This window comes from Arthrobacter glacialis (assembly GCF_002909445.1).
GTDB classification, from domain to species: Bacteria; Actinomycetota; Actinomycetes; order Actinomycetales; family Micrococcaceae; genus Specibacter; species Specibacter glacialis.
Map to the genome: position 1 here is coordinate 1 of NZ_PPXC01000014.1, position 57518 is coordinate 57518.

50 protein-coding genes (1 of these 50 running past the window's edge) are annotated in these 57518 nt (G+C 62.6%); 30 read left to right on the top strand and 20 right to left on the bottom strand.

All coding sequences use genetic code 11. The features are described 5' to 3' along the window. Window positions 1–251 (bottom strand): hypothetical protein (locus CVS27_RS15680; protein ID WP_133162957.1); only part of this gene is annotated, 251 nt, incomplete at its 3' end. 117 nt (window positions 252–368) lie between these two features. After that, a complete protein-coding gene (locus tag CVS27_RS15685; RefSeq protein ID WP_103466795.1) occupies window positions 369–1301 on the bottom strand; it encodes a threonine/serine dehydratase in 933 nt (310 codons plus the stop codon). Between the two features lie 117 nt (window positions 1302–1418). On the opposite strand from CVS27_RS15685, the gene CVS27_RS15690 reads away from it, so the two are divergent. The 3 genes from CVS27_RS15690 to hrpB all read left to right on the top strand — a co-directional run bounded on the left by CVS27_RS15690 (window position 1419) and on the right by hrpB (window position 5121). Then, entirely contained in the window at window positions 1419–2099 is a 681-nt protein-coding gene (locus CVS27_RS15690; protein WP_370739520.1) for an MBL fold metallo-hydrolase, read from the top strand. A 68-nt stretch (window positions 2100–2167) separates the two neighbouring features. Next, window positions 2168–2491 carry a putative quinol monooxygenase gene (locus CVS27_RS15695; protein ID WP_103466796.1) on the top strand — a complete coding sequence of 108 codons (324 nt, stop codon included), beginning with the start codon at window positions 2168–2170 and terminating at the stop codon, window positions 2489–2491. A gap of 5 nt (window positions 2492–2496) precedes the next feature. Beyond that, window positions 2497–5121: an ATP-dependent helicase HrpB gene (gene hrpB, locus CVS27_RS15700; RefSeq protein WP_103466797.1), complete on the top strand. Its 2625-nt coding sequence runs from the start codon at window positions 2497–2499 to the stop codon at window positions 5119–5121. A gap of 25 nt (window positions 5122–5146) precedes the next feature. On the opposite strand, the gene CVS27_RS15705 is transcribed toward hrpB, so the two are convergent. The 5 genes from CVS27_RS15705 to CVS27_RS15725 form a co-directional block, all read right to left on the bottom strand. Continuing rightward, entirely contained in the window at window positions 5147–5440 is a 294-nt protein-coding gene (locus CVS27_RS15705) for a protease inhibitor I42 family protein (RefSeq protein WP_103466798.1), read from the bottom strand. A gap of 56 nt (window positions 5441–5496) precedes the next feature. Next, a complete protein-coding gene (locus CVS27_RS15710) occupies window positions 5497–7185 on the bottom strand; it encodes a DUF8189 domain-containing protein (RefSeq protein WP_133162958.1) in 1689 nt (562 codons plus the stop codon). A 251-nt stretch (window positions 7186–7436) separates the two neighbouring features. Then, entirely contained in the window at window positions 7437–8270 is an 834-nt protein-coding gene (locus tag CVS27_RS15715) for an SDR family oxidoreductase (protein ID WP_103466800.1), read from the bottom strand. Between the two features lie 8 nt (window positions 8271–8278). Next, entirely contained in the window at window positions 8279–8839 is a 561-nt protein-coding gene (locus CVS27_RS15720) for a Dps family protein (protein ID WP_103466801.1), read from the bottom strand. A gap of 290 nt (window positions 8840–9129) precedes the next feature. After that, complete coding sequence (locus CVS27_RS15725; RefSeq protein ID WP_103466802.1) at window positions 9130–9750, bottom strand: L-threonylcarbamoyladenylate synthase; 621 nt, start codon at window positions 9748–9750, stop codon at window positions 9130–9132. Between the two features lie 211 nt (window positions 9751–9961). On the opposite strand from CVS27_RS15725, the gene CVS27_RS15730 reads away from it, so the two are divergent. Both CVS27_RS15730 and CVS27_RS15735 read left to right on the top strand, forming a co-directional pair. Continuing rightward, window positions 9962–12349: a transglycosylase domain-containing protein gene (locus CVS27_RS15730; RefSeq protein WP_243400227.1), complete on the top strand. Its 2388-nt coding sequence runs from the start codon at window positions 9962–9964 to the stop codon at window positions 12347–12349. A 107-nt stretch (window positions 12350–12456) separates the two neighbouring features. Then, on the top strand, window positions 12457–12885 hold the full coding sequence (locus CVS27_RS15735; RefSeq protein ID WP_103466803.1) for a universal stress protein: 429 nt from the start codon (window positions 12457–12459) through the stop codon (window positions 12883–12885). 18 nt (window positions 12886–12903) lie between these two features. On the opposite strand, the gene CVS27_RS15740 is transcribed toward CVS27_RS15735, so the two are convergent. After that, window positions 12904–13503: a hypothetical protein gene (locus tag CVS27_RS15740; RefSeq protein WP_103466804.1), complete on the bottom strand. Its 600-nt coding sequence runs from the start codon at window positions 13501–13503 to the stop codon at window positions 12904–12906. A 371-nt stretch (window positions 13504–13874) separates the two neighbouring features. Here CVS27_RS15740 and CVS27_RS15745 point away from each other — a divergent pair, with 371 nt between their 5' ends. After that, on the top strand, window positions 13875–14429 hold the full coding sequence (locus CVS27_RS15745; protein ID WP_103466890.1) for an AMIN-like domain-containing (lipo)protein: 555 nt from the start codon (window positions 13875–13877) through the stop codon (window positions 14427–14429). A 78-nt stretch (window positions 14430–14507) separates the two neighbouring features. Here CVS27_RS15745 and CVS27_RS15750 read toward each other — a convergent pair whose 3' ends face one another. Next, the gene (locus CVS27_RS15750) at window positions 14508–14930 is read right to left on the bottom strand and encodes a pyridoxamine 5'-phosphate oxidase family protein (protein WP_103466891.1); all 423 of its coding nucleotides are present in this window, start codon (window positions 14928–14930) and stop codon (window positions 14508–14510) included. 70 nt (window positions 14931–15000) lie between these two features. Then, window positions 15001–16056 carry a LacI family DNA-binding transcriptional regulator gene (locus CVS27_RS15755; RefSeq protein WP_103466805.1) on the bottom strand — a complete coding sequence of 352 codons (1056 nt, stop codon included), beginning with the start codon at window positions 16054–16056 and terminating at the stop codon, window positions 15001–15003. A gap of 261 nt (window positions 16057–16317) precedes the next feature. Here CVS27_RS15755 and CVS27_RS15760 point away from each other — a divergent pair, with 261 nt between their 5' ends. From CVS27_RS15760 to CVS27_RS15770, 3 genes are read left to right on the top strand one after another with little or no spacing between them, the layout of a single operon-like run. Next, window positions 16318–17451 (top strand): Gfo/Idh/MocA family protein, encoded by a 1134-nt coding sequence (locus CVS27_RS15760; RefSeq protein ID WP_103466892.1) that lies wholly within the window; start codon window positions 16318–16320, stop codon window positions 17449–17451. A 2-nt stretch (window positions 17452–17453) separates the two neighbouring features. Beyond that, on the top strand, window positions 17454–18677 hold the full coding sequence (locus tag CVS27_RS15765) for a dihydrodipicolinate synthase family protein (RefSeq protein WP_103466806.1): 1224 nt from the start codon (window positions 17454–17456) through the stop codon (window positions 18675–18677). After that, the gene (locus CVS27_RS15770; protein ID WP_103466807.1) at window positions 18674–19582 is read left to right on the top strand and encodes a sugar phosphate isomerase/epimerase family protein; all 909 of its coding nucleotides are present in this window, start codon (window positions 18674–18676) and stop codon (window positions 19580–19582) included. The genes CVS27_RS15765 and CVS27_RS15770 overlap by 4 nt, the downstream gene beginning before the upstream one ends. A gap of 165 nt (window positions 19583–19747) precedes the next feature. Here the strand turns inward: CVS27_RS15770 and CVS27_RS15775 are convergent, their stop codons facing one another. Further along, on the bottom strand, window positions 19748–20692 hold the full coding sequence (locus CVS27_RS15775; protein ID WP_243400233.1) for a PQQ-dependent sugar dehydrogenase: 945 nt from the start codon (window positions 20690–20692) through the stop codon (window positions 19748–19750). Between CVS27_RS15775 and CVS27_RS21320 the strand changes: the two genes are divergently transcribed. Then, the gene (locus CVS27_RS21320) at window positions 20646–20885 is read left to right on the top strand and encodes a hypothetical protein (RefSeq protein WP_243400236.1); all 240 of its coding nucleotides are present in this window, start codon (window positions 20646–20648) and stop codon (window positions 20883–20885) included. The genes CVS27_RS15775 and CVS27_RS21320 overlap by 47 nt on opposite strands. Window positions 20886–21029: 144 nt before the next feature. On the opposite strand, the gene CVS27_RS15780 is transcribed toward CVS27_RS21320, so the two are convergent. Further along, entirely contained in the window at window positions 21030–21665 is a 636-nt protein-coding gene (locus CVS27_RS15780; protein ID WP_103466809.1) for a uracil-DNA glycosylase family protein, read from the bottom strand. A gap of 308 nt (window positions 21666–21973) precedes the next feature. Between CVS27_RS15780 and CVS27_RS15785 the strand changes: the two genes are divergently transcribed. The 4 genes from CVS27_RS15785 (at window position 21974) to CVS27_RS15800 (ending at window position 26665) form a co-directional block, all read left to right on the top strand. Next, window positions 21974–23722 carry a long-chain-fatty-acid--CoA ligase gene (locus CVS27_RS15785; protein ID WP_103466810.1) on the top strand — a complete coding sequence of 583 codons (1749 nt, stop codon included), beginning with the start codon at window positions 21974–21976 and terminating at the stop codon, window positions 23720–23722. A gap of 83 nt (window positions 23723–23805) precedes the next feature. Beyond that, entirely contained in the window at window positions 23806–24183 is a 378-nt protein-coding gene (locus tag CVS27_RS15790; RefSeq protein ID WP_103466811.1) for a VOC family protein, read from the top strand. An 89-nt stretch (window positions 24184–24272) separates the two neighbouring features. Continuing rightward, the gene (locus CVS27_RS15795; RefSeq protein ID WP_103466893.1) at window positions 24273–25508 is read left to right on the top strand and encodes a pyridoxal phosphate-dependent aminotransferase; all 1236 of its coding nucleotides are present in this window, start codon (window positions 24273–24275) and stop codon (window positions 25506–25508) included. A gap of 98 nt (window positions 25509–25606) precedes the next feature. After that, complete coding sequence (locus tag CVS27_RS15800; RefSeq protein ID WP_103466812.1) at window positions 25607–26665, top strand: LLM class flavin-dependent oxidoreductase; 1059 nt, start codon at window positions 25607–25609, stop codon at window positions 26663–26665. Between the two features lie 124 nt (window positions 26666–26789). Here CVS27_RS15800 and CVS27_RS15805 read toward each other — a convergent pair whose 3' ends face one another. Further along, the gene (locus CVS27_RS15805; RefSeq protein ID WP_103466813.1) at window positions 26790–27800 is read right to left on the bottom strand and encodes a pirin family protein; all 1011 of its coding nucleotides are present in this window, start codon (window positions 27798–27800) and stop codon (window positions 26790–26792) included. Between the two features lie 268 nt (window positions 27801–28068). Here CVS27_RS15805 and CVS27_RS15810 point away from each other — a divergent pair, with 268 nt between their 5' ends. Both CVS27_RS15810 and CVS27_RS15815 read left to right on the top strand, forming a co-directional pair. Next, window positions 28069–29526, top strand: a complete 1458-nt coding sequence (locus CVS27_RS15810; protein ID WP_103466814.1) for an inorganic phosphate transporter — start codon at window positions 28069–28071, stop codon at window positions 29524–29526. Beyond that, a complete protein-coding gene (locus tag CVS27_RS15815; protein ID WP_103466815.1) occupies window positions 29523–29777 on the top strand; it encodes a hypothetical protein in 255 nt (84 codons plus the stop codon). Before CVS27_RS15810 ends, CVS27_RS15815 begins: the two co-directional genes overlap by 4 nt. An 80-nt stretch (window positions 29778–29857) precedes the next feature. On the opposite strand, the gene CVS27_RS15820 is transcribed toward CVS27_RS15815, so the two are convergent. Beyond that, window positions 29858–30316 carry a hotdog fold thioesterase gene (locus CVS27_RS15820; RefSeq protein ID WP_103466816.1) on the bottom strand — a complete coding sequence of 153 codons (459 nt, stop codon included), beginning with the start codon at window positions 30314–30316 and terminating at the stop codon, window positions 29858–29860. A gap of 1 nt (window position 30317) precedes the next feature. Here CVS27_RS15820 and polA point away from each other — a divergent pair, with 1 nt between their 5' ends. The 3 genes from polA to CVS27_RS15835 all read left to right on the top strand — a co-directional run bounded on the left by polA (window position 30318) and on the right by CVS27_RS15835 (window position 35682). Then, on the top strand, window positions 30318–33068 hold the full coding sequence (polA, locus tag CVS27_RS15825) for a DNA polymerase I (protein WP_442319979.1): 2751 nt from the start codon (window positions 30318–30320) through the stop codon (window positions 33066–33068). A 54-nt stretch (window positions 33069–33122) separates the two neighbouring features. Further along, window positions 33123–34469 (top strand): GNAT family N-acetyltransferase, encoded by a 1347-nt coding sequence (locus CVS27_RS15830; RefSeq protein ID WP_103466818.1) that lies wholly within the window; start codon window positions 33123–33125, stop codon window positions 34467–34469. A gap of 220 nt (window positions 34470–34689) precedes the next feature. After that, window positions 34690–35682, top strand: coding sequence for a hypothetical protein (locus CVS27_RS15835; protein ID WP_103466819.1), 993 nt, complete (start codon window positions 34690–34692; stop codon window positions 35680–35682). Between the two features lie 87 nt (window positions 35683–35769). Here CVS27_RS15835 and CVS27_RS15840 read toward each other — a convergent pair whose 3' ends face one another. Continuing rightward, window positions 35770–36528: an ABC transporter permease gene (locus CVS27_RS15840; protein WP_207767546.1), complete on the bottom strand. Its 759-nt coding sequence runs from the start codon at window positions 36526–36528 to the stop codon at window positions 35770–35772. Window positions 36529–36774: 246 nt separating this feature from the next. Between CVS27_RS15840 and rpsA the strand changes: the two genes are divergently transcribed. Beyond that, window positions 36775–38256 carry a 30S ribosomal protein S1 gene (rpsA, locus tag CVS27_RS15845; protein WP_103466820.1) on the top strand — a complete coding sequence of 494 codons (1482 nt, stop codon included), beginning with the start codon at window positions 36775–36777 and terminating at the stop codon, window positions 38254–38256. 102 nt (window positions 38257–38358) lie between these two features. On the opposite strand, the gene CVS27_RS15850 is transcribed toward rpsA, so the two are convergent. After that, window positions 38359–39090 carry an IMPACT family protein gene (locus CVS27_RS15850; protein WP_370739521.1) on the bottom strand — a complete coding sequence of 244 codons (732 nt, stop codon included), beginning with the start codon at window positions 39088–39090 and terminating at the stop codon, window positions 38359–38361. A gap of 22 nt (window positions 39091–39112) precedes the next feature. On the opposite strand from CVS27_RS15850, the gene coaE reads away from it, so the two are divergent. Further along, the gene (gene coaE, locus CVS27_RS15855) at window positions 39113–40081 is read left to right on the top strand and encodes a dephospho-CoA kinase (protein ID WP_103466822.1); all 969 of its coding nucleotides are present in this window, start codon (window positions 39113–39115) and stop codon (window positions 40079–40081) included. Between the two features lie 64 nt (window positions 40082–40145). Here the strand turns inward: coaE and CVS27_RS15860 are convergent, their stop codons facing one another. After that, window positions 40146–40490 (bottom strand): DUF4190 domain-containing protein, encoded by a 345-nt coding sequence (locus CVS27_RS15860; protein ID WP_103466823.1) that lies wholly within the window; start codon window positions 40488–40490, stop codon window positions 40146–40148. Between the two features lie 149 nt (window positions 40491–40639). On the opposite strand from CVS27_RS15860, the gene uvrB reads away from it, so the two are divergent. Beyond that, window positions 40640–42718, top strand: coding sequence for an excinuclease ABC subunit UvrB (gene uvrB / locus CVS27_RS15865; protein ID WP_103466824.1), 2079 nt, complete (start codon window positions 40640–40642; stop codon window positions 42716–42718). A gap of 34 nt (window positions 42719–42752) precedes the next feature. Here uvrB and CVS27_RS15870 read toward each other — a convergent pair whose 3' ends face one another. Genes CVS27_RS15870 through CVS27_RS15880 form a run of 3 tightly spaced genes read right to left on the bottom strand, consistent with a single transcriptional unit; the run spans window position 42753 to window position 47122 of the window. After that, on the bottom strand, window positions 42753–44045 hold the full coding sequence (locus CVS27_RS15870) for an alpha/beta fold hydrolase (RefSeq protein WP_103466825.1): 1293 nt from the start codon (window positions 44043–44045) through the stop codon (window positions 42753–42755). After that, complete coding sequence (locus CVS27_RS15875; protein ID WP_103466826.1) at window positions 44042–44554, bottom strand: GNAT family N-acetyltransferase; 513 nt, start codon at window positions 44552–44554, stop codon at window positions 44042–44044. The genes CVS27_RS15870 and CVS27_RS15875 overlap by 4 nt, the downstream gene beginning before the upstream one ends. Before the next feature lie 21 nt (window positions 44555–44575). Further along, complete coding sequence (locus tag CVS27_RS15880) at window positions 44576–47122, bottom strand: DEAD/DEAH box helicase (protein ID WP_103466827.1); 2547 nt, start codon at window positions 47120–47122, stop codon at window positions 44576–44578. Window positions 47123–47166: 44 nt separating this feature from the next. Between CVS27_RS15880 and CVS27_RS15885 the strand changes: the two genes are divergently transcribed. The 8 genes from CVS27_RS15885 to CVS27_RS15920 all read left to right on the top strand — a co-directional run. Next, a complete protein-coding gene (locus CVS27_RS15885; RefSeq protein ID WP_103466828.1) occupies window positions 47167–47997 on the top strand; it encodes a trans-aconitate 2-methyltransferase in 831 nt (276 codons plus the stop codon). Continuing rightward, complete coding sequence (locus tag CVS27_RS15890; protein WP_207767547.1) at window positions 47994–48692, top strand: PIG-L deacetylase family protein; 699 nt, start codon at window positions 47994–47996, stop codon at window positions 48690–48692. Before CVS27_RS15885 ends, CVS27_RS15890 begins: the two co-directional genes overlap by 4 nt. A 194-nt stretch (window positions 48693–48886) precedes the next feature. Further along, window positions 48887–50659: an ABC transporter ATP-binding protein gene (locus tag CVS27_RS15895; RefSeq protein ID WP_103466829.1), complete on the top strand. Its 1773-nt coding sequence runs from the start codon at window positions 48887–48889 to the stop codon at window positions 50657–50659. Then, window positions 50656–52593 carry an ABC transporter ATP-binding protein gene (locus tag CVS27_RS15900; RefSeq protein WP_103466830.1) on the top strand — a complete coding sequence of 646 codons (1938 nt, stop codon included), beginning with the start codon at window positions 50656–50658 and terminating at the stop codon, window positions 52591–52593. Before CVS27_RS15895 ends, CVS27_RS15900 begins: the two co-directional genes overlap by 4 nt. Beyond that, complete coding sequence (locus CVS27_RS15905; RefSeq protein WP_243400228.1) at window positions 52590–52982, top strand: GntR family transcriptional regulator; 393 nt, start codon at window positions 52590–52592, stop codon at window positions 52980–52982. Before CVS27_RS15900 ends, CVS27_RS15905 begins: the two co-directional genes overlap by 4 nt. Before the next feature lie 124 nt (window positions 52983–53106). Further along, complete coding sequence (gene uvrA, locus CVS27_RS15910; protein WP_103466831.1) at window positions 53107–55995, top strand: excinuclease ABC subunit UvrA; 2889 nt, start codon at window positions 53107–53109, stop codon at window positions 55993–55995. A gap of 189 nt (window positions 55996–56184) precedes the next feature. Then, the gene (locus CVS27_RS15915; RefSeq protein WP_243400229.1) at window positions 56185–56940 is read left to right on the top strand and encodes an HAD hydrolase-like protein; all 756 of its coding nucleotides are present in this window, start codon (window positions 56185–56187) and stop codon (window positions 56938–56940) included. Then, a protein-coding gene (locus CVS27_RS15920) for a lysophospholipid acyltransferase family protein (protein ID WP_103466833.1) crosses the window boundary here: on the top strand, window positions 56927–57518 show its 5' portion. 77 nt of this gene lie beyond the right edge of the window; the window shows 592 of its 669 coding nt (coding positions 1–592); its start codon is at window positions 56927–56929; the stop codon falls past the right edge of the window. The genes CVS27_RS15915 and CVS27_RS15920 overlap by 14 nt, the downstream gene beginning before the upstream one ends.

Genomic DNA, 57518 nt, shown 5'->3' on the forward strand with positions numbered 1-57518 from the left:
CCGTCGCCGTCAAGCGTCTGGACCAGCGTGGCCCATTCATCCGCCGAGATCGTCCGGGATGGGCCCACCCACGTCACGTTTTTCATGTGGGGGTCATCGGCGAAAGGGTCACTGGCCATCAGCCTGGCGAACTCGGCATCCGCACATCCGCCGTCAGCGGCCTCCGACCAGTGGTCGGGAGCCTGATCCAGAAACGGCTGTCCGGCAGGGGTGGAAGCCCTGTTGCTGCCGGGCCAATTGACGGTGCCCATACTCCAATTTTAGGCGCTGCCAGCCCTCAAGGGAAGACTTTTTAGAATATATGTTCCAGAAGATTGTTTCCCGCTCGAGAAGCCCGGGGAAGCGCCGTTGGAGATATCCCGGGCTTCTTACAACCCGGTGGGATCAGTGTTGGCACCGCATAGAATGACTGCAACGCGTTCGCCCGCAGCCGGCACATACGCCCCAGAGGCCAGGGCCGCATAGGCCGCGGCTGCGCCGTGCTCCAGAACCATGCGATAGTTCTCCCACAGGAACGTCCTTGCTGCGCTGATGCTCTCGTCGCTGACCAGCACGCTCTGAACGCCTGTCCGCACGGCCACCTCGAAGCCGATGTCGCCAATGCTGCGAGCCCCCAAAGAATCAGCGGCAATGCCTGAAACGGCAACATCCACGGGCTGGCCTGCTGCCAGCGCCGCGTTCAGGCTTGGCGCGTTGTCGGGCTCCACGGCAACAATTGTTGCGTGACCCTCCAGTGCCGCAGCGATCCCTGCCATCAGGCCGCCCCCGCCCACGGCCACGAGGACAGTGTCCATGCTGCCCAGTTGCTCCAGCAATTCAAGGCCAATGGTGCCGGCGCCGGCGGCAATCTCTAGTTGGTCGTAGGCGTGGCAGTACACGGCACCCTTTTCCGTGGCAAACGCGATGGCAGCCTCATACGCTTCAGCGTATTCGGCGCCTTGTTGCACCACGGTGGCGCCAGCCTTGCGCAGTTTGGCAACCTTCACCGCCGGAGCACTCAACGGGACATAAACGGTGGCGGGCACGCCCACGGTGGAAGCCGCGTAGGCATTGGCCAGCCCGGCATTGCCCCCGGAGGCCACCACTATGCCCACCGCCGGGTTAAGTTCGCCCCGCTCCTGGCAACCAATCACGCGATTGAAAGCCCCACGAGCCTTGAAGGTGCCTGTGTGCTGGAGAAACTCGCACTTGAGCCAGACATCGCCGGGGGAGTGGTCGGCATCCACTTTGAGCACCGGCGTCCGGCGAACCAGCCCATCGATGCGGAGGGCTGCCTGGTCAACATCTGCACGGGTGATCATTCAAGAGCTCTCTTTGCTGGCGTAAGGATTTACCCAAGGCTATAGCTGGCGGTGAAATGGAGTCCAACTTTGTCCATACCGAGAGATCCTTCCAGGCAGACGGACTAGGCTGGATCAATGACTATTGACTCCACTTTGATCCACGATCTGCCGCAGCACACAGTGCGCCGCGCGGTCGTCTCCGCCATGGCAAACAATGTCTATTTGATCACCGCCAAATCCACTGGTGCCCAAGTTCTCATTGATGCCGCGGATGATCTGCCCGCCATCAATTCACTCCTGCACGACGGCGCCGCGGACTCCAGTGGCCCCACGACGCTGGCCATGATTGCCACCACCCACCAGCATTGGGACCATGTGCGCGCCTTGGCCGCATTGGTGGCCCAGACGGGTGCCCCGACAGCTGCCGGAGCCCAGGATGCTGCCGGGATTGCTTCTGAATGCGGCGTTACCACTGACCACGCCGTGGGCGACGGCGGCAAACTGGCGGTAAACGGCATTGAGCTGGCAACAGTGCATCTGCGCGGCCACACACCCGGTTCCATCGCCTATGTTCTCCGCAGTGGTTCGGGCGAGCAGGAAAGTACGCTGATTTTCAGCGGGGACTCCTTGTTCCCAGGTGGTGTGGGCAATACTGGGCAGGATCCGCAGCGCTTCGCGCAACTTCTCGATGACGTGCAGGAGCGGCTCTTTGCGAACTATGGAGACGATGCCATAGTGCTGCCCGGCCACGGTGACGCGACCACCTTGGGCGCCGAACGGCCATCACTGGCTGACTGGCGTGAACGCGGCTGGTAACTGCGCCGAAAGTATGGCCTGCGCCTCACAACTGGCGTTGCGCACTTATGGCCGCTTAAGCTGGAGTCATGTACTTTATTGTTGTGAAATTTCAGGTCCAGCCCGAATCCGCCGAGGAGTTCATGGACCTGGTTGGTCCCTACACGGAATCCACCCGCGCCGAGCCGGGCAATCTCTGGTTCGACTGGTCACGAAGCGTTGAAGATCCCAACGAGTTTGTCCTGGTGGAAGCATTCCTGGACGACGACGCTGCCGGCGCCCACGTCTCCAGCGACCACTTCAAGTCCGGTCTTGACGCCATGCGCCCCGTCTTGGTCGCGACGCCCAAGATCGTCTCGCGCAAGGTGGACGGCGACTCCTGGGATGCCATGGGCGAGCTGCAGATCGACTAATACACATGCCCGCCACGGCCGCCATGGGGTATCCAAGCGGCCCCTTCAGCCTTGACACACTGGGGCAGGGACTGGTTTTTGCCCAGTCCCTGCCCCAGCTGGCGCACGTCCTGGCCCTTTCGCAGCCGGACGGTGCCGTTGCCGTGGTCCAGGCCCCGCCCGGGACAGGAAAAACCACCTTGGTCCCGCCCCTGGTGGCCAATGTGCTCAGCCACGGCCAGGCAGGGCAGCGGATCCTCGTTACCCAGCCCAGGCGGGTGGCAGCACGGTCGGCGGCAAGGCGGCTCGCCACCCTGGATGGCAGCACGCTCGGCACCAAGGTGGGCTACACCGTGCGCGGTGAGAACCACACGAGCCACGAAACAATCATCGAATTCCTCACCCCCGGAATTCTCCTGCGCCGCCTGCTGCGTGACCCCGGGCTGGAAGGGGTGTCCGCCGTCGTGCTGGATGAGGTCCACGAACGCGGACTGGAAACCGACCTCCTGCTGGGCATGCTGGCAGAAGTGCGGGCGCTGCGCGGCGATCTGACCCTGCTGGCCATGTCAGCAACCCTCGACGCCCAGCGGTTTTCCCGCCTGCTGGCGGACGACGCCGGGTCCCCGGCTCCTGTGATCGACTGCCCCTCCGCGCTGTACCCCCTAGAGGTTGACTGGGCGCCGGCGTCGATGTCCCGGGTGGATGAGCGCGGCATTTCCCGGGCATTCCTGGATCATGTGGCCGACACGGCCGCTGCGGCGCATGCGGCAGCCGTGGCCGGCAATCCCGCAGTGGATGCACTGGTCTTTGCTCCCGGTGCGTGGGAAGTGGGCCACATTGCCCAACGTCTGCGGGCTGCCTGTGCCGGTACGGAAATTCTTGAATTGCATGGCCAGGTGCCGGCACGCGAGCAGGACAAGGCAGTTTCGGCCAGGGTGCCGGGCGGATTGCCGCGCATCATTGTTTCGACGTCCCTGGCCGAGTCCTCGTTGACGGTTCCCGGCGTGCGCCTGGTGATTGATTCGGGTTTGTCGCGGGAGCCGCGCAGGGATGCCGCACGCGGCATGACCGGCTTGGTGACAGTGACCTCTTCGCGCGCCTCGGCGGAGCAGCGCGCAGGACGTGCGGCCCGTCTTGGACCGGGCAAAGTGGTGCGCTGCTACGAACAAAAAACGTTTGCGGCAGCCCCAGCCCACCCCACGCCTGAGATCGCCGTGGCCGACCTCAGCACCGCTGCCCTGCTCCTGGCCTGTTGGGGCGCTCCGGCAGGGCAAGGTTTGTTGCTCCCGGACGCTCCACCAGTGGCGGCCATGAACGCAGCCGTTGAGATTTTGACTGAATTGGGTGCCTTGGATGCCCAGGGCCATGCAACAGCGCTTGGAAAGACACTGGCAGCCATCCCCGCCGAGCCGCGCCTGGCCAGGGCACTGCTCGACGGCGCGGCCATGGTAGGCCCCAAACCGGCCGCCGAGATTGTTGGCGTCGTGGCAGGGGACAGCAGGGCGCAGGGCGCGGATCTCACCGCGCTGCTGAGCTCACTGCGTGCCGGCCGCGACCCCGGCGCACGCCGCTGGGGCCAGGAAGTGCGCCGGCTGGAACAGCTTGCGCGCAAGAATGCCGCACCCAACGTCCGCACTGGTGCCACGACAGTTGATGCGCCGGACGTTGTGGGGTTCGTGGTGGGGCTGGCCTTCCCGGACAGGGTCGCACGGCTGGTGGCCAACGCCGCGGGCCACCAATATTTACTGTCCTCCGGCACCCGTGCGGGGCTGCCAGCGGGAAGCGCCCTGGCCGGACACGAGTGGTTGGCTGTGGCAGATGTGGCCCGCGCCCAGGGGCGTGACGCCGCAGGCACCGGGGCCATCATCCGCGCCGCTGCTGCCTTGAGTCAAGAAATCGCCGAGCAGGTGTCCGCCCACCTGTTGCGGGATTCCGTGGTGGCGCAGTTCGTCAACGGCAAGGTCACCGCCCGCCGGGAGCGGCGGCTGGGAGCCATTGTGCTCTCCTCAACACCCGTCAAGGCATCCGCCGCACAGGGGCGTGACGCCGTGGCTGCCGCGCTGGCGCGCGAGGGTGTGGGAATGCTGTCCTGGAGCGCTCCGGCCGACGCATTGCGGCGCAGACTGGCCTTGCTGCATCGTGAGCTGGGTGAGCCGTGGCCGGATGTCAGCGACGCCGCCCTCCTGGCCAGACTGCAGGATTGGCTGGGACCGGAACTCGAATCCGTGGCGGCTGGAAGCGCGCTGTCTGCACTTTCTCTAACCGATCCGCTGCGACGCCTCCTGCCATGGCCGCAGGCTTCACAGCTGGGGGAGTTGGTGCCGGAGACACTTGCCGTTCCCAGCGGTTCACGGATCAGGATTGACTACCCGGACGTCTCCAGCGACGGCCCTCCCGTGGTGGCCGTGAAATTGCAGGAATGCTTTGGGCTGGCCCAAACACCGCTCCTGGTCAATGGCCGCGTGCGGGTGCTCTTCCACTTGCTCTCACCTGCCCGGCAGCCGCTTGCCGTGACGGATGACCTGCAGTCATTCTGGTCCGGTCCCTACGCCCAGGTCCGGGCACAGATGCGTGGGCGTTACCCCAAGCATCCGTGGCCCGAGGACCCCTGGAGCGCACCTGCCACGGCAAGGGTGAAAAGCCGGATGTGATCGCTTGCGCTCCCACGGCAGAACCTCAAGGCAGGACGTCCACGGTCTCGGTGCGCTCCTGGATTGATTGGCTCTCCCAGGAACGCTTGAGCTCAAACAGCAATTCCATGCGTCCGGGCTCACCGGCCATGAAATGGAATTTCTGTGTTCCGGGGGACGGTATCGGTGCAGGATCGGCAAGTTGCGAATCCGGGGCAAAGGACTTGTCCACAAGCTCCAGCCCGGCCGGCACCCCGGCCACCGACCATTGATAGCCGGTGGCCGGGGTGGCGGGGAACTCAACACTGAACATCTCGCCTGCCCGGACTGTGATCACCACTCAACTCTCCTCCGTGGCAGGCTCATGTCAAGGGCCGCATCTTGCCTAGTTCAGGATCAGGCATACCACTTGTGCCACATGGCAGAATCCGTGCCTTCCACGAAGCAGTCGAGCCGGCCGGGCGCCCAGGTGGACACCCCGGTTCCGGAGGACAGCAGCCCGCCAAGGTTTTCCTCACCGCTCCAGGACCCGTCCCACCACTTATGCATCATGTTGAAGCCGGCGCCGGGGTAGAACATGTCAATCCGGTCCGGTCCCCAGGAGGCTGCGGAGAGGTCACCGCCAACGTAGCCGCCCAGAGCTTCCCAGCCGCTCCATCCGGCCCCTGCCCAGTACTGGTGGTACAGCTGGCTGTCGGTGCCCTTGACAAAGGTGTCGAGCCGGTTGTCGCCCCATGAAGCAACGGCAGGGGCGGAATCGCACACCCCGCCCAAGCTTTCCCAACCTCCCCAGTTGCTGCCATCCCACCACAGGTGCCACATGGCCGAGTCCATGCCGCGGGCAAAGACGTCAATGCGGTTGGGGCCCCACGAAACTGCTGCGGGGTCGGAGGACAGCAAGCCGCCAAGGGCTTCCCACCCGCTCCAACCACCGTCGAACCACTTGTGGTAAAGCTGGTGGTCGGTGCCCACCACAAACATGTCCAGCCGCCCGGATTCCCAGGAGCAGATGGCCGGGCCGCTCTGGCAGCCGCCGCCCAGCGATTCCCAGCCGTTCCAACTTGAGCCGTCCCACCACCTATGCCAGATGGCGGAGTCGGTGCCGCGGGCCACGGCGTCGATCCTGTTGGGTCCCCAGGAGACGGCACTGGGCTTGGAGGTGATGATTCCGCCCAGAGACTCCCAACCGCTCCAGCCGTGGCTGGGCGGAAGCTGCACACCCTGGGCGGTGGAGAAGGCGTATACGTCAAAGTTGCACTGACCGTAGGCGATCTTGAAGTAGCCCGACATGCCCCACCCGGTTCCCCAGGAGTTCTTCACCAGCCAGCACTGCTCGGATTCGGAGTAGCCGATTACCTCAACGCAGTGCCCGCCAACGTAGTTGCCCGTGACGTGCTGGTACACGCCCGTGGCGTAACTGTAGAAGTCGTCGTAGACGTCGAAGGATGCGGCGCACGGGCCGGTGCTGTCCAGGTAGCTCTTGCGCTCGTTGATGTCACCGATCAGGCCGTGGTTGGTGATGGAGACCTGGCTGTCGGCCCGGTTTGGGGTGGGCCGCACATACGGCTTCCAAAGATTGGTGGCCGGGTCGATCACAGGTGGACTGTCAAAGGCGCTCGAGTACGGCAGGGCCGTCTCGCTGACCTGCCCCCGGGCCTGCAACTGTGCCATGCAGGCATGGGAATTCCAGCCGCCGCAGGACGGGCCATGGCTGGAATTGAAATGTGAATCGGCCTCGGACAGGTCAAGGAGCTGACCGTGCTCAATGGAGGCCATGGACTCAACCACCGCAGTGCACGCAAACGATACGCAGGAACCGCAATACTGCTGGTCCCGCACAGCAGTGACGTGGTTGCCGTTCTTGTTGCGCCAGTCAACTTCCGGGGCAAAGGCCCTGGCTGCCAGTCCGGCGGCTTCCTGAGGTCCTGCCGCGCGCATGGCGACGTCGGCCGGGGTGAAAATGACGCCCAATAGGGCCCTCTTGCCCTCGTCGCTCAGCAGCGACTGAGGCGTGATGCGGGGACTCCAACGAGCCTCTGCCGAGGTAAGGGTTGCCGATAGTTCGTGAATATCCAAAGTGGCCATGGTGGTGCCCTCCGTGAGCGCGCGGCCCTCCCACACGGACCGCTCAGTGCATGGGTTCCGTCAGCAAGAAATTGTGGGTGGGGCGCCCCGCAGGCCACCTCGCCGGGCCTCCCGTTTCTTCCACCAGGAGCCCCGCCCGCACGCAAATCATTCAACACATTCAACACTGCAAATGCTAAGACCTGCGCTACGGGCGGGGCTATGCTACCGGCCAGTGTTTAGCCAAAAGGACAAGGTGGGTGTCAGTCGCCCTAGGAGGTGCCCTTCCTTGTCGCCTGCCGCCACTCATTTGAGGCCAAATGCGAACTGGCTTGGGCGCCCACCTGAGCCATTCCGCCGTCGACCTCCCAGCTGGCACCCGTCACATAGCTGGCCGCAGGGGAGGCCAGGAAAGTGACGACGCCGGCTATCTCCTCCGCGGTCCCGGCATGTCCCAGCGGAATGCCTGGACGCGGAATCTGGTGAGGGTGCCGCAGCTCGGAGTCAGGCAAATGGGTGGCGATTTCACCTGGTGCCACCGTGTTCACGGTGATCCCGTGCCCGGACAGTTCCACGGCCAGAGTCTTGGCGAGTCCGTTGAGGCCGTACTTGGAGGCACAGTAAGCCCCGAAGCCAAACCTTGGCTGGTGGGCGTGGATGCTGGTGATCACCACAATCCGCCCACCGGAGCCGCCGGCAATCAACAGTTTCGCAGCGGCCTGCAGACAGAGGAAAGCGCCGTTGAGGTTGATGTCCAGTATCCGCTGCCAGTCCTCATACTCGGTGTCCACCACCGAGCTGAGCAGCCCCACGCCAACGTTGTTGACAAAGACTCCCAGTGATCCGAGCTCCGTGGCCAGCTTTTCCACGGCAGGGGCGCAGCTGGGAAGGTCGCTGGTGTCCAGCCATAACAAGGCGGCGCGCCGACCCAGCTCCTCGATGCTCGCAGCGGTGTCCCTGGCACCCGCCTCATCGTCATGCCAGGTGAAGCCCACATCGAAGCCGTCCCGAGCCAAGGCGATCGCTATGGCTTTGCCAATGCCGCGATCGGCACCGGTGACTATGGCCGTTTTGGGGTAAGTGGAAACTGTTCCGGAGCCCGTCACAGCCGCTCTTACTTTGCCTTGTTGGCGGCTGAGCGTTCGGTCTTGGCGCCCGCGGTGAGGAGGTCGCCGTCGTCGTCCTCGAGATGGGCGCGCATGAACCACTGGAACAGTTCCAGCTTGGCGCATTGGCCAATGAGTATGTCCTCGGTGATGGGGTCCAGCTCGGCAACGTCGGCCAGGGTTTTGCGGTGGCTGGAGAGGAAGCCCTTGTACACCACATCCAGGGCAGCAAGGTGCGCCGCGGTACCGGCCCGAGCAATGGCGTAGTCATCCCACGATCGGGCCTCGACCAAGGCTCCGGGCAAACCGTTGGGGGAGACACCCAAGGTGGCGATGCGTTCGGCGGTTTCATCCACCATGGCACGGACCACGTCAATTTGGGGATCCAGCATCTCGTGCACGCTGATGAAGTCCCTGCCCACCACATTCCAATGTGCGTGCTTGAGCGTCAGCTGGAGGTCGTTGAGGGCGTGGAGCCTTGATTGGAGCAATGAGCCCACCTTGTGGCCATCCTGAAGTGATAAGCCAGGAACCGTGTATCCCGCGTGAGCTGTCCTCTTAACAACCATGTGAAACTCCTTCGTATCAACGCTCTGGTTAGCTGTTTCCTTGTTTCGCAGGACCGGAACGTGCCCGATCTGCTCTCACGGTAACCACATCTTCGAAGAAGGTCTAGAGGTGTCCGGCACCAGTTCACCCGGAACACCCACGTTCCGGGAGTTGTCCCCGTGCAGCCGCGTGTCACAGGTGGATAGTTTCTGATGGCGGGGCGCGCCCACTAGCGCAAGGCAAGGGCCGCCGTCGCACTTCCTTATTGGAGCACTCCTTTAATGGAGCACAGCGGCGGCCCTTCTACGGTTTATTCGAAACGGCTGGGATCTCCCATGCCGCGCCGGACAACTTCGGCATAGCCGCTGGAAAAGTCAACAACTGTTGTTGGCTCGGCGCCAACATCACCGGCGTCGATCACGGCGTCCAGCACGTGGTCCAGCGTCTCCTTGATTTCCCAGCCCTGCGTCAGCGGCTCCTGTTCATCAGGCAGCAGCAGGGTGCTGGAGAGCATGGGCTCGCCCAACTCTGCCAGAATGGCCTGGATCAGGCTGCTGTCGGGGATACGCACGCCAACAGTCTTCTTTTTCGGGTGGGCCAGGCGTTTGGGTACTTCCTTGGTGGCCGGGAGAATGAAGGTGTACGGCCCGGGCGTGACGGCCTTGATGCTGCGGAAGATGTCATTATCCACCATGACAAATTGCCCCAGCTGTGCAAAGTCCTTGCAGACAAGGGTGAAGTGGTGCTTGCTGTCCAGTCGGCGAATGGACCGGATTCGATCCAGAGCCTCGCGGTTGCCCAGCTGTGCACCCAGCGCGTAGCAGGAATCGGAGGGGTAGGCGATGAGCCCGCCGGATTGCAGGATGGCCACGATCTGGCTGACCGAACGCGGCTGGGGATCGTCTGGATGAATGTCGAAGAATTTTGCCATGAAATGAGCATACGACTCCCGCACGCTCCCTGGGGCCATTGTGCCACTTCACTGTGACGTGCACCGGAGTGCTGCCCTGCTTCCAGCGGTTTCGGGGTGCCACGTCCAGCTAACTCCCATATATTGGGGGGACGCTAAAAAGGACGTATGCGCCAGGGCCGCCGCGCATCAAATGGCCCCGGCGCATGAGCACTTTAGAGGAAGGTCTTCCATGGGAGAGCGTTCACCAAGGCAGCCCAAGGCAAGCCACTATCTAGCGACTGCTGCCAACGGGGGAAGCACCACGACTTCCTCGCAACTGCTGCGGATGCTGCTGATCAGTTCAGTCATCGGGGTGATGGTGGCTGGCATGTTCGTGCCCGCGGCAGCTTTTGCCAAGGTGGCTGTGGCCGGTGTCAACGATTTTTTGACCACTGTTCCGAGCTCGATGGACTTTCAGGCACCCGCGCAGGCAACCACAATGCTCGCCTCCGACGGTTCCACGATTGCCACCCTGTACGCCCAAGACAGGAAGGTCGTGGATTTTGACAGCATGTCGCCCTTCATCAAGGACGGCGTGGTTGCCATTGAGGACGCCAGGTTCTACGAGCACGGCGGGGTGGATCCCACAGGCATTGTCAGGGCCCTGGTCGCCACCATCAATGGCGGGCGCCAAGGTGCCTCAACCATCACCCAGCAGTACGTCAACAACATGTTGATCGAACAGCTGGTGGCGGATGGGAAGACTGATGAAGCCAAGCTGGGCATGGAAAAGACGGTGGCCGACAAGGTCACCGAAATCCAGCTGGCCATTGGGCTGGAAAAGAAGTTGTCAAAGGATGACATCTTGGCCGGGTACCTGAACATCATTTACTTTGGCAACGGGGCATACGGCATTGAAGCTGCCGCGAAACTGTACTTCAACACCACGGCCAAGGATCTTACCCTCCCACAGGCCGCAGCATTGGCTGGGGTGGTCAACCGGCCCACCTACTACGACCCCATCACCCAGCCGGAGAATGTTGTCACCCGGCGCAACGCAGTTCTTGCCAAGTTGCTGGATCAGAATAAGATCAGCCAGGCGGACCATGACGCTGCCGTCCAGGCGCCCCTGGACCTGCACGTAACCACCAGCTCTCAGGGTTGTGCCGCAGCCACCGCCGCCTATTTCTGCGACTATGTGCAGCAGCTTTTTCTCAACGACCCGGCCTACGGTGCCACCCTGGAGGAGCGCACCAAGGTGCTCTACCAGGGCGGCCTGACCCTTCAAACCACGTTGGATTCAGCCCTGCAAAAGGTGGCCCAGGAGCAAGCCACAGCCACCATGAGTGCCACCGACCCGCTGCAGCGTGGTGCGGCGATTGTCAGTGTGCAGCCGGGGACGGGCAAGGTCCTGACCATGGCGCAAAATACTGTGTACAACCCAACCGAGGCGCCAGGGAATTACATGGGGAATTTCGCTGTTTCTGTCAATGACGCCAATGGCCAGCCGCTCCACGGTGCCGGTGGTTTCCCTGTCGGTTCAACCTTCAAGCCGTTTGTGTTCGCTGAATGGCTCAACAGCGGCCATTCCATGATGACCTCCATCAATGGCGCCGTCCGGCGCTACCCCAGCGGCTACCCGTGGACCAATTCCTGCGGAACCACCACGGGCGACTATGACCCCGCAGCCCCGCCGTCGTTCCTGCTCCCCAACGATGACCCCAACCACTACTACTCCATGAGCGCCTACGAAGGCCTCTATAACTCCATCAACACCGTGACTTTTCAAACCGCCACAGCCCTGGACTTTTGCAACATCCAAAAAATGGCAACAGCAGCCGGGGTGAAAGACGGGCGGAGCAACAAACCCTATGACCTTTCCAGCATTGCCAACTTGCTCGGCACCAAGAATGTGGCTCCCTTGGACATGGCGACGGCGTTTGCCACCTTCGCCAGCGGGGGTACGCGCTGCAACCCCATTGCCTTGACGGCCATCACTGGAGCCAACGGAACCAAGTACCCTGTCCCCGCCGCGGACTGCAAGCGAACCATCAGTGCCGACGTGGCGGCCGGGGTGACCTACGCACTGCGCAGCGTCCTGCAGCGCGGCTCCGGCTGGAACATCCCCCTGGACGACAAGAACAACTCCTTCGCCAAAACCGGTACAACTGACGGCAACATTGAAACCTGGACCATTGGTGGCAATAGTGGAGTGGTTACCGCATCATTCTTTGGCAGCTACAAGGGCAACGGTGCCGAATTTGTGAACCAAGACATCGTGATCAACGGCAAGTACTACGCAGGCGTTGACGGTGCCGACCTAGCTGGCGGCCAGTGGGCAGCAGTCATGAACGCCGCAGCCGCCAACCCTGAATACACCGCTTCGGAGTTGGTGAACCCGCCAGCAGAGATGCTCGCCTCCACGGCACCCTTGGTGGCGGGGTTCAATGACCCCACATCCGGCGCGGAATCGTTGCCCGTAACACCTCAAGTTCCCGCGCAGCCCCAAGACCCAAGCCCCCAGGTCCCTGCGGTGCCTCAAGCAACCGTTCCGCCGCAGCCCACGACCGAGCCCGAGGCAACCCTCCCGCCCCCAGCGGCTGAACAGCCGTCAACGCCGGCACAGCCTGCGCCGTAAAAAGCCCACCTGTGGCAGCCATGGGGGTGTCCCAACTATGGACAGCACGTTTTCTGAGCAAGAATACAAAGCAACGGGATGGGCCCGTTGCCTGAAGGAGCGAATTCGTGTCTGAAGCTACACCAGTGGTCCGCATCGTGGTTGGCGTTGACGGGTCCAGCGCGTCAGTAAAAGCGTTGCAAGAAGGCGCCAAGTTCGCTGCCGAACTAGGCGGGGTGGTTGATGCCGTTGCCGTGTGGGAGGTGCCCAGCAGGCATGCCACCTACGAGGCGCTGGGGATCGGAAGCTTTGAAGACGGTGCCTGCCAAGTACTCAACGATGCCTTGTTTCAAGCATTTGGCGCCGACGTCCCCACCACAGTCTCGGCACGCCTAGTCCAAGGCCACCCGGCCAAGACGCTGGCGGCATGCTCTGAAGGCGCCCGCATGCTGGTGGTTGGACGACGAGGCCAAGGCGGGCTGCTGGGTCTGCTGCTTGGTTCCGTCAGCAATGCCGTGGTCAGCCACGCACCGTGCCCGGTGCTGGTGGTTCAGTAAGCTACCGGCTCAAGTAAGTTACTGCCGGGCCAGGCAGCCTTGGGCAGCTTTTTCGGCTGTCTCCAAGGCTTCCGCCAACATGGCGACGGCCCGCTGGTACTCCGCGACGCCGTCGTCCGCGGGAACATCCCCCGTGAGGGACATCCGAGTGAGGCACCCTGGTCCGTGTCGAAGTGAAGCTGCGGCGCGGGCGGCCTTGGCCAGGGCCGAGGTTTCGGGCACCCGGACATCGCTCATGGCGGGGAAGTCGATGGCAGCGGCCGGGTCCAGTTCATAGCGGCCCCAGCGAGTCATTAGGGCGTCGTGCTCATGGTTGGCGGTGCTGAGGGCAAGGCTGAGCTGCCGGCGGCGGTCGGTGGCTGCGGCCGTGATCTGGCGACGCACCACGAGCTTATGGGTGGCTACGGTAGTGGCAAGGGCCACGGCAAAAAGTGCCAGTGACGTGAAGCTGCTGGTGAGCGCCGGAATCAAAATCAGGGGCGCCGCCACGCACAGGCCGGCAAAGGCGTACCAAAACGTTGCGTCAGGATCATTTTCCGCCGTGGCGCGTGTTCGAATCAGCCAAACGGTAGCCGCTGCCGTGAGACAGACCAGCGCCGCAAGTACTAGGACAACCATAACCGGCACCTCCGACGGACGTGGTCCCGACGGCCCCGCCCGGACACTCCTTGCTGGCGCACGTGGCGTGTCGCCATACTCCTATTGCAGGCCTAAATCCCACCCGGGTCAAGGGGTGGGCACAGAAGTTCGAATTTCCGTCTTCCGAGGCGCCCGTCCCCGGAACTTTGGCGCAACTGATTCACTGTGATGCCCAAGGTCACGATTAGGCGACTACGGAAATATGGGTAACGTTCACAGCCGCGCCAAGTGTCGCCGTATCGCTTTGGCCGATTTTGCGTCCTGGGCGATGCGCTCTGGGCTCTGCAGGAATAGCGTTAAACAACCCTCACAAAGAGGGCATCCATCATTTCCCATAGAGGGTGTTTTTCATGAAAATCGTCAAAACTTGGTTGGCAATTGTGGGGTTGCTCCTGGCGTTTGTTGTGGTTGCTCCGGCGCCTGCCCAGGCCGCCTCAACACCGTATTGCGGCATCACGTGGGGCTCGCTGGCGAAGGCGTCCGGCAGCCTTACCGGTGCTTCCGTCACCAATGTTCGTGCCGGCCGGCACGCGTGCTATGACCGCATGGTCATTGACCTTCAGGGCCATGCCAACGGCTTCAGCGTGCAGTACGTTGCATCGGTTTCCCAGCCGGGCAGCGGCTTTCCCGTGCCGCTCCGGGGCGGTGCGGATCTGCACGTAGTTGTTCTGGCGCCGGCCTACGACCAGAACACCGGGATGTCCACCTACAATCCGGCTAACAGGAACGAGCTGGTTAACACCGCTGGCTTTGCAACCTTCCGCCAGGTGGCCATGGCCGGCAGCTACGAAGGCTACACCCACATCGGTGTGGGGGTGAGGGCCAGGCTGCCGTTCAGGGTATTCTTCCTGAACGGCCCGGGGAACACGACCCGGATAGTGCTGGATGTGGCCCATCAGTGGTAGGTCCCTTTGGTGCCGCCGTTGCTCCCGTATTTTCAGGAACGACGGCGGCACTTTTGTGGCCGGGCAGAACTCGGCGAGCTAGTAGCGCTCGGGTTCCGAGCCCAGGGGGAAGCGGATCCCACGAACACTGCTGGGCGTGATTTCCACAAAGGTGTACTTGAGGGTTTGCAGCCAAGGCGTCAACGGCAGGTCCATGACGGCGTCGATCTCGGTTTGCGATTCCAAGACTCGTGCAGTCCCCTTGAGGACGACACTCCACGCCTGATCCTCGGCGAGGCCGTCTATCTCGAAGGCAACTGTGTCATTGATGGTCAGTTCGGCCAGCTTGGTTCCGGGGTTGGTCCGGATCAACAGTTTCTGCTCATGAGCGAGGAAATTGATGGGGAAGATGTCGGGCTGGTTGGCCACGCTGAGGGCCAGTCTGCCAAAGCTCGTGTTCTCCAGAAACTTCCATGCTTCATCGGTGGACATGTTCTCGCCGGGGCGCTCATCAGTGCTCATGCTGCGATTATGCCCCACCGAGACCAAAATGGACACCAAACTTTCAGTTGCTAGGCGGGCTGGTGCCTGGCTACTGGTGCCCTGCACTTTCCCTCAGGACCACTGTTCCGGTGACGCTGCCGGACTGCTTTGCGGCCGGGTTCAGTGCCATCTCGGCAGCCAGTTTGCCCATGTCCTCCAAGGGCAGACGGTAGGTGGTGAGCGCGGGGGAGTGATCGCGCAGCGTGGGAATATCATCGAATCCAGCGACTTGAATATCTGTCGGAATACTCAGCTCTCGGGAACGCAAGGCTGTCATGGCGCCAAGCGCTATGACGTCGTTGGCGGCCAAGATGCATACGGGGGACTCGGCGTCGTCCTTCAAAACGGACAGCGCCTGGGCCTTGTCGCCGAGGGAATTCAGGTACTCCACGGTGGCGTCGTAGCCGCCCTTGCTGGTGAATGCTCCGTGAACGACGGCGAGAGGCTCAAGGTTCGCCTCGGCCAACCCGTGCAGGAAACCTTCCACACGCACCCTTGCCGTGTTGCGTTCATGCGGGCCCGCCAAGATGACAAAGCGCTTGATGCCCTGCGCCACGAGCGCCGCCACCAAGGCTGTGGCCCCCTCGCGGTTGGCCACCGTCAGGACGCGAGCCTCCGGAATGGCAGATGGCCCCAATGTCACCACCCGCCCGCCATTGTTGATGTACTGCGAGAGTGCCTTGGCCAGCCGGGGATCTTCGTCCAAAAGCCGCGAGGCCGCCAAAATGATGGCATCCGTGCGGTACGAAATGAACGCGTTGACGGCAGCGAGTTCGGCATCGCCGGGGGACCCGTCGCCAACAATATCCGTGCCGGCCAGCAGCACCTGGTGGCGCGTTTGCAACGCGGCCTGCTGCACCCCATGGGCTATGGCGGAAAAATACGGGTCAGCAATGTCGTGGACCACCAGGCCCACCAGCCCTGTGGTGGAACGGGCCAGTGCCTGGGCCTGGGCGTTGGCCACGTACCCCAGTTCCTCGGCGGCAGACTTCACGCGCTCGGCAATGTCGGCAGCGGGTGTCCGGCTGGAGCCGTTGAGTACGCGTGAGGCCGTAGCTAAAGAGACGCCGGCGTGCTGGGCAACTTCTGAGAGTTTAACGGGCACGCTAATGTTCCTTGCGCTCGATGGATAGTGTGGGGCGGATCACGAAGTGCCCTTGACCTGGATGCAATCTTCAGCATATATTGGAAAGCGCTTTCCTAACGACTAACCACGCCGGGTTTCCTGGCCTGCACTTACAACCACTTTCGGGAGAATATCGTGACTATGACAGCCACCGCCGATCAGAGCGCCGCTCAAGCCACCCTTGCTGACACTGTTGCCAGCAAGCCGTCCAACGGAAACCAGCGGGTCATCCGCATCGCGATGAACGGCATCACCGGACGCATGGGCTACCGTCAGCACCTGCTGCGATCCATCCTGCCGCTGCGCGACTCGGGCCTGATCCTGGAAGACGGCACCAAGGTTGCCATTGAACCGATCCTGATTGGCCGCAACGAGGCCAAGGTCCGCGAGCTGGCCGAACTGCACAACGTTGAGCACTGGTCCACGGACCTTGACGCCGTGATCGCGGACCCCACCGTTGACGTCGTCTTTGATGCCTCCATGACCAGCCTGCGCGCTGCCACCTTGAAGAAGGCCATGGCCAACGGCAAGCACATCTTCACCGAGAAGCCCACGGCGGAGACCCTGGAAGAGGCTGTCGAGCTGGCCCGCATCGGGCAGGCAGCCGGTATAACGGCCGGAGTTGTCCATGACAAGCTGTACCTGCCCGGACTGGTCAAGCTGCGCCGCCTGGTGGACGAAGGTTTCTTCGGCCGCATCCTCTCCATCCGCGGCGAATTCGGCTACTGGGTCTTCGAGGGCGACCACCAGGCTGCCCAGCGTCCGTCCTGGAACTACCGCAAGGAAGACGGCGGCGGCATGACCACCGACATGTTCTGCCACTGGAACTACGTCCTTGAAGGCATCATCGGCAAGGTCAAGAGCGTCAACGCCAAGACCGCCACCCACATCCCGGCACGCTGGGACGAGCAGGGCAAGGAATACAAGGCAACGGCCGACGACGCCGCCTACGGCATCTTCGAGCTCGAAACTCCGTCCGGAGATCAGGTCATTGGCCAGATCAACTCCTCCTGGGCCGTGCGTGTTTACCGCGACGAGCTGGTGGAGTTCCAGATCGACGGCACCCACGGCTCCGCCGTCGCCGGTTTGAACAAGTGCGTGGCCCAGCAGCGTGCCCACACCCCCAAGCCCGTCTGGAACCCGGATCTTCCCGTCACCGAATCCTTCCGCGCACAGTGGGCCGAAGTTCCCGCCAATGCGGATCTGGACAACGGCTTTAAGCTGCAGTGGGAAGAATTCCTGCGCGACGCCATCGCCGGCCGCGAACACCGCTTTGGTCTGCTCTCCGCAGCACGCGGCGTGCAGCTTGCCGAGCTGGGCCTGCAGTCCTCGGCCGAGCGCCGCACCCTGGACATCCCCGAAATCGAGCTGTAACCATGACCATTTCACTGACACTTCCACGCCCAGACGGCGCGCTGGAAGCACTCACCTTGAATGAAACCGGACCGTGGCGCAAGCCCACCGGATTGATCAGCTCCCGCAAGGTCTACGCGGCAGCTCACGTCACACCCAAGGTCCTGGGCAACAATGTACCGGGCGCCCCGGCCCAGATTGACTGGGATTCCACCTTGGCCTTCCGCCGCGAGCTGTGGAGCTGGGGCGTTGGCATTGCCGATGCCATGGACACCGCCCAGCGAGGCATGGGCCTGGATTGGGCCGCCACCCAGCAGCTCATCAACCGCAGTGCCGCCGAGGCCGCTCTCATCGCGACGCCCGAACGGACCGTGCGGGACCTGTTGGCCTGCGGTGCCGGCACAGACCAGCTGGACCCGGCCGACGTCGAACCCGGCGAGGCAGGGCTGGCGGCCGTGCTGGCCGCCTACCGCGAGCAGATCGCCGTCGTCGAGGCTTCCGGTGCCAAGGTCATCATCATGGCTTCGCGCGCCCTCGCCAAGGTGGCCGCCGGCCCGTCGGATTACCTCGCCCTCTACGGCACGCTGCTCTCCGAGGTCAAGGAACCCGTCGTCCTCCACTGGTTGGGCACCATGTTTGACCCCGCCCTGGCCGGCTACTGGGGCAGCGAAGACGTTGCCGCCGCGACCGCCACGTTCCAGCTGCTCATTGCGACGCATGCTGCGAAGGTTGACGGCGTGAAGGTTTCCCTGCTCGACGCCGGACACGAAGTTGTGCTGCGCGCGTCCCTTCCCGAGGGCGTGCGTCTCTACACGGGGGATGACTTCAACTACCCCGAGCTCATCGACGGCGACGGCTCACACTATTCCGATGCGCTCCTTGGCATCTTTGCCGCGATTGCTCCGGCCGCGTCCACGGCGTTGCAGGAGTACGACGCCGGCCGCCCCGCCGAGGCCCGCGCCATCCTGGATTCCACCCGGGATTTGGGGCTGCACATCTTCGAGGCGCCCACGTACTACTACAAGACAGGCATTGCTTTCCTGGCGTGGCTCAACGGCTTCCAGCCAGGCTTCCAGATGATCGGCGGCCTGCACGCCGGCCGCGACCTCAACCACCTGGTCAAGCTGTTCCGCCTGGCCAACACGGCCGCCCTCCTGCTTGCGCCGGAGCTTGCCGCGACACGCATGGCCGGATTTCTGAACACCGCAGGTGTCGAGTGTGTTGTGCTGGAAGGGGCCCACGCGTGAGCAACTTCGAGAAGCTGTCCATCAACACAGCAACCATCAAGAAGGCCTCGCTTGCCGAAGCCCTGTCCTTGACGGCAGCCGCGGGTCTGTCCCACATCGGATTGTGGCGCGACAAAGTGGCCGAAGTGGGGTTGGAGCGCGCCGTTGAGATGGTGCGTTCATCCGGTCTGCAAGTATCAAGCTTGTGCCGCGGCGGCTTCCTGACCGCCGCCGACCCGGCCGGCCAGGCCGCTGCACTGGCCGACAACCAGGCCGCCATCTTGGAAGCCAAGGCCCTGGGCACCACCGAGATCATCATGGTGGTGGGCGGACTGCCCGATTTCAGCGTCTCACCGGGTGCCGTTGATGGCGGGGGCTCGGCCGCGGCAGTTGCTGGTGGCAAGGATATTGTGCTGGCCCGCCAGCGCGTTGCCGACCGGCTCGCCGAGCTGGTCCCGTTCGCCCTGAAGCACGGGGTGCGTCTGGTCTTGGAGCCCTTGCATCCCATGTACGCCGCGGATAGGGCTGTCCTCTCAACGTTGGGCCAGGCCCTGGATTTGGCTGCCCCGCACCCAGTGGAGGCCGTGGGCGTGGTGGTGGACACCTTCCACGTCTGGTGGGACCCGTCGCTGCGCGAGCAGATTGCCCGCGCAGGTGCCGAGGGCCGCATCGCCTCCTACCAGGTGTGCGACTTCAACCTGCCCATCGCCGCAGACGCATTGTTGTCCCGCGGTTTCATGGGCGACGGCGTGATCGACTTCGCCTCGATCGGTGCCTGGGTTGCCGAGGCTGGCTACGACGGCGTGGTTGAGGTGGAAATCTTCAACGAGGACATCTGGGCCCAGCCTTACGCGGATGTCATCGACACCGTCAAGGCCCGCTACGCCGAATGGGTGGCCCCGCACCTGGCCCTGACAAGCGTCTAGGTTCACCTCCGGCGGAGGACCGGCGCTTCACGGATTTGGGGGCTGGTGCCCGCACCGCGCCACACACGGCTTCGTCGGTGTGTCCGCGGCGACGCCCACCACGCCTCCAGCCCCCAAATCCGCTGCGCGCCCGCGTTGTCGAAAATGCCGGGTTCGGCGCCGCTCTCAGCCGAGCACGATCGCCACGATTCTGTCGTCGCCATCCCTTGGGCTGCCGCGGCCGTCTGTATTGTTCGTCAGAACAAGCAGGCGGCCGTCTGCGGTTAATGCCACGTCGCGGAGCCTGCCGAGTTCACCCACGAGGGTTTCGTTTGATGCGGGAGTGCCGGCTAGATCAATAACCCACAGGCGTTGTCCGCGCAGCGCAGCCATGTAGAGGGTGGTGCCGTTGATCGCGATTCCGCTGGGGCTGGCCTCGTCCGTGGACCACTGGAGCACCGGATTAACAAAGCGCTTGTCGTCCCCTATTCCTTCCACCAGCGGCCAGCCGTAATTCGCCCCGGCCTTGACCTCATTGAGCTCATCCCACTGGTTTTGGCCAAATTCCGAGGCCCACATCCTGCCCTGGCCATCCCAGGCAATGCCTTGGGGGTTGCGGTGCCCCAAAGACCACACGGGGCTGCCCGGGAACGGGTTGTCGGCGGGGATTCCGCCGTCGGGCGTTAATCGCAGAATCTTTCCCGACAGGGACGTGGGATCCTGGGCAGCGTTTGCGTTCCCGGCGTCGCCGGAGGTGACGTAGAGCATGCCGTCCGGGCCGAACGCGAGCCTGCCACCGTTGTGGTTGCCCGCTTTGGCAATGCCGGCGATGATAGTTTCGGGAGCACCCAGGCTCCTTTCGCCGGCTGCTCCCAGCACGGGCATCCGCACAATCCTGTGGTCACTTTCGGCGGTGAAGTAGGCGTACAGCATCAGGCAGCCCGTGTCCGGTGTTGGGTTTCCGTCACAGCCACCCAGCCGCACAGCCAGACCCAGCAGGCCGCCTTCACCGGAAGCGACCACTCCGGGTATCGTTCCCATGTCTCGCGTGGCCCCTTGTGCCGACACTTCTACAATCTGGCCCGTGTCCCGTTCGCTGACCAAGATTGAACGGTCCGCCAGCAACGCCATGGACCACGGGGCGTCAAGTCCCGTCGCAACGTCGCCGCTTCCGCCTGCCGCAGCTGCTGGGGTACTTGGCCCGGGGGCAGGGGTGATTGATGTGCAGGCGGCCATGGACAACGCTGTCGTGAAACAAGCGGCAGCCAAGACAGTCCGGTTGCTCCTGGGGCGGCTCCGTTCGCCGAGCCGCGCTGCGCAGTGACTCATGCGCCGAGCCTACCGCAGGGGCAAGTTTCAGGGGAGGTCCCCGCCGTCGAGCCTTAAAGCAAACTGACCCGCAGAAAACGCCGGAAAAACGATCAAAATCGTCTTTTTTCGGCGTTTTCTGCGGGTCAGTTGGAAAAAGTTAGCGGCCCTTGACGGGGATTCCGTTGCGGGTCATTGACTCGGCGTAGGCCTTGGCCGATTCCAGCAGCCACTGCTCCTGGCGTTCGGGCGAGCCGGCAAAGCTGCGGCCTGAGAGTGAACGGACCTTGTAAATGCCGAATCCACGCTTGTACAGCATGGGGCCCTGTGCCTTCAGGAGCTGGTCTGCCAGTCGGTGCGCCTCGGTGCCGTGTGCCACCAGTGCTGACGCGCGGGGGACCAGGGTCATGAACTTCACCAGCGGGCGCAGGCCCTGCTCAATCTGCGGTGCCGTGAGGCGGCCGTTGGGCTCGCCCGGCGTGAACCAGGGGTGTACGTTCCACGGCATGACCAGGCTGGGACGCAGGCCAATCTGCCAGTGGATGCCCAGCAAGCGGGTGGCTGCCTGCTCGTCGCCGGCGGTGATGAAACCTGACTCGTCCATCTCGCCAACGTTGGAGAACAAGCTGATGATCTTGCACTCGTCGACATCGTGAACGGGGTCTACATAGGCCACCTGCTGCTCGGGCCGGGCTTCCGCCAGGGTGTCGCAGAGCTCGGTGATGGGTGCAATGTTCTCGTCGTAACGGCGATTCCAAAGCTGGTCACGCAGTGATTCAGTGGCCACGGATGTCATTGAGGCGTTGTTCTCCTTATGAAGAATGAGAGTGTTGGCGGTAGCTGCCCGGCAGGGGGCCATGTCCGACCTCTTAGCTTAGCAATCTTCGCCGGTCCATGGGCCGTCCGGGGGTGTGCTAAGGGAGCGCAGAAACTTTTTATTGTGAGAAACACGACAGCCCAAAAATCCACTGATTTAGCCGATTTTGCCCCTTTTGTTCCTGACGGTCGACGCCGGACCCCTCACGATGGGCGGCTGGCTCCCGGCCGTGGGCCCCCCGCCGTCGGCATTCGACACTCCAGTACCGTTGGCGGCAAAATGGTGGCATGGCGAACATTGAGCAGTCCAGCACCGAGCAGTCCAGCACAGAGCAGTCCAGCAGCGAAGCGCAGAACATCCCCACCCAGCCGTGGGTGAGGAACTACCAGCCGGGCGTCCCGGCAGACATTGAGCTGCCCACGGAGTCCCTGGTGGCCATGTTTGAGCGCTCCGTTGCGGAAGCGGGCGAGCACCCGGCCATGGAGTTCTTTGGCCGCCGGACCAGCTACCGCGAATTGGGGGAGCAGGTGGAGCGGGCGGCTGAGGGTTTGCGCCGGCTGGGCGTCAGGGCGGGGGACAGGGTGGCTCTCATTCTCCCCAACTGCCCACAGCACGTGGTGGCCTTTTATGCCGTCCTGCGTCTGGGGGCCGTGGTGGTGGAACACAACCCGCTGTACACTTCACGCGAGCTCCGGCATCAATTTGAGGACCATCAGGCCCGAGTGGTCATCGCCTGGGACAAAGCTGTGGCAGCCGTTCAAGCATTCCCCGCCGACGTGAGCATTGATCACATTGTGGCCGTGAACCTCTTAAACGCATTCCCGGTCGCCAAGCGTCTGGCCTTGGCGTTGCCGCTGAAAAAGCTCCGGGAAACGCGGGCAGCGCTCAGTGCCCCGGCGCCGGGAGCCATGGCGTGGAAGGATCTGCTGGCCCACGGCAGGATCAGCTCCACCCACCCGCGCCCCGGAGTGCAGGACCTGGCCGTGATCGGCTACACCTCCGGCACCACGGGAAACCCCAAGGGCGCCATGCTCACCCACTACAACCTTTACGCCAACGCCCTTCAAGGCGAGGCATGGATGCACGGCGCGCAGGAGCGCAAGGAAATTCTCTACGCCATTTTGCCCATGTTCCACGCCTTTGGCATGACCCTCTACCTCACGTTTGGCATCCGCAAACAGGGCCTGCTGGTGCTGTTCCCCAAGTTTGATACCGATCTGGTGCTGGCCGCCATGAAGAAGTCACCGGCCACCGTGTACTGTGCGGTGCCGCCCATCTATGAACGCACAGCCTTGGCGGCAAAGGAGAAGGGCGTTTCCTTGCGCTCCTGCAAATACAGCATCTCCGGCGCCATGAATCTGCCCGACCATGTGGTGGAACTGTGGGAATCGGTCTCCGGCGGTTTGCTGGTGGAGGGCTACGGCATGACCGAATCTTCGCCCGTGGCGCTGGGCAATCCCTTCCACCCCACGCGGCGCAACGGCACCATCGGCGTGCCGTTCCCGTCCACCTTGATGCGGGTGTCCGACGTCGACGATCCCGGCGTGGACGTCCCCCAGGGTGAGCGTGGGGAACTGCTCCTGAAGGGCCCGCAGGTTTTCGCGGGCTATTGGAACAATCCTGAGGAAACGGCCAAGGCGCTCACCGAGGACGGTTGGTTGCGCACGGGCGACATCGTCACGGTGGACCCGGACGGTTTCACCACCATCGTGGACAGGATGAAGGAACTGGTCATCACGGGCGGCTTCAACGTTTCCCCCTCCGAGGTGGAGGCCGTTCTTCGCCTGCACGACGACGTGGCCGACGTCGCGGTCTTTGGCAAGCCCTTGGAACGGGGCGGGGAAATGGTGGTTGCCGCCGTCGTGCTTCAGGCAGGCACCAGCCTGGACGAGGCAGCCCTGCGCGCGCACTGCCGTGAGCGCATGGCGGGCTACAAGGTTCCCGTCCGGATTGTGGCCGTTGCTGACATGCCGCGTTCCATGCTGGGCAAGATCTTGCGCAAGCAGGTCAAAGAACAGGTGCTGCCCATACTCTGACCGTAGCCACCTCTGTTGCTCGCGCCACCGCAGGCCTAGGCTGGACAGTGGCGGGGGGCCAACGACGAAGGGAAGCAGCAATCATGTTGGAAAACAGCAAGGCATTTAGTGGATTCTCCGTGGACAGCATTCCAGCGGCCCGTGATTTTTACGGCACCACGCTGGGCCTGGACGTGGCTGAACAGGACGGCATGCTGACCCTGCACCTGCCAGGCGGTGGGACAGTGTTGGTCTACCCCAAGGGTGACAGCCATGAGCCGGCGTCGTTCACGGTTTTGAATTTTCCGGTTCCGGACATTGAAGGTGCGGTGGACGCACTGGCCGCTGCCGGCGTCGAGCTTGAGCATTATGCCGGCACCCCCATGGAGACCGACGCCAAGGGTATCTTCCGCAGCGGCGGCCCGCTCATAGCCTGGTTCAAGGATCCGGCCGGGAACGTGCTCAGCGTCATCCAAGAATAAACAAGCCGACGTCCCCATCGCGGCACCAAACCCGCCAAAATGTGGACCGTACCGCCGTTTGTTGCGTTGAATATGTGAAGATTGAAGGCATGCGCCCCATGCAATTTTCTTCCAAATTAGCCAACGTTCGCTACGAACTCCGCGGACCCATCCTGCACGCTGCCCAGAAGATGGAGGCGGAGGGCCACCGGATCCTGCGCATGAACCTTGGCGACACGGCACCCTTTGGCCTGGAAGCGCCGGAGTCCATTGTGGTGGACATGATCCACCACCTGCGCGGCGCCCAGGGCTACAGCGATTCCAAGGGCATCTTCTCCGCCCGCACGGCCATCTCCCAGTATTACCAAACCAAGGGTTTGATGACTATTGGGGTGGATGACATCTTTGTGGGCAACGGCGTCAGCGAACTCATTTCCATGACCCTGCAGGCGTTCCTGGAGAATGGCGACGAAGTCCTGATTCCCGCACCCGATTACCCTCTGTGGACGGCCTCGGTCACGCTCACCGGCGGCATCCCCGTGCACTACCTCTGTGATGAGGACAACGAATGGTGGCCCGACCTGGCCGACGTCGAAGCCAAGATCACGCCCAAGACGCGCGCCATCGTCATCATCAACCCGAACAACCCCACCGGTGCCGTGTACCCGCGCCACATTCTGGAGGCGTTTGTGGAGCTGGCCCGCAAGCACGACCTGGTGATTTTCTCGGATGAGATCTACGAGAAGATCCTCTATGACGGCCGCACCCACATCCACATGGCCGCCATGTCCAAGGACGTCTGCACGCTTACCTTCAGTGGCCTGTCCAAGGCGTACAGGATGCCCGGCTACCGGGCCGGCTGGGTGGCCTTGTCCGGCCCCCGTGCCGCCATGGCAGGGTTCAAGGAGTCACTGGAACTGCTGGCGTCGCTGCGCTTGTGCGCCAATGTGCCGGCCCAGCACGCCATCCAAACATCCCTGGGCGGCTACCAAAGCATCAACGACCTCACCAAGCCCGGCGGACGGCTGCGCGAGCAGCGCGACCTCGCCTCAAAGCTCCTCAACGCCCTGCCCGGCGTGTCCTGCGTGCCGGCTGCCGGGGCGATGTACCTGTTCGTGAAGTTGGACCCGGCGATGTACCCCATCGAGTCCGATGAAAAGTTCGTGATCGATCTCTTGGAGGACCAGAAGATTCTCGTCAGCCATGGCACAGCCTTCCACTGGCCCACTCCGGACCACTTCCGCTTCGTGATTTTGCCCTCCGTGGGCGACATTGAGGAGGCCGTGCGGCGCATCTCCTCCTTCCTGGCCGTCTACCGCAGCAAATCCGAGCAGCTCACACACTAGCCTCCCGGGAATAGAATCCACCGGCCCTCGGTTTTGAAAGTAGATGCAAACGCATATTCATTGCCGGGGCGCTGGATGCCCCGCGTATTTCGACAGAAATGGACGGTATTCCCGTGGCAAACGGCACTATTGAACTGGGCCTGGACACTTTCGGTGACATCACGGTTGATGAGCACGGCGCACCCAAGCATGCAGCGCACGTGATTCGCGACGTCGTCGAGCAGGCCGTGCTGGCCGACAAGCTGGGCCTGGACTACTTTGGCGTAGGCGAGCACCACCGGGACGACTTTGCTGTCTCCGCCCCGGACATGGTGCTGGCCGCCATCGCCGGCAAGACTGAGCGGATTCGCCTGGGCTCGGCCGTGACGGTTCTCAGCTCGGACGATCCGATCCGTGTGTTCCAGCGCTTTTCCACGCTCGACGCCGTATCCAACGGCCGCGCGGAGGTCATCTTGGGCCGTGGTTCCTTCACGGAATCGTTCCCGCTCTTTGGCTTCGACCTGGCCAACTATGAGGAACTCTTTGAAGAGAAGCTTGAACTGTTCAATGAACTGCGCCAGCAGGGTCCCGTGAACTGGAGCGGCAACACCCGCCCGGCCCTCACTGAACAGATGGTGTACCCGCACACCGAGTCGGGAACCTTGAAGTCCTGGGTTGCCGTGGGTGGCAGCCCGCAATCGGTGGTCCGGGCAGCCCACTACGGCATGCCCCTGATGCTGGCCATCATTGGCGGTGAACCGCAGCAGTTTACACCGTTCGCGGAGCTCTACCACCGGGCACTGAAGGAATTTGGCCAGCCGGAGCAGCCCATCGGCGTGCATTCTCCGGGCCACATCGCCGACACCGACCAGCAGGCCAAGGACGAACTGTGGCCGCACTACGAAGGCATGCACAACCGCATTGGCCGTGACCGCGGCTGGCCGCCCATCACCCGCGCGGAGTTTGAGGCCACCGCCGGTCCGCGCGGCGCCCTGATGGTGGGCTCGCCGGAAACGGTGGCCACCAAGATCACCACCGTGGCCAAGTCGCTGGGCCTGTCGCGCTTTGATATGAAATACAGCCACGGCACCCTGCCGCACCAGGCCATGATGAAGAGCATTGAACTCTATGCCACGAAGGTGGCCCCCATGGTGCGTGAGAACCTCCGCCAGGGCTAAACCCGCCGCGGACTTATCGACTCCTGCTGCCGTGAGTGTGCAGATAACGCCCTCAAGATGCGTTTTGAGGGCGTTATCTACGCACTGACCGGCTGGTCAGTCGCGCCAAGGGGCGGTCCCTGCCCTAGCGTGGATTGCTGCGGGGCCGGAGCCGGACGGCAGGCAGCACCGGCGCGGGCAGGGGAGCGTCCGTGGGGTGGGCCGGAAGGCCAAAGCGGGGTTCGGCGTCGCCCGCGTCAGTGCCCGTGCCATCCTGGCCACCCGTTTCGGCGCCGATTTCGCCCTGCCACGCGCGCCTGAACGCGAGAATCTCCTCGTGTGTGCGGCCCACAAAATTCCACCACATCACAATGGACTCACCCAACGGCGTCCCGCCAATGAGCAGCAGGCGCACCGGATCTGACCCCGCCACCAGGGTCAGCGTCGCATGCCCCGGACCCACATAGCCCAGCTCGGCGTAGGACAAGGGCGTTCCAGAAACGCGCACGGCCCCCTGATCCACCAGAATGCCGTGCTCAAAGTCTTCCCGCACCGCCAGTGTGAGGGTGGCACCGGCGTCGAGCAGGATTTCTGCGCCCAACAGCGGCGTGAAGGTCACAACGGGGGAGGCTTGCCCAGCCAACTCGCCCAGGAAGACCCGCAGCTCGGCCCCGGGCAGTGCCAATGCCTCGGGGGCGTAGTGTTCAAAACCGGGATCCGTGAAACGGGCATGCTCGGGCAATGCCACCCACAGTTGTGCTCCGTGCAGGAGGGTGGTGGCCGGTGTGGAGTATTCGGAGTGGCTGATGCCCCGCCCGGCCGTCATCAGATTCAGCTCACCGGGCCTGACCATGGCGTGATATCCAGCACTATCGGCGTGCTCAATTTCGCCGGTGAACAGCCAGCTGACTGTCTGCAATCCGGTGTGCGGATGAGGCGGCACGGCCATGCCCCCCGTGGCGGCGACATTGTCCGGGCCGTAGTGATCCAGGAAGCACCAGGCGCCGATGAGGGAACGCTCCCGCTGGGGCAGTGTCCGCCTCACTGGCATGGCGCGGGGGCCACCCAGGGGTACTTCACGGGGTTTTAGAACCTCCATGGTGCCGGGAATGCTGGGGCAGGTCAGTTCCGGCGGTGCCGCTTCCAAGTTGCTCATGGGACTCCTTCATACTGCAGCGACTAGTGAGCAAGCGGGCACTCAATGCCACAAGCCTAGTGCTTGGCCAAGGGAACGCACGGAGAAATTGTCCTGCGACGCATAAGTGCGGCACAGAAAAGGAATGTAGGCTCGAGCTAAATCATCGTAGACTCGTAAAGTTGTCTAAATATTTCACTGGGATGCCTTGTGCGCTGCAGCAGACTTGTGCAGCTGTTTCCCTTAGACTTTTTCAGTCCACAATTGCCCTCTTTAGATTGGACCGCGGGTGGATCTCACCTTCATGGTTGTGCTTGTCATAGCACTAGCCCTTTTCTTTGATTTTACGAACGGCTTTCATGACACCGCCAACGCGATGGCTACACCCATTGCCACAGGCGCCATCAAGCCCAAGACAGCCGTGGCACTGGCCGCGATTCTTAACCTTGTGGGTGCGTTTCTCTCCACGGAAGTAGCTAAGACCATCTCCGGCGGCATCATCAATGAGGGCGGGCCCAACGGCGTTGCGATCACCCCCGAGATGATCTTTGCCGGCTTGATGGGTGCTGTGCTGTGGAATCTGTTCACGTGGCTTCTTGGCCTCCCTTCCAGCTCCTCACATGCCCTGTTCGGCGGTTTGATTGGTGCAGCCATTGTGGGCACCTGGTCATTCGGCGCAGTGAACTTCATGGTGGTTGTTTCCAAGGTGCTGCTGCCAGCACTGCTGGCCCCCGCCATCGCCGGTCTGGTGGCCTTCCTGTGCACCAAGATGGCCTACTCCATCACCAAGCGTTCAGACCCGGATTCCGGTGACAAACTCACCCAGAAGCGCGGCGGTTTCCGCCGCGGCCAGGTCTTCAGCTCCTCGCTGGTTGCTTTGGCCCACGGCACCAACGACGCCCAGAAGACCATGGGTGTCATCACCTTGGTTCTGGTTGCTTCGGGCCTCCAGCAGGCTGGCACCGGTCCGCACTTCTGGGTCATTGCCACCTGTGCCATTGCCATCGCAGCCGGTACTTATGCCGGCGGTTGGCGCATCATCCGCACCCTAGGATCCGGTCTGACAGACGTCAAGCCCGCACAGGGCTTCGCGGCCGAAACCAGCACGGCAGCCGCAATTTTGGCCTCCAGCCACTTGGGCTTCGCGCTCTCCACCACGCATGTAGCCTCCGGCTCCGTGATTGGTTCGGGCCTGGGCCGCAAGGGCGCAACTGTCCGCTGGGGCGCCATTGGCAAGATCGGCATCACGTGGCTGTTGACGCTCCCCTCTGCGGCCTTGGTGGGCGGCTTGGCTGCCCTGCTGATCCGCACCGGCACCGTTGGCATTGTCATTGTTGCCGTACTGGGGCTGAGCGCCATCATCTTCATGTTCATCGTTTCCCAGCGCGAAACCGTTGACCACAGCAATGCGATCAGCGACGTGGATGCTGTGGGCGAGGCCCTGCACATTCCCAGCAGGAAGGAACGTGAGCGTCTGGCCGCCAAGGCCCGTGCCGCGGAAAAAACCGCAGAGAAGGCCGCCAAGCGTGCCGCCGAGGCTGCTGCGATTCGTGCCACGGCCCAGACCGCACTGGACAAGGCCGACACAGCCGTCCTGAAGGCCATGACCAAGGCCGCCGAGCCGCCCAAGGCCCGGGTCAAGTCGGCTGCCGCTCCCAAGCCCAAGGTGAAGGCTCCGCCGGCTCCCGGGGATACTGACGTTCCCGGGGTTGACGATGAGACTGCCGCCACGAAGGAGATGCCATGATCGACTGGTTCGGATTTTTGACGGTGGCCCTCACCACCTTGGTGGGTGCCGGGTTCGTGGTTGTCATGTACTCACTGGGCGTGCGGCTGACGGCTGTGAGCAGCGACGACGCCGAGCACGTCAACCAGACCGCCAAATGGGGCTCCTACGTGTGCTTCGGTTTTTGCGTCGTGGCTGTTGTGCTGGCCATCATCTTGATCGTGCCGCACCTGAACGAGCCGTTCTTCGCCATGCTGGAGCACTTGTTCTAAGAAACGTCTAACGTACGACGCCGGCCACGTACCTTTCGCACACAGCGGAGGGTACGTGGCCGGCGTCGTACGGTTAACGGTTATCGGGCCAAAATCATGTTGGTGATGCGGCAGGTGGAGAGCCGGCGGCCCTGCTCATCGGTCATGACCACCTCGTGGGTGGCCAGCGTGCGGCCCAGGTGAATGGGTGTGGCTGTGCCCGTGACCAGGCCCGCGGCGACGCCCCTGTGGTGTGTGGCATTGATCTCAATACCCACCACCTTGCTGCCCGGTCCGGCATGGAAAGCTGCGGCGAAGGAGCCCAGCGTCTCGGCCAAAACCACGTGCGCGCCGCCGTGCAACAACCCCGTGACTTGTGTGTTGCCGTCCACTGGCATGGTGGCAACCATGGACTCCACGGACATGTGGGTGAACACAATGCCCATCTTCACCACCAGCGACCCCACGCCATGGCGGCCCAGCATCGGGTGGATTTCTTGGGGAACCCCTGCAGCCAATAGTTCATCGGCCAGGAGATGCGGTGTGAAATTTTCGCTCATGATGACTAGGCTGGCACTTGTGAGTGAATCTGCCAAAACGGCCCCCCAGTCCAACGCACCAACCACCCCCGAATCCGGACTGTCGGAAGACGCAACGCCGCGACTTTTGGTCATTGACGGCCACTCCATGGCTTTCAGGGCTTTTTACGCCATGCCAGTGGACAAGTTTGTTACGCAAGCGGGCCAGCACACCAACGCCGTCCACGGGTTCACGGCGATGCTGCTGACCATGATCAAGGAGCGTAAGCCCTCCCACGTGGTGGTGGCCTTCGATTTGGACACGCCCACTTTCAGGTCCTTGGAGTACACCGAGTACAAGGCCGGGCGTAACAAGACGCCCGAGGAGTTTTACGGCCAGATTGATTTGATCATCAAGGTCATGGCCGCCATGAACATTCCCACCATTTCAGTGGACGGCTTCGAAGCCGATGACATCATCGCCACGCTGGCCGCCCAGGGCGAGGCCGCCGGCTGGGACGTGCTGGTGGTTTCCGGTGACCGCGACGCCTTCCAACTCATCACCGACAAAGTTTCGGTGCTGTACCCCACCAAGGGCATCTCCGCGATTCCGCCCATGGATGCCGCATCCGTGGAGGCCAAGTACTTTGTGCCACCCAACAGGTACTCCGACCTTGCGGCCCTGGTGGGTGAAACAGCGGACAACCTTCCCGGGGTACCCGGCGTCGGGCCCAAGACGGCCGCCAAGTGGATCAACCAGTACGGCGGACTCGAGGGCATCCTGGAGAACCTGGACGCCATTGGCGGCAAGGTGGGCGAGTCCCTGCGGGCGCACGTGGATGACGTCAAGCGCAACCGCCGCCTGAACCACCTGCTGCGTGACATGGAGCTGCCCGTTCCGCTGGAGCAGACCCTGCTGCAAGCCCCGGATCGGGACGCCGTGGAGGAATTGTTCGACTCGCTGGAATTCAACCAGCTGCGCAAACGCCTGTTTGACCTCTTTGGGGAGGCTGAGACGGACGACGCCGGTGAGGCCCACCAGGTGCCCGCCCACCGTGTTGTCACCGAGGCCGCAGCGCTGCAGGCGTGGCTTGCCGTTGACGGCGTATGCGCCGTGGATGTGTTGAGCGAAAAGCTGGGCCTGGCGCACGAGGCGGTCGGCGTGGCGCTGGTCCGTGCGGATTCTGCTGTTGTGGTGGATTTGCGCACGGCCGACGAAGCGCTGGAATCGGCGTTGGCTAGCTGGCTCGCTTCCGACGCCACGAAGGTTGTCCACGAGTACAAGGAAGCCCTGAAGGCGTTGTCCGTGCGTGGCTTGTCCCTGGCTGGAGTCCAGGACGACACCTCCTTGTCCGGCTACCTGATCCAGCCCGATCGCCGCAGCTACGAACTGGCTGAACTAAGCAAGGTCCACCTGAAGGTCGGCTTCGAAGACAGCGTGCAGGAGTCCAGCGGCCAGCTTGATTTGGGTTTGAGCGAGGACACTTCCTTCGCTGATGCCGTACAGCGCGGCTACGTGGCGCTGCTGCTCAGTGAGCACTTTGCCCCGCTGCTGGTTGAGCGTGGCGCTGCGGTGCTGTTGCGCGAGTTGGAGCTGCCGCTGGCAGCTGTGTTGGCACAGATGGAACTGACGGGCATTGCCATTTCGCAGGAACGTCTTGCAGTCCTGCTGGCCGATTTCACGGCAGCCATGAACGCCGCCCAGGCAGCCGCCTTTGCAGCCATCGGCCACGAGGTGAACCTTGGCTCGCCCAAGCAGCTCCAGGAAGTCTTGTTTGAGGAACTGGGTCTGCCCAAGACCAAGAAGATCAAGACCGGCTACACCACCGACGCCGCCTCCCTGAAGGCATTGCTGGAGAAAACCGGTCATGAGTTCCTGGCCCAGCTCATGGCGCACCGTGAAGCGTCCAAGCTGAAGCAAATGGTGGAGACACTGAAGAAGTCGGTGGCCGAGGACGGCCGCATCCACACCACCTACGCACAAAACGTGGCAGCCACGGGCCGTTTGTCCTCCAACAACCCCAATCTGCAGAACATCCCCGTCAGGACCGAAGAGGGGCGCCGCGTCCGGGACATCCTTGTTGTCAGCGAAGGCTACGAATGCCTGCTCGCCGCCGACTACTCCCAGATTGAAATGCGCATCATGGCCCACCTCTCCGGCGACGCCGGACTCATCCAGGCCTATGCCGAGGGCGAGGATCTGCACCGCTACGTGGGCTCCCACGTGTTTGGTGTGGCACCTGCGGACGTCACCTCCGCCATGCGTTCCAAGGTCAAGGCCATGTCCTACGGCCTGGCTTATGGACTGACCAGCTTTGGCCTGTCCAAGCAGCTGGAAATCTCCGTGGATGAAGCCCGGACACTGGTCAAGGACTACTTTGACAGGTTCGGCGGGGTTCGCGATTACCTCCGCGGCGTAGTGGAGCAAGCCCGCGTTGACGGCTACACCTCCACCATCGAGGGCCGTCGCCGCTACCTGCCCGATCTCTCCAGCGCCGACCGCCAGCTGCGCGAGCTGGCCGAACGCATCGCCTTGAACTCACCCATTCAGGGATCCGCGGCAGACATCATCAAGCACGCCATGCTGGGTGTGGCGGGAGAGCTGCAGCGCCAGGACCTCAAATCCCGCATGCTGCTGCAGGTCCACGATGAATTGATCCTGGAAATCTGGCCCGGGGAACTGGAGACCGTCAAGGCCCTGGTCGTGGAGCAGATGGGATCCGCAGCGGATCTGCTGGTTCCGCTGGAAGTCCAGCTGGGCCTGGGCGCCAGCTGGAACGACGCCGGGCACTAACCACACGCCCGAGGGGCCCCACACAGCCGTTGTTCGTTTACGAAAGGTATCGCCGTGCCACAGAGTTATGAACCCGCCATCAGCCGGGCAACCCGGTCATTCCCCTACGAGCTGCGCACTTTTCCGGTGCGCCGTGTTGACGGAAAGATCTCCCCGGAACTGAGCAAGTGGGCCGAGGCTGTTGCGCTGGGATTCCACGGCGACGCCATGACCGAGGATGCGCTGGCGTTCTACATTGCATGCGAGGAAGTCGATGGCCGGATGGTCACCGGCGCCTACTTGAGCGATGCCCAGGCGCCGGTGGGTGCGTGGGATGCGCAGTACCCCGTATCCACCTATGCGTACCATCGCAAGAACCTGAACGTGGGTGCCGGGACGCTAATGCCTGTCCACCAGATCACTGCCGTGACAGTGCGCCCCAGCCACCGCCGTCGTGGTCTCTTGCGGGCCATGATGGACTCCGACCTGGCCCAGGCGAAAGCCGCGGGCATCCCCATGGCTGCGCTGACGGCGTCGGAAGCCACCATTTACGGGCGGTTCGGCTTCGGTGTGGCAACCCACACCAGCACCATCGAGGTGACCGTCAAGGGCGGGTTGGACTTCCTTGTGCCTGCCGCGGCGTCGGTTGGCGTGGTGGAAATAGCTCCCGTGGGCACCGTGCGGGACCTGCACAATGAGATCTTTGAACGCGTCCATGCCACGTCCTACGGCTCCATTGGCCGCCACGACATGTACCGGCTGGCCGCCACAGGGCTGGGAAATTACGGCGCCGTCGAGCCGCTGAAGAATGTTCGTGCGGCGCTCCACTATGATGCCAGCGGGGCGGTGGATGGCTACGTCACCTACAAGCCCAGCGACGACAAGAACCGGTCGGCCGTTGAGATTGTTGACCTCCTCGCCGTCACGGATGCAGCTTATTTGGCCCTGTGGAACTACCTGGGTTCGCTGGACCTCATTGACGTCATCACCTGGGACATGGCCCCCGTGGTGGATCCGCTGGAATGGGCCATTGCAGCCAAGCGCCACTACAAGCGCACGGCCACCGAGGACCATCTTTGGTTGCGCATCCTGGACACCCCCGGCTCCTTGGCCGCCCGTGAATACGCCAGTGACGGCTCCCTGGTGATCCATGTTGGTGATCCCCTGGGCCATGCCTCCGGGATCTTCCGCATAGAGGTTGTCCATGGGAAAGCCACCGTGACCCGCTGCCCCGAGGACGGATCCGTGGAAGCGGAGCTCAGCATGGGCGTCAGTGAACTGTCCAGCCTGTACCTGGGCGGCGTAACCGCCAGGGTGTTGTTGGCTGCCGGCCGTGTGCGGGAAATGCGAAGCGGTTCCGTGGCGGTCTTCGACGCCTTGTTCGCGGCGCCGGAATCCGCCCACTGCATGACCAGCTTCTAGCCACCCAGAAACATTGCTGCGCCCTAGCGGCTTGCCTGCGGTTCGGCGGCTTGTGGGCGGTTCGCAAACCGCCCACAAGCCGCCCAGCCGCAGTTGCAGTGAAGTGAGCCACCGGACAGTGTGCACTGTTCTTTCCCCCACACGGCTCCTAGAGCCGGAAGTTGTCCACAATCCCTGTTTTCACCCGCGCAATACCGCCCGGACCGCGCAACGATGGGGCATGGACAACAATCAACTTGCACACATGGTGGCCTCACGGTGGCCGGCTAAGGCTGTTCGTGGCGTGGCAACCAACAGGATGTTGGAAGCGGCGGGTCTGACACACAAGGTTTTGACGGCAGCTGTTACCCGGCAGCTTGTTGTCCGTCTCCACCGGGGCGCCTACGTCCAAGGCACCGAATGGTGGAACTTGACACCGTGGGCGCGGGACGATGTTGCCCTCATTGCACACGTACTGGCGTCACTCAGCAGTGGTGTATACAGCCATTCGAGCGCCGCCCGGCTCCACGGTCTACGGACATGGGGTTGTGGAGCCACTGTCCATGTCACCCATGGACAAACCCCCGGCCATGCAAACGGCGGGGCCCGTACTTCCGTGCACCAGCAGGCGCTCGATGCCGGGCACGTGGTCATGAAGCGAATCGGGCCTGTTCAAGTCCCCGTGACATCCATGGCCCAAACCGTCCTCGATTGCGCACGTCTGTTCCGCCTCGAGCCCGCTGTCATCATCGGTGACCATGCGGTCAGGAAGGGCCTCTTGATTCCTGACTTGCAGCGGCTCCTTGAGGCCAGTGAGGTCAAGCGGGGCTCGGCCCGGGCCAAACGGACACTTGACTTCTTGGATCCACTCAGTGAATCGGCAGGGGAGTCCCGCACTCGGGTGTTCCTGGCCGCCACAAAATTGCCCATGCCGGAACTGCAAGTCACCATCACCACCCGGCATGGGGTGCACCGGGCGGATTTTGCGTGGCGGGAGTTCCGGTTGATCCTGGAGTTTGACGGCTGGGGCAAGTATTTCGACTACCGGCCCACCGCCGAGGCGATTGCCCTGGAGCGCCAGCGCGAAAAGGACCTCATGGAACTGGGCTGGAGCTTTATTCGCATTAGTTGGTCCGATTTGAATGATCCCGCAGCCCTGGAAGCAAGAATTCGGGCTGCATTGCTCCGTGCGGGCGCCACATTGCCGGCCCGCCGGACAACATTCTTCGCATAAATGCGCCCGGGCAGCTTGTCGGCGGTTCCCGAACCGCTGACAAGCCGCTGCAACGCCGACAAGCCCGGAAACCGCAGATGTAAACCGTCAGTGAGATCGGGCCGGCCGGGTCCAGGCGCCCCGGCAGCCCAGCCACAAAGTGGCGGCCGCTGCACTGGAAGTGACCAAGAGCAGGGAGACCAAGACCAGCAGTTGGATGAGGCCGGCGTCCAGGGGAGTGGCGCCGCCTATGATCATGCCCACAAAAGCACCCGGCAACGTGACAAGCCCTGCCGTCCGGGTTTGGTCCAAACTGGGCAACACAGCCTCTCCGGCGACTGGTTTGGCCACCAGGGCACGGGCTGCGTGCCACTCGAAACCCAGCGCAACGGCCGCCTCCACCTCACCGTGCCGAAGGACCAGTTCGTCACGGATCCGCCGCCCACTGAGGGTCACCGTGGACATGGCACCGCCAATTTGTTGGCCCAGGATGGCAATGATGGCCAGCGCATTGAACGGCAGCACGCCAACGGCAAACATCAGCGCCGCCGGTGGAATCACCCCTACTGCCAAGGGAATCGCGGCCATCCACCACCGCCCGTCGGCAGCAACCCGCCGCCCCGAAGTCCAGACAGCAACGAGAAACATGAGGGCAACGAACGCAAAAGCCCACGCACCCGCGTTGGATAACCACGCGATCACCAGTGCCACGGCAGCCAGCTGAACCAGGGCCCGAACGCCGGCAACGAGCATCTGGGCGGGGGAGCGGTCCAGCGCCGTGCGCCAAAGAACCGCGGCTAGAAGCAGGAAAACCGCCAACAGAACCCACGTGCTGGGGCCCAGCCGCAAAAGGGTTGAATTGTCCACAAACGCAATTATCGCCGTCGAACACGGGTTTTGCGCTCCATGGCCCAAGCAACTAGACTAAATGGGCATGTCATGCGTGGATTCGAGTGGTTACAACCGCAAAGAAATTACTCATGATGTGCATGAATTATCCGCAGGAACCCCTGCAACCATAATAATTCCGGACCCTGTCCAGCAAGACGCGCCCCATGCGTGCATTTGCTAGGGTTCGGCGAAACCAACTATCCACATCGGAGCCCCTACTACATGACCATCACGACCCCCGAGAAGACTAGTACCACTCCCGTTGTTGCCATCAACGACATTGGTACTGCTGAAGAATTCCTCGCCGCAGTAGATGCAACCATCAAGTACTTCAACGACGGAGACCTCGTCGAAGGTATCGTTGTTAAGGTTGATCGCGACGAAGTTCTGCTCGACATCGGTTACAAGACCGAAGGCGTCATCCCCTCCCGCGAGCTTTCCATCAAGCACGACGTTGATCCCGGAGACGTTGTCTCCGTTGGCGATCAGGTTGAAGCTTTGGTCCTCACGAAGGAAGACAAAGAAGGCCGTCTGATTCTCTCCAAGAAGCGCGCACAGTACGAGCGCGCCTGGGGCGACATCGAGAAGGTCAAGGAAGAAGATGGTGTCGTTACCGGTACCGTCATCGAGGTGGTCAAGGGTGGTCTTATCCTCGACATCGGCCTGCGCGGCTTCTTGCCCGCATCGCTGGTCGAGATGCGCCGTGTGCGCGACCTGGCTCCCTACATCGGTCAGCAGATCGAAGCCAAGATCATCGAGCTGGACAAGAACCGCAACAACGTTGTTCTGTCCCGCCGTGCCTGGCTCGAGCAGACCCAGTCCGAGGTTCGCTCCACGTTCCTCAACAAGCTGGAAAAGGGCCAGGTTCGTCCCGGCGTTGTTTCCTCCATCGTCAACTTCGGTGCATTCGTGGACCTTGGCGGCGTAGACGGTCTCGTTCACGTTTCCGAGCTGTCCTGGAAGCACATCGACCACCCGTCCGAGGTTGTCGAAGTTGGCCAGGAAGTCACCGTCGAGGTTCTCGAAGTGGATCTGGACCGCGAGCGTGTTTCGCTCTCGCTCAAGGCTACGCAGGAAGACCCGTGGCAGACCTTCGCCCGCACCCACGCCCTCGGGCAGGTTGTACCGGGTAAGGTCACCAAGCTGGTTCCGTTCGGCGCGTTCGTTCGCGTTGAAGACGGCATCGAAGGCTTGGTTCACATCTCCGAGCTGGCAGTTCGCCACGTTGAGCTGGCCGAGCAGGTTGTCTCCGTTGGTGACGAGCTGTTCGTCAAGGTCATCGACATCGACCTGGAACGCCGCCGCATCTCACTGTCCCTCAAGCAGGCCAACGAGGGTGTTGACGTCGACTCCACCGAGTTCGACCCCGCACTCTACGGCATGGTTGCTGAGTACGACGAAGAGGGCAACTACAAGTACCCGGAGGGCTTCGATTCCGAGTCCAACGAGTGGCTTGAAGGCTACGAGTCCCAGCGCGCCGTTTGGGAGCAGCAGTACGCTGACGCCCAGACTCGCTGGGAAGCACACAAGAAGCAGGTTGCTGAGCACGCCGCAGAAGATGCAGCTGCCGATGGCGCCGGTGAAGGTGGCGAGTCCGCAGGGACTTCCTACTCCTCCGAGCCTGCTGCAGCCGACGCCGGTGCCGGCACCTTGGCTTCTGATGAAGCCCTCGCCGCACTGCGCGAAAAGCTGACCGGAAACTAATTTCCGCTAAGCATTTCACTCGCTTAGGTGAATAAAAGGCGGGTCCCCACTTTGGTGGGGGCCCGCCTTTTGCTGTGTCGGCAAGTCAGCAACTGGCTCGGCTTAGCGCGGCGAGTCCACCCAGTCAGTGCCAACAACACTCAAACGGGCGCTGCCAGCGGTGAGCGCGGCCAATCGTTCAACGGCGGCGATAATAACGTCCGTGTCGTCGGCCATGGCCAGCCCCACGTGAGTGTTCTCGGCGTCGTACGTATTGCCCGTCATGACGTACCCGGAGCTGCGTAGATCATTCTCCAGGCGGCCCGCCTGCGCGTGGGGAACCGCCACCGTAAACAGCCGCAGTCTGTTGCGCCGCACCAGGGGCGCGGCGTTGATGGCAGAGCTCACGGATTCGGAGTAGGCGCGGACCAGGCCGCCGGCGCCCAGCAGGATCCCGCCAAAATAGCGTACGACGACGGCGCACACGTCGCTGAGGTCGGCGGTACCGTCGCTGCCCGCGCCCGTTTCGGACGCGGCGCGGGTCTCGCGTTTCAGGAGGGCCTCCAGCATGGGGGTGCCGGCGGTGCCGGAGGGTTCGCCGTCGTCGTTGGAGCGTTGCACGCCACGGTCGGGGCCAATGACAAAGGCGCTGCAATGGTGCCGGGCGTCGTAAAACTCCCGCCGCAGCTCGGCCACCAGTTCCCGGGCGGCGGTCTCGTCCTCAACCCGGCGCAGCACTGTGATGAACCGTGAGCGTTTGATGCTCAGTTCGTGGCGGTAGTCCTGGCCGGCGGCGAAGGTGGTGTAACTGTCCGCGCCGGGAGTGGCCAACTGGGGTTCGGGTGTTTGGCTCACCATTTCAGTCTAGTGTGGAGACATGCTTTCCTTGGGACTCACCGGCGGCATTGCTGCCGGAAAATCGCTTCTGTCAACCCGTTTCCGTGAACTGGGCGCAGTGGTCATTGACGCCGACCAGCTGGCCCGTGAGGTGGTGGCCCCCGGCACGCCGGGCCTGGCCCAGGTGGTGGCGCAGTTTGGCCAGAACTTCCTGCTGCCCGACGGTTCGCTGGACAGGCTCAAGCTCGGCTCATTGGTGTTTGCCGACCCATCCCAACGGCAGGCGCTCAACGCCATCATCCACCCGCGAGTCAGGGCCGCAGCGCAATCAATGAAGGACCAAGCCGGCCCTGGTGCCATCGTGGTCCAAGACATCCCGCTGCTCGTGGAGACGGGGCAGGGAGCCGCTTTCCATCTGGTGGTGGTGGTCCAGGCCTCCGCCGAGACCAGGGTGGCACGCATGATGGCCACCAGGGGCATGTCCAGGGAGGATGCGCAGGCCCGGATGGATGCGCAGGCCAGCGACGCCGAACGGGCGGCGGCCGCCGACGTGGTCATTGCCAATGACGGCGATCCCCAGCAGGCCATCGCTGCCCTTGATGCATTGTGGCATGGCAGGCTGCTGCCCTTTGCGGCGAATCTTGCTGACGGCCAGCCAGCAGCCGGGCCGCTGACGCCCCAAAATGTTCCGGCCGATCCCCGCTGGCCGGTCCAGGCGGCGCGCTTGGCGGCACGGGTGAAGACGGCCGTAGGAGAGCTGGCCGTGAGCGTTGACCACATAGGCGCAACGTCCGTTCCGGGACAGCCGGCCCCGGATGTTTTGGAACTGCAAGTTCAGGTGCGCACTGCAGAGGACCTGCTGGCCGCCATGGCGCCCCTGGCTGCTGCGGGATTTCCCCTGTCCGGGCGGACCAGCGGGGGAGGGTCGCTGCATGTTTCGGCAGATCCCGGCAGGGCAGCCACTGTGACTGCCCTGGCACAGGCCCCGGCGCAGCACTCCACTGGCTAAGAAAGGCTTAAACGCTGCGGGCCCCTTCCGTCCTGGGAAGGGGCCCGCTGTCTATATGCAGTGCCTAGTACGTGGTGGTCATGGTGCCGCTGTTGACCAAGGCAATGATGGCAATGATGTAGATGATGATGCCGATGACACCGAGGATGGTGAAGATCCAGCCCAGGATGACGCCAACGTTGGCCGGAGTGTTGGTGAAGCCGGCCTCGGTGGACTTCTTCTTGGCGATGATGGACACAATCAGTCCTGCCAGGGAGAAGACAAAGCACAGGACCAGGCCGATGATACCCAAGGTCTTGCCCGGATCTTCGGCGGGGGCTCCATACGGTGCGGTTCCGTAGGCGGGCTGGCCGTACTGCTGGGGCTGCTGGCCGTAGGAATTCTTTTCTTCGGGGTTGTTCTGCGTCATGATGTCCTCTCAAGGGCGAATGATGTGACTAACTGATAATAGTTTTGCACGGGGTGAGGCAATTACCGTGCATGTTTCATGGGGAGTCCTACCCATGACTTATTTCACTACGTGCCCGTACCGCCACCAACAGGGGTAGCGTTAAGACTATGAGTCTTGCGCAAGAGATCAATCGTGTTGTGGCCCCCTTCGAAGTCATCAGTGAATTCCAGCCCGCCGGGGACCAGCCGGCCGCCATCAAGGAACTCACCGAACGCATCAACAATGGTGAAAAGGACGTGGTGTTGCTGGGTGCCACGGGAACGGGCAAGTCGGCCACCACGGCGTGGCTCATTGAACAGGTCCAGCGGCCCACCTTGGTTCTTGTGCAAAACAAGACCCTTGCGGCCCAGCTGGCCAACGAGTTCAGGGAACTGCTGCCCAACAACGCCGTGGAGTACTTTGTCTCCTACTACGACTACTACCAGCCTGAGGCGTACGTGCCGCAGTCAGACACCTTTATCGAGAAGGATTCCTCTGTCAACGAGGAGGTGGAACGCCTGCGCCACTCCGCCACCAACGCGCTGTTGACCCGCAGGGATGTCATTGTGGTGGCCACCGTGTCCTGCATCTACGGTTTGGGCACTCCGGAGGAGTATGTGGCCGGCATGGTTACCCTCACCCGAGGGGACCAGATGAACCGTGATGACCTGCTGCGCAAGTTCGTCAGTATGCAGTACACGCGCAACGACATTGATTTCCACCGCGGCACCTTCCGGGTGCGCGGGGACACCGTGGAAATCATTCCCATGTATGAAGAGCAGGCCATCAGGGTGGAGTTCTTTGGTGACGAAGTAGAGAACATCTACACGCTGCATCCGCTCACGGGAGAAATCATCCGGGAGGAAAACGAGATGTACGTTTTCCCGGCGTCGCACTATGTTGCTGGCCCCGACCGCATGGCCCGGGCCGTGAAGCAGATCGAAGATGAACTGGCCAGCCGCACCAAGGAGCTGGAAAGCCAGAACAAATTGCTGGAAGCCCAGCGGTTGCGCATGCGAACCACCTATGACCTGGAAATGATGGAGCAGATGGGCTTCTGCAACGGCATTGAAAACTATTCGCGGCACATTGACGGCCGTGAACAGGGCAGCGCCCCGCACTGTCTGATCGACTACTTCCCGGACGACTTCCTCATGGTCATTGACGAATCGCACGTAACGGTGCCGCAGATTGGTGCCATGTATGAGGGCGACATGTCCCGCAAGCGCACACTCGTGGACCACGGATTCCGGCTGCCCTCAGCCATGGACAACCGGCCGCTGAAATGGGACGAGTTCCTGGAGCGCGTGGGCCAGACCGTGTACCTGTCGGCAACCCCTGGCAAATATGAGCTGGGCAAGTCGGACGGCTACGTTCAGCAGATCATCCGCCCCACGGGCCTGATTGACCCCGAGATCATTGTTAAACCGTCCCAGGACCAGATCAATGACCTGCTCGGTGAGATCCGCAAGCGTACAGCCAAGAACGAGCGTGTTCTGGTCACCACCTTGACCAAGCGCATGTCCGAGGATTTGACCGACTATCTCCTGGGCAACGGCATCAAGGTTGAGTATCTGCACTCGGATGTTGACACGTTGCGCCGGGTGGAGTTGCTGCGTGAGCTGCGGATGGGTGTTTTTGATGTGCTGGTGGGCATCAACCTGTTGCGGGAAGGTTTGGACCTGCCCGAGGTGTCCCTGGTGAGTATCCTTGACGCGGACAAGGAAGGCTTCCTGCGCTCCTCCACGTCATTGATCCAGACCATTGGACGTGCCGCCCGCAACGTGTCCGGTGAGGTCCACATGTATGCGGACAGGGTCACGGCATCCATGCAGTTCGCCATTGACGAGACCAACAGGCGCCGGGAAATTCAGGTCGCCTACAACACCAAGCACGGCATTGATCCGCAGCCGTTGCGGAAAAAGATTGCCGACATCACCGACCAGCTGGCGCGTGAAGATGCCGACACGGCCGCCCTGTTGGAGGAGGCGCGGCTCAAAAAAGCCGGGGCCGGCAAGAAGGCTGTCCGCAAGGACGGGCTCGCTTCCCGCCCCGCAGCCGAGCTGATCAGCCTCATCGAAGAGTTGACGGCGCAGATGCACGGCGCGGCCGCCGACCTCCACTTTGAACTGGCAGCCCGCTTGCGTGACGAGGTGGGGGACCTGAAGAAGGAACTTCGCCAAATGCGCGAGGCCGGCCACGCCTAAGCAGTAGCAACCGGTGGCGGAGAGCGAAAAGCCTTTACGCTTGCGGGCCACGCACCAAGGCGAGAAGCTTCGCGAAGATGCCCTCGCCGTCGTCGGCTATGCCGTCATGGTGGAACTGGGCTGACTCCCAGACCTGCAAACCCTTGACGGAGGCAGCCGTGGCCAGCGAGATTTCCCGGTCCACATAGATGTCGTTCGTGTAGACGGCGGCCGCCACCGGCACGGTGTTGTTAGACAGTTGCTCCCGGGAGTACAACCGGCCCCAACCCTCGATGCGCTGCGCCAGCACCTCGGCAAGCTCGCCCAGGGGGACCAAGGCTGGGTCCTGCTCGAAGTACCAGGGGTACACAGCTTCGCCGGTGAGCAGGGGCTCAGCCACGTCCGGGTGGAAGTCGGGGTGCTCGCCCAGAACCCTTGCGGCGGCCCAATCACTGGCTTCATCCTGAACGTAGATGGACTCATGCATGAGCGCGTACAGTGGCTGGCTAGCGCGGCTGACCTGCGCGGATACTTGGGCCAGGAAATTATCGGAGAGCCGTTCCCCATCCACCGTGGGCACGAAGGCGTCCTCGAGCAGATAGTGCAGGCCGTCAAAGCGTGTGTTGCCGCCCAGGTAGTTACCCAGCATCTGCACCCGTTCCGGGGTGAGCCGCTCGCCCGTGGGCAGGTACTCGGACACGGCCACCACGTGGCGCATGATCCGGGTGACTACGGCCCGGTCCTGCGGATACTTGGCGAAGTACTCGGCGTTGCGGCGGCGCAAACGCTCAAAGGTAGCCTGATATACCTGATCGGCCGGCCCATCCAGGGGGCCCAGACCGCCCGCGATGAGGGCTTCCTTCACGCCGTCGGGGGCGAAAGAAAGGTATGTCAGCGCGCAAAAGCCGCCATAGCTTTGGCCAAACAGGCTCCACGGCCCGGAACCCAGCGCTGCACGAATCAGCTCGGCATCGGCGACGATGTCCGTGGCCCGGAAGTGGGCCAGGTAGTCGGCCTGGGCGGCAACATCTCCGACTAAAGGGAGTGTTTGCCGCGTAGCCGGGGTGGACAGGCCCGTGCCGCGCTGGTCAAGCATCAACACGCGGAAGTGCTTGGTGGCCTCGGCCAGCCAGCCACCCAGGGCCGTGGGCCTGTTGCCACGCCCGCCCGGTCCGCCCTGCAGGAACAGCAGCCAGGGCAGTTCTTCCGACTTCACCCGGTCGTCACTGAGTTCCCGGGCAAAGAGTTCAATGCTTGGACCCGATGGGTTGGCGTGGTCCACAGGTGCCGTAAACCAGTGGTCGCGGATGCGCACGCCTCGGATGGAGTAAGGCTCAGCGGCGGTCATGCCTGCACCTGCGCCGGCACCAGCTGCGCCTCACCGAAGGCGTCCAATTCGGGACCGTCCAGCCGGAAGACGTGCCAGCCGTCCATCGGCGTCGCGCCCAGGGACTTGTAGAAGTTGATGGCAGGTGCATTCCAATCCAGCACGCTCCACTCAACCCTGGCGTAGCCGCGCTCCACAGCAATCTGGGCCAGGGTTCGCAGCAGCGCCTTGCCGTGGCCGCCGCCGCGGGTCCCCGGGCGCACATACAAATCCTCGAGGTGGATGCCCAGGGTGCCCTCCCACGTGGAGTAGTTCAGGAACCACAGGGCGAAGCCAACAATGGGTTCGCCGGGCGTCTCGGAATCCACCACGTGCGCAAAGATCTGCGGATTACTGCCAAAGAGGTTGGCGTGCAGCATCTCCACGGTGTTCTTTACAGCATCCGGCTCTTTTTCATAAACAGCCAGATCGTGAATCATGCCAAGGATTGCGGGGACATCGGAGGGCGCAGCTGTGCGTATCAAACTCATGCATTGAGCTTAGCGCGCACCTTACATGCGGCTAAAGTCCTTGAAGATTACGACGGCGGACCCGGCCTCGTTCGACGCGTCAAGGTCCACGGTGGCCGTCATTGACCAGTCGTGGTTGGCCTCGGGGTCAACAATGGTTTGGCGCACCGTCCAGCTGTCGTCACTCGTGGTGATGCTCAGCAGGGCAGGTCCGCGGGCGGCCGGGCCGGACTCGATGTATTCGTGTTCGTCCCAGTACGTGTCCAAGGCGTCGGCCCAGCGATCCGAATCCCAGCCGTGCTCGGCGTCGAGCGCCCCCAAGGCCTCGAAGTCATCGTCAGCCGCGAGCTCCACCCGGCGGAACATTTCATTGCGGACCATGACCCGGAAGGCGCGCTGGTTGTCCGTGAGCTTGGGCGGGACGGGCGGGAGGGACGTTTCCTCAGCCAACGTCACGACGTCGGAGCCGTCCCCGGAGGTCATTTTTTCCCACTCGTCCAGCAGGCTGGAGTCAACCTGGCGGACCAGCTCGCCCAGCCAGGAGATGATGTCTTCAAGGTCTTCGCGCAGGGCGTCCTGGGGGACGGTTTGGCGCAGCGCCTTGTAGGCGTCGGTGAGGTAGCGCAGCACGATGCCCTCGGAGCGGGCCAGCGAGTAGTACTGGACGTATTCGCCAAAGTTCATGGCTCGCTCGTACATGTCGCGGATGATCGACTTGGGGCTCAGCTCAAAGTCACCCACCCACGGGGAGGCCTTGCGGTACAGCTCAAAGGCGCCGAACAGCAGCTCCGAGAGCGGCATGGGGTACGTGACTTCATCGAGGATGGCCATGCGTTCGTCATACTCGATGCCCTCGCTCTTCATGGCGGCAACCTTTTCGGTGCGTTCACGTTTGAGCTGGGCGGCCAGGATTTGGCGCGGCTTCTCCAAGGTGGCTTCGATGACGGAGATAACATCGAGGGCGTAGCTGGGGGATGCGGGGTCCAGCAGGTCCAGGGCGGCAAGCGCAAAGGGGGAGAGGGGCTGGTTCAGCGCAAAGTTCATTTGCAGGTGAACCGTCAGGCGCACCGTACGGCCGTCGGCCTCCAGCTCATCCTCAGGAATCCGCTCCACCACGCCAGCGCCCAGCAGTTCGCGGTACATGCCAATGGCCTTGCGGATCAGGGCGCGCTGCTTGGACGGCGATTCGTGATTGTCGGTGAGCAGGGTTTTGGCGGCCAGGAAGGGATCCCCGGGGCGTTCCAGCAGGTTCAGCAACATGGCGTGGGTGATGGTGAAGCTCGACGTCAGCGGTTCCGGAACGGATTCCACCAGACGGGTGAACGTGGGCTCGCCCCAGCTGACAAAGCCCGCCATGGGCTTCTTCTTGACCACCTGGCGCAGCTTCTTTTGGTCGTCGCCAAACTTTGCCACGGCCTTGGTCATGGCTTTGGTGTTTTCAATGACGTGGTCCGGTGCCTGCACCATGACGGTTCCGGCGGTGTCGTAGCCCGCGCGGCCTGCGCGGCCGGCAATCTGTTGGAACTCACGCACCTGCAAAACGCGAGTGCGGACGCCGTCGTACTTGCTCAGGGCTGTCAGGAGCACGGTGCGGATGGGCACGTTGATGCCAACGCCCAGGGTGTCGGTGCCGCAGATGACCTTGAGCAGGCCGGCCTGGGCCAGCTGCTCCACCAGGCGACGGTACTTGGGCAGCATGCCTGCGTGGTGCACGCCGATGCCATGACGGACCAGGCGGTTGAGGGTCTTGCCGAAGCCCGCGGAGAAGCGGAAGCCGGCAATGAGGTCGTTGATTTTGTCTTTTTCCTCGCGGGTGCAGACGTTGATGCTCATCAGGTTTTGGGCCCTGTCGATGGCCTCGGCCTGGCTGAAGTGCACCACGTAGACGGGGACCTGCTTGGTGGCGAGCAACTCCTCCAGGGTTTCGTGCACACCGGTTTGCACGTAGTAGTAGTGCAGCGGGATGGGGCGCTCAGTGGAGGAAACGGTGGTGGTGTCGCGGTTGGTCAGCTCGGTCAATTCGCGCTCAAAGCGGCTGACATCACCCAGGGTGGCGCTCATGAGCAGGAACTGGGACTGGGGCAGCTCCAGGAGTGGCAGCTGCCAGGCCCAGCCGCGCTGCGGGTCGGAGTAGTAGTGGAACTCGTCCATGATGACCACGCCGACGTCGGCATTCTCACCTTCGCGCAGGGCAATGTTGGCCAGGATTTCAGCGGTGCAGCAAATGATGGGCGCGTCCTGATTGACCGAGGAATCGCCGGTGATCATGCCAACGTTCTCGGCCCCAAATATCTCGCACAGGGCGAAGAATTTCTCGGACACCAGGGCCTTGATGGGGGCCGTGTAGTAGCTGGCTGCACCCCTGGCCATGGCGTTGAAGTGCGCCGCAATGGCCACCATCGACTTGCCGGAGCCCGTGGGTGTGGACAGGATGACGTTGTTGCCGCTGACCAGCTCCAGCGCCGCCTCTTCCTGGGCGGGGTACAGCTCGATGCCCTTGTCCATGGTCCATTCCAAAAACGCGTCGAGAACGTCGTCATCGGAGGAGGTTTGCGGGTTCAGGGTGGCAAGCTGTTCAAGAAGATTCATGGTGTTCCCAGCTTATGCGCTCAAGGCTGTGGCAGGATAACGCCATGGGTGATCAAACGTTTTTATGGGAACCGGCCAAGTACGTGGAATTTGGCGATTTTCGCGACCGCCCGTTCTTTGACCTGACGGCGCGCATAAGCGCCGCGGCGCCTGCCAGGGTGGTTGATCTGGGGTGCGGGCCGGGCAATCTCACCGCCACGCTGGCCCAACGCTGGCCGTCCGCTTGCGTTGCGGGGATCGACAGTTCAGTCGACATGATCGCCGTCGCGCTTAAACAGGTGGAAATGTTCGACGCCGACACCCAGCCAGGTGTCCAGCCTCACCCGGGTGCGCGGCTGAGCTTCGCCGTAGGGGACATTGCCGGCTGGGCACCCACCAGCGAGACCGACGTGATTGTTTCCAATGCCGCCCTGCAATGGGTGCCCGGGCATCAAGAACTGATGGCTGGCTGGTTGGCGGCCCTTCGCCCGGGCGGGTGGCTGGGCGTCCAGGTGCCGGGGAACTTTGGGGCGCCGTCGCACACCATCATGCGTGAATTGGCCGCAAGCACGCGTTGGCGGGACCAGCTGGACGGTGTACTGCGGCATGGGGATGCGGTGGGGGAGCCGGCGGAGTATCAGGAGCTGTTCCTGCGCGGTGGAGCCCGGGTCGATGTGTGGGAAACCACGTACAGCCAGCTCCTGCAGGGGGAGAACCCCGTGCTGGAGTGGGTTCGCGGGACGGGGTTGCGCCCCGTTCTGGCTGCCCTGGGTCCCGTGGATAGAGTTGAGTTCGAGCAGCAATATGCAGCATTGCTGCGGCAGGCGTATCCGGCAACGGAGTTTGGTACCAACTTTGAGTTCCGGCGCATCTTTATGGTGGGAGAAAAGCAATGAGTGATTTGCAGGCATTTCCGCAAGACTGGCAGCGCGCCCTGGTCATAGTTGCCCACCCCGACGACCCCGAATATGGCATGGCTGCGGCAGTGGCCCAGTGGGTTGAAGACGGGAAGGAAGTCCACTATTTACTGGCTTCTCACGGGGAGGCTGGCATTGCCACGATGACTCCCGAGCTGAGCGGGCCGTTGCGGGCCGTGGAACAACTCAACGCGTGCGGGCAGGTGGGCGTTGAAAATTTGACTATCCTGGACCACCCGGATGGGCGAATCGAGGAAGGTGTGGCCCTGCGCCGTGACTTTGCCCGGCACATGCGCCTGGTGAAACCGGATGTTGTGCTGACGCTCAACCACTGTGATCATTGGGGTCCGGGCCGGTGGAACAGCGCCGACCACAGGGCTGTTGGACGCAGCGTACTGGACGCGGTTTCCGATGCCGACAATGACTGGATCTTCCCCGAACTCCTCGATGAGGGTTTGGGCCGCCACAAGGTTCGCTGGGTGGGCATCAGCTCACCTCAGCCAACACATTTTGTGAAGGTCAGCCCGGAGAATATCGAGAAGGCAGTTGCCTCGCTGGCGGAACACAAGGAGTATCTGCGCGCCTTGAGCCCCGAACCCGTTGAGACGCAGGCCCGGCGGCAGATCGAGATGGTGACCGCCGGCGGAGTAGTGGCCTTTGAACTATATAGCTGAGCAAGGCGCGGCCTGACCCGCCGGTCAGTGTGCAGATGATGCCCCCTAAATCGATTTAGAGGGCATTATCTGCACACTCACCGGACAGCAACGCCACGGGAAACCCACAGGAAGTTCACACTGACAAGACGCCTGCCCAGGAGTAAGTTGTTACCAGTTCGAACCAAATTTTGATGCGCACCTAGGAGTTTGACGTGCTGTTTCGCTTGATAGCCCGCAATGTGGCACCGCACAGGGCGCAGTTGATCATGATTGTGGTGCTGCAGTTCCTCTCCACGCTGGCCACGCTGTACCTGCCCACGCTCAATGCCGACATCATCGACGACGGCGTGGTCAAGGGCAACATCGCCCTGATCATGAACCTGGGCGGCTGGATGCTTGCCATCACGGCGGGCCAGGTGGTGTGCGCCATCGCGGCCACCTATCTCAGCGCCAAGCTGGCCATGGGCGTGGGGCGGCAAATCCGGCGCGACCTCTTCGATAAGGTGGAGACGTTTTCCTCCCAGGAGGTGGGCATCATTGGCGCGCCGTCGCTGATCACGCGCACCACCAACGACGTCCAACAGGTGCAGATGCTGACCCTGATGTCGTTCACCATGATGGTCATGGCACCCATCATGTGCATTGGCGGGATCGTGCTGGCCATGGACCAGGACGTCCCCCTGTCCGGGCTGCTGCTGGTGATCCTGCCCGTGCTGATCGTGGCCATTGGCCTGATTGTGCGCGTTTTGGTCCCCACCTTCCGCAAGGTTCAGAAGCAGCTTGACGACATCAACGGCGTGCTGCGCGAACAAATCACCGGCATCAGCGTGATCCGCGCCTTTGGTCGCCGCGACTATGAGGCTGACCGGTTCGCCACGGCCAACGGCGCCCTGACCTCCTCCCAGCTGCGGGCCGGGCGGCTGCTCTCGCTCATGTTCCCCACCATCTTCTTTGTGGTGAATGTGACAAGTGTTGGCGTGCTGTGGTTTGGCGGGCAGCGCATCGACGCCGGAGACATGCAGATTGGCGCGTTGACGGCGTTCCTGAGCTACATCATGCAAATCCTGATGTCGGTCATGATGGCCATGTTCATGTTCATGATGATTCCGCGCGCAGCTGTTAGCGCCGAACGCATCATGGAGGTCCTGGACACCGAAGCCAGCGTGGTGGATGCTCCCGACGCTGTTTCCGTCAAGCAGCTCGACGGCGTACTGCAGGTCACCGACGCCGCCTTCAGTTATCCCGGTGCCCAGGCTCCTGTCCTGTCGGGGGTGAGTTTTACGGCCACTCCGGGTACCACGACGGCGATCATCGGCTCCACGGGCAGTGGCAAGTCAACGCTGTTGAACCTCATACCCCGGCTGCTGGACAGCACCGCAGGCTCGATCGAGCTGGGCGGCCACAACGTCAAGGGTGTGACGCTGGCTGCGCTGCGCGGCTCCATCGGCCTGGTGCCGCAGAAGGCCTACCTGTTCACCGGCACCGTGGCCAGCAACATCCGCATGGGAAACCCACAGGCATCGGACGATCAAGTCTGGGAGGCACTGGAAACGGCCCAGGCTGCCGACTTTGTCAGGGGCATGCCCCACGGGCTGGAGTCTCCCATTGAGCAAGGTGGATCCAATGTGTCCGGCGGCCAGCGGCAACGGCTGTGCATTGCCCGCGCCATTGCAGCACAGCCGTCGCTCTATCTTTTTGACGACAGCTTCTCCGCACTGGACTACGCCACGGACGCGAAATTGCGGGCGGCCTTGAGGCCTGTCACCCGCGACGCGGCAGTGTTGGTGGTGGCTCAACGCGTCGGCACCATCAAGGACGCCGACAATATTCTGGTGCTTGATGAAGGGGCGTTGGTGGGCCAGGGAACCCATGAGCAGTTACTTGAGAGCTGCCCCACCTACCAAGAAATCGTGACATCCCAGATGAGCGCCGATGACCAGCTTTCAGACAACGAGCTGTCAGACAACAAGGGAGGTGCGGAATGACCATGATGCGAGGGGCCCGCGCTGGCGGCCCGCCACAAAAAGCCATCGCCTTTGGCCCCAGCCTCAAACGAATCCTCGCCTTGATGGCGGCCGACAGAATCCGGATAGCAGCGGTGGTTGCCATGGCTGCCATCTCCGTGGGCTTGTCGGTGTTAGCCCCGAAGGTTTTGGGCCACGCAACAGACATTATTTTCGACGGCGTCGTAGGCCAGATGCTGGACACATTCCCGGCCGGAACCACCAAGGAACAGGCGGTGGCGGCGCTGCGTGCCAGCGGCCAGGGCCAACTTGCTGACATGCTCAACGCCATGAACGTGGTGCCAGGGCAGGGCCTGGATCTGCAGGCTCTGGGCGGCGTCTTGGTGATTGTTTTGGGTCTGTATGTGGTGGCGTTCTTCTTCAACTGGTCCCAGGGCTACATCACCACGGGCATTGTGCAGCGTTCCATGTACCGGCTCAGGACAGAGATTGAAGCCAAGCTGGACAAGCTGCCCATGTCACACTTCCAGCAGGAATCCCGCGGGGACGTGCTCTCCCGTGTCACCAATGACATTGACAATTTCTCCCAGACGCTGAACCAGACGCTGACTCAAATCCTCATCGCCGTCCTCACAGTGTGCGGCGTGCTGGGCATGATGTTCTCCATCTCGCCCATGCTTGCCGGTATCTCCCTGCTCACGGTGCCGGTCGTTGCCGTCATCACCGTGATGATTGCCAAACGCTCCCAAGTGCAGTTTGCGGCGCAATGGAAGAGCACGGGCGAGCTGAACGGCCATGTGGAGGAAATGTTCACCGGCCATGAGATTGTCAAGGCCTTTGGCCAGCAGCAGGCAGCCATTGAGAAGTTCCGGGTCTCCAATGACAGCCTTTACGAATCCAGCGCCAAGGCCCAGTTTATTTCCGGCATCATCATGCCCAGCACCAACTTCATCTCCAACCTGAACTATGTGGTGGTGGCGGTGCTCGGCGGCATTCAGGTGGCCCAGGGTGCCCTGACTATCGGCAGTGTCCAGGCGTTTATTCAGTACTCCCGCCAGTTCAGCCAGCCCATGGCCCAGCTGGGCAGCATGATCAACCTGCTGCAATCCGGGGTGGCCTCGGCAGAGCGTGTCTTTGAGCTGCTGGATGCCGAGGAGCAAACCCCGGACCACACCCCGCCGGCGGTGTTGGCCGAACCTAAGGGGCGGGTGGTCTTTGACCACGTCAACTTCGGCTACAAGCCGGGGGAGCCGCTCATCAAGGACCTGTCCCTGGTGGCCGAACCTGGCCAGACGGTTGCCATTGTGGGGCCCACCGGCGCTGGCAAGACCACCCTGGTCAATCTGCTCATGCGGTTCTACGAGATCGATTCGGGCACCATCACCATTGACGGCGTCAACACGGCCCGCCTGACCCGTGATGACCTGCGCAGCCAATTGGGCATGGTGCTCCAGGATGCCTGGCTGTTTGGTGGGACCATCAAGGACAACTTGAGGTACGGCAAGCTGGACGCCACCGAGGAGGAGATCATTGAGGCCGCGGTGGCCACGCATGTGGACCACTTTGTGATGTCGCTCCCCGACGGCTATGAAACAGTCCTCAGCGACGACGGCGGCGGGCTGAGTCAGGGGCAACGCCAGCTCATGACGATTGCCCGCGCGTGGGTTGCCAACCCCGGCATTCTGATCCTGGACGAGGCCACCAGTTCCGTGGACACCCGCACCGAAGTCATGATTCGCACGGCCATGAACAAACTCCGCCACAACAGGACCAGTTTTGTCATTGCGCACAGACTCTCCACGATTCGTGACGCAGATTTGATACTGGTGATGAATAACGGTGAGATCATTGAACAGGGCAACCATCACGTGCTCCTTGAACGCAAGGGTTTCTACTTCGAGCTATACATGAGCCAGTTTGGAGATCCGCTGGTGGAAGAGGTGAGTCAGTTATGAACACCATGGATATTTTAATGCGCCGCTGGCATCTGGACTCGGAGTCCACAGTGCCGCCCTATGAGCAGATCCGCTTGCGGATCCTGGACCTGGCAGCCTCGGGTGAGCTGGCCGTGGGCAGCAAACTTCCGTCGGTGCGTGCACTCGCGGCGGATTTGAGCGTGGCAGCCAACACGGTGGCCAGGGCGTACAGGGAACTGGAGCAGGCAGGCATTGTGGTGACGGCTGGACGCAGCGGCACCGCCGTGGCATCCGGCGGCGACGCCATTTCGGCCCAAGTTGCAGCGGCGGCTGATGCCTTTGCCGCCGTCGTGCGTGATTTGGGTGTGCCCCATAGCCAGGCGCTGCGCATTGTGGGCGCCGCCCTGGATCGCGCCGTCAGCGGCTGACGTGCGGCAACAACGGCGCGCGTTCGAACGAACTTTCGATTATACTTAGCAGTGAATGCGCGCGAGCCCGGCCGAGTTCTGGCCGTGCCGCGCCCACACAGTGGACAGCAATGTGAAGGAAACAATGGCCCAGTTGCACAACTCGTCAACCGATCCGCAGCGCCCCGACTTGTCGCGTTTGATAGTCAAGGGCGCCCGCGAGCACAATCTGCGCAACGTTGACCTTGACCTGCCCCGTGACGCCATGATCGTGTTCACGGGATTGTCTGGTTCGGGGAAGTCCTCCCTAGCCTTTGACACCATCTTCGCCGAAGGCCAGCGCCGCTATGTGGAATCCCTCTCCGCCTATGCCCGGCAGTTCCTGGGCCAGGTGGACAAGCCTGATGTTGACTTCATTGAGGGCCTGTCCCCGGCGGTTTCCATTGACCAGAAGTCCACCAGCAAGAACCCCCGCTCCACGGTGGGCACCATAACCGAGATTTATGACTACATGCGCCTGCTGTGGGCCAGGGTGGGAACTCCCCATTGCCCCACCTGCGGCGAGCCCATTGCCAAGCAGACCCCGCAGCAAATCGTGGACCAGCTGCTGGAGATGCCTGAGGGCACCCGCTTCCAGATCCTGGCCCCCGTGGTCCGCGACCGCAAGGGCGAGTTTGTTGAACTGTTCAAGGAACTCACTGCCAAGGGCTATTCCCGCGCCAAGGTGGACGGTGAGCAGATTCAGCTCAGCGATCCACCCAAGCTGAAGAAGACGTTCAAGCACACCATTGAAGTAGTGGTGGACCGGCTCGTGGTCAAGGACGGCATCCAGCAGCGCCTCACCGACTCCGTCGAAACAGCCCTGGGGCTGGCTGACGGCCGCGTGCTGGCCGAGCTGGTTGACCTGCCGGAGCAGGATTCCGGACGTATCCGCTCCTTCTCCGAGAACTTGGCCTGCCCCAACGAGCACCCGCTGGCCATTGACGAGATTGAGCCGCGCTCCTTCTCCTTCAACAACCCCTTCGGGGCCTGCAGCGCTTGTAGCGGTATTGGCACCAAGCTTGAAGTTGATGAAGAGCTCGTCATCCCCAACCCGTTCCTCTCGCTGCGTGAGGGCGCCATTGCCCCGTGGTCGCTGGGCACCGCCACCACTGAGTACTGGAACCGCCTCCTGGAAGGGTTGTCGGCCGAACTCGACTTCGACCTTGACACCCCGTGGAACAAGCTGGACACCCCAGTGCGCACGGCCATCCTGTACGGCAAGGACCACAAGGTGGTGGTGCAGTACAAGAACCGTTTTGGCCGCGAACGCAAGTACAGCACAGGCTTTGAAGGCGCCGTGCAGTACATCCAGCGCAAGCACATCGAGACGGAATCGGACTCCGCCCGTGACCGTTACGAAGAATACATGCGCCAGATTCCGTGTCCCGCGTGTGGGGGAGCCCGGCTTAACCCGGCCTCACTGTCTGTGCTGATCAACGGCAAGTCCATTTCCGCTGTTGCCGCCCTGTCTATGCGCGACTGCTTCGACTTCCTCTCCAACCTGGTGCTGACGGGGCGCGAAGCCCAGATTGCCAGTCAGGTCCTGAAGGAGATCCAGGCCCGCCTGCGGTTCCTGCTCGACGTCGGACTTGAGTACCTGAACCTGGAACGCGCCTCGGCCACCCTCTCCGGCGGCGAAGCCCAGCGTATTCGCCTGGCCACGCAGATCGGCTCCGGCCTGGTGGGCGTGCTGTACGTGCTTGATGAGCCGTCCATCGGTCTGCACCAGCGGGACAACCGCCGCCTGATTGAAACGCTCACCCGCCTGCGCGATCTTGGCAACACCCTCATTGTGGTCGAACACGATGAAGACACCATCAAGGAAGCCGACTGGATTGTGGACATTGGCCCCGGCGCCGGTGAGCACGGCGGCGAAGTGGTGCACTCAGGATCCTTGGAGGACTTGCTGGCCAACACCCGCTCCCTGACGGGCGACTACCTGTCCGGGCGCAAGTCCATCGCCATGCCGGCCACCCGGCGCAAGTACGACAAAAAGCGTGAACTCACGGTGGTCGGGGCCAAGGAGAACAACCTCCAAAACGTTGACGTGAAGTTCCCGCTGGGCGTGTTGACGGCCGTGACCGGCGTCAGCGGCTCCGGCAAGTCCACCCTGGTCAACGAGATCCTGTACAAGGTGCTGGCGAACAAGCTCAACGGCGCCAAGCAGGTTGCCGGCCGCCACCTGCGCGTGGATGGTTTGGAGCACCTGGACAAGGTGGTGCACGTGGACCAGAGCCCCATTGGTCGCACGCCGCGCTCCAACCCGGCCACTTACACGGGCGTTTTTGACAACATTCGGAAACTTTTTGCCGAGACCAACGAATCAAAAATGCGCGGCTACCAGCCGGGGCGTTTCTCCTTCAACGTCAAGGGCGGGCGCTGCGAGGCGTGCACCGGTGACGGCACGCTGAAGATTGAAATGAACTTCCTGCCGGATGTTTACGTGCCGTGCGAGGTCTGCCACGGAGCCCGCTACAACCGCGAAACCCTGGAAGTCCACTACAAGGGCAAGTCCATTGCCGACGTGCTGAACATGCCCATCGAGGAAGGCGCCGACTTCTTCGCAGCCTTCACCCCCATTGCCCGGCACCTGCGCACGCTGGTCGACGTCGGACTCGGCTACGTGCGCTTGGGGCAGGCCTCCACCACCTTGTCCGGTGGTGAGGCGCAGCGCGTCAAGCTCGCCGCCGAACTGCAGAAGCGCTCCAACGGGCGCAGCATTTACGTCCTGGACGAGCCCACCACGGGCCTGCACTTTGAGGACATTCGCAAGCTGCTGTTGGTGCTGCAGGGGCTCGTGGACAAGGGCAACACCGTCATCGTCATTGAGCACAACCTTGATGTGATCAAGAGTGCTGACTGGATTGTGGACTTGGGGCCCGACGGCGGCACCGGTGGCGGCCAGGTGATTGCCACGGGAACCCCGGAGAAGGTGGCCAAGAGTGAACAAAGTTACACCGCCACGTTCCTGCGCGAAGCCCTGAACGTCTAGCCCCGTCACCCCTTCCCAACTGTGACGCAGTTGTTGCTCCAAAATCGCCTCAGAAAGCGCTTTCCACCGCAACAACTGCGTCACAGATGGGAGGGCGGGGGCTGGGTGGCTGTTGAATTCTTCGCTCAAGATATGCCTGCCGGTGCATGGATGAGTTGGTAGTGGGGCATGTCGTGAGAAACTATGGACGTGAATATCGCCGCTCCGCCCGTCAATCGTGGCAAAACTGCCACCGCAGTCCTTTTCGACCTCGATGGGACCCTTGTTGACCCGGCCGGAGGGATCACCCAAGGCATTGAATATGCCCTGAGGACCATGGACTTGCCCAGTCCCGGACTGGACGCCCTCAATGCGATGGTCGGGCCCAAGCTCGCTGACGCGCTGGTCACTTTTGCCGGTGTACCGCTGGACACCGTGCCGGCGGTTATTGCCGCATACAGGGTTTGGTATGGCCGTCAGGGTATGGCCATGTCTGTGCTGTATCCGGGCATCAAGGATCTGCTGACTCAGCTGAAAGCGGCAGGGGTTCCACTGGCTGTTGCCACACAGAAGCCCGAACCACTGGCCAAGAAACTGTTGGCACTGCATGAGATTGACCAGTTGTTTACCGTGATCAAGGGCTCTCACGCGGACGAGACCCTGATGCCCGGTGCGCCTGGCTACCGTGCAGGGAAGAGCGAGATCATTGCTGCCGCATTGACTGAACTCTCAGAACTGGGCGATCTTGCAGATGGCGCCGGGTCCGCCGCAGTCATGGTGGGGGACAGGCACCAGGATGTGCGCGGTGCCCAAGATAACGGCCTTGACTGCATTGGCGTCTCGTGGGGCTTTGCCGCCGACGGCGAGCTGGCGGCGGCAGGCGTGACCGCCGTCGTGCACTCTGCAGACGAACTTGCCCAAGAATTGACTCAGACTTTCTTGGAGGCTCGCGATGGTGCTCTATGACATGACCCGTGGGCTGACACGCGGAACCATCAGCGCACTGTGCCGGCCTACCGTTGAAGGTCTGGAGAATGTGCCCACCGACGGGCCGTTCATCGTGGCGCCCAACCATCTGTCCTTCTTTGACTCGGTCATTGTGCAGGCGCTGACGCCCCGGCCGGTTTCCTTCTTCGCCAAGGCCGAATACTTCAACGGCAAGGGCATCAGGGGAAAACTGATGAAGTCATTCTTCGAGTCGGTGAACTCCATCCCGGTGGAACGCGGCGAACAGGCTGCCAGCGTTCAGGCCTTGAAGACGCTGCTGGAGATTCTGGGCCGCAATGAGGGCGTGGGCATTTATCCCGAGGGCACACGCTCACGTGATGGAGTTCTGTACCGCGGCCGCACCGGCGTAGGCTGGCTGGCCCTGACAACGGGCGCCCCAGTGGTCCCCGTAGGCATTATTGGCACCGAAAAGTTGCAGCCAGCCGGTGGGAAGGGCTTCCGGCCGGCAAAGTTCACGCTGCGCTTCGGCAAGCCGCTGTACTTTGAAAAAACGGGCCCGGACCATTCCCTGCCCGCCAGGCGGCACGTCACTGACA

What these genes read in the sequence shown, in the direction of transcription:
- hrpB (WP_103466797.1), top strand. Translation starts at nt 2,497, where the DNA reads ATGCCCGCCACGGCCGCCATGGGGTATCCAAGCGGCCCCTTCAGCCTT.
- CVS27_RS15820 (WP_103466816.1), bottom strand. Translation starts at nt 30,316, where the DNA reads ATGAGCGAAAATTTCACACCGCATCTCCTGGCCGATGAACTATTGGCT.
- CVS27_RS15745 (WP_103466890.1), top strand. Translation starts at nt 13,875, where the DNA reads ATGAAAATCGTCAAAACTTGGTTGGCAATTGTGGGGTTGCTCCTGGCG.
- CVS27_RS15760 (WP_103466892.1), top strand. Translation starts at nt 16,318, where the DNA reads ATGAACGGCATCACCGGACGCATGGGCTACCGTCAGCACCTGCTGCGA.
- CVS27_RS15835 (WP_103466819.1), top strand. Translation starts at nt 34,690, where the DNA reads ATGGACAACAATCAACTTGCACACATGGTGGCCTCACGGTGGCCGGCT.
- uvrA (WP_103466831.1), top strand. Translation starts at nt 53,107, where the DNA reads ATGGCCCAGTTGCACAACTCGTCAACCGATCCGCAGCGCCCCGACTTG.
- CVS27_RS15780 (WP_103466809.1), bottom strand. Translation starts at nt 21,665, where the DNA reads ATGACATCCGTGGCCACTGAATCACTGCGTGACCAGCTTTGGAATCGC.
- CVS27_RS15795 (WP_103466893.1), top strand. Translation starts at nt 24,273, where the DNA reads ATGCGCCCCATGCAATTTTCTTCCAAATTAGCCAACGTTCGCTACGAA.
- CVS27_RS15870 (WP_103466825.1), bottom strand. Translation starts at nt 44,045, where the DNA reads ATGACCGCCGCTGAGCCTTACTCCATCCGAGGCGTGCGCATCCGCGAC.
- CVS27_RS15690 (WP_370739520.1), top strand. Translation starts at nt 1,419, where the DNA reads ATGACTATTGACTCCACTTTGATCCACGATCTGCCGCAGCACACAGTG.
- CVS27_RS15900 (WP_103466830.1), top strand. Translation starts at nt 50,656, where the DNA reads ATGACCATGATGCGAGGGGCCCGCGCTGGCGGCCCGCCACAAAAAGCC.
- coaE (WP_103466822.1), top strand. Translation starts at nt 39,113, where the DNA reads ATGCTTTCCTTGGGACTCACCGGCGGCATTGCTGCCGGAAAATCGCTT.
- CVS27_RS15740 (WP_103466804.1), bottom strand. Translation starts at nt 13,503, where the DNA reads ATGGTTGTCCTAGTACTTGCGGCGCTGGTCTGTCTCACGGCAGCGGCT.
- CVS27_RS15905 (WP_243400228.1), top strand. Translation starts at nt 52,590, where the DNA reads ATGAACACCATGGATATTTTAATGCGCCGCTGGCATCTGGACTCGGAG.
- CVS27_RS15875 (WP_103466826.1), bottom strand. Translation starts at nt 44,554, where the DNA reads ATGAGTTTGATACGCACAGCTGCGCCCTCCGATGTCCCCGCAATCCTT.
- CVS27_RS15775 (WP_243400233.1), bottom strand. Translation starts at nt 20,692, where the DNA reads ATGGCGTTGCTGGCGGACCGTTCAATCTTGGTCAGCGAACGGGACACG.
- CVS27_RS15785 (WP_103466810.1), top strand. Translation starts at nt 21,974, where the DNA reads ATGGCGAACATTGAGCAGTCCAGCACCGAGCAGTCCAGCACAGAGCAG.
- CVS27_RS15815 (WP_103466815.1), top strand. Translation starts at nt 29,523, where the DNA reads ATGATCGACTGGTTCGGATTTTTGACGGTGGCCCTCACCACCTTGGTG.
- CVS27_RS15765 (WP_103466806.1), top strand. Translation starts at nt 17,454, where the DNA reads ATGACCATTTCACTGACACTTCCACGCCCAGACGGCGCGCTGGAAGCA.
- CVS27_RS15720 (WP_103466801.1), bottom strand. Translation starts at nt 8,839, where the DNA reads ATGGTTGTTAAGAGGACAGCTCACGCGGGATACACGGTTCCTGGCTTA.
- rpsA (WP_103466820.1), top strand. Translation starts at nt 36,775, where the DNA reads ATGACCATCACGACCCCCGAGAAGACTAGTACCACTCCCGTTGTTGCC.
- CVS27_RS15860 (WP_103466823.1), bottom strand. Translation starts at nt 40,490, where the DNA reads ATGACGCAGAACAACCCCGAAGAAAAGAATTCCTACGGCCAGCAGCCC.
- CVS27_RS15685 (WP_103466795.1), bottom strand. Translation starts at nt 1,301, where the DNA reads ATGATCACCCGTGCAGATGTTGACCAGGCAGCCCTCCGCATCGATGGG.
- CVS27_RS15695 (WP_103466796.1), top strand. Translation starts at nt 2,168, where the DNA reads ATGTACTTTATTGTTGTGAAATTTCAGGTCCAGCCCGAATCCGCCGAG.
- CVS27_RS15790 (WP_103466811.1), top strand. Translation starts at nt 23,806, where the DNA reads ATGTTGGAAAACAGCAAGGCATTTAGTGGATTCTCCGTGGACAGCATT.
- polA (WP_442319979.1), top strand. Translation starts at nt 30,318, where the DNA reads ATGACTAGGCTGGCACTTGTGAGTGAATCTGCCAAAACGGCCCCCCAG.
- CVS27_RS15880 (WP_103466827.1), bottom strand. Translation starts at nt 47,122, where the DNA reads ATGAATCTTCTTGAACAGCTTGCCACCCTGAACCCGCAAACCTCCTCC.
- CVS27_RS15710 (WP_133162958.1), bottom strand. Translation starts at nt 7,185, where the DNA reads ATGGCCACTTTGGATATTCACGAACTATCGGCAACCCTTACCTCGGCA.
- uvrB (WP_103466824.1), top strand. Translation starts at nt 40,640, where the DNA reads ATGAGTCTTGCGCAAGAGATCAATCGTGTTGTGGCCCCCTTCGAAGTC.
- CVS27_RS15750 (WP_103466891.1), bottom strand. Translation starts at nt 14,930, where the DNA reads ATGAGCACTGATGAGCGCCCCGGCGAGAACATGTCCACCGATGAAGCA.
- CVS27_RS15725 (WP_103466802.1), bottom strand. Translation starts at nt 9,750, where the DNA reads ATGGCAAAATTCTTCGACATTCATCCAGACGATCCCCAGCCGCGTTCG.
- CVS27_RS15890 (WP_207767547.1), top strand. Translation starts at nt 47,994, where the DNA reads ATGAGTGATTTGCAGGCATTTCCGCAAGACTGGCAGCGCGCCCTGGTC.
- CVS27_RS15805 (WP_103466813.1), bottom strand. Translation starts at nt 27,800, where the DNA reads ATGAGCAACTTGGAAGCGGCACCGCCGGAACTGACCTGCCCCAGCATT.
- CVS27_RS15800 (WP_103466812.1), top strand. Translation starts at nt 25,607, where the DNA reads ATGGACGGTATTCCCGTGGCAAACGGCACTATTGAACTGGGCCTGGAC.
- CVS27_RS15730 (WP_243400227.1), top strand. Translation starts at nt 9,962, where the DNA reads ATGGGAGAGCGTTCACCAAGGCAGCCCAAGGCAAGCCACTATCTAGCG.
- CVS27_RS15885 (WP_103466828.1), top strand. Translation starts at nt 47,167, where the DNA reads ATGGGTGATCAAACGTTTTTATGGGAACCGGCCAAGTACGTGGAATTT.